51 protein-coding genes and 1 tRNA gene (2 of these 52 only partly in view) are annotated in these 57,671 nt (G+C 67.1%); 15 read left to right on the forward strand and 37 right to left on the reverse strand.

What is annotated here, in order from left to right; genetic code table 11:
* Positions 1-660: the 5' portion of an ATP phosphoribosyltransferase gene (gene hisG / locus HBE63_RS13220; RefSeq protein ID WP_166909745.1), read on the reverse strand. Its footprint begins 195 nt before the window's first position; 660 of the gene's 855 nt are visible here — the first part of the coding sequence; its start codon is at positions 658-660; the stop codon falls past the left edge of the window.
* A 15-nt stretch (positions 661-675) separates the two neighbouring features.
* Complete coding sequence (locus tag HBE63_RS13225; protein ID WP_066897932.1) at positions 676-957, reverse strand: phosphoribosyl-ATP diphosphatase; 282 nt, start codon at positions 955-957, stop codon at positions 676-678.
* A 37-nt stretch (positions 958-994) separates the two neighbouring features.
* On the opposite strand from HBE63_RS13225, the gene HBE63_RS13230 reads away from it, so the two are divergent.
* Positions 995-1,495, forward strand: coding sequence for a hypothetical protein (locus HBE63_RS13230; RefSeq protein WP_166905150.1), 501 nt, complete (start codon positions 995-997; stop codon positions 1,493-1,495).
* Here the strand turns inward: HBE63_RS13230 and HBE63_RS13235 are convergent.
* Together HBE63_RS13235 and HBE63_RS13240 are read right to left on the reverse strand one after the other, a co-directional pair.
* A complete protein-coding gene (locus HBE63_RS13235; RefSeq protein WP_166905151.1) occupies positions 1,492-2,967 on the reverse strand; it encodes a sugar porter family MFS transporter in 1,476 nt (491 codons plus the stop codon). The genes HBE63_RS13230 and HBE63_RS13235 overlap by 4 nt on opposite strands.
* Before the next feature lie 99 nt (positions 2,968-3,066).
* Positions 3,067-3,750, reverse strand: a complete 684-nt coding sequence (locus HBE63_RS13240; protein WP_166905152.1) for an HAD family phosphatase — start codon at positions 3,748-3,750, stop codon at positions 3,067-3,069.
* Between the two features lie 45 nt (positions 3,751-3,795).
* Here HBE63_RS13240 and HBE63_RS13245 point away from each other — a divergent pair, with 45 nt between their 5' ends.
* Positions 3,796-4,602 carry an SDR family oxidoreductase gene (locus HBE63_RS13245; protein ID WP_166905153.1) on the forward strand — a complete coding sequence of 269 codons (807 nt, stop codon included), beginning with the start codon at positions 3,796-3,798 and terminating at the stop codon, positions 4,600-4,602.
* 58 nt (positions 4,603-4,660) lie between these two features.
* Here HBE63_RS13245 and metH read toward each other — a convergent pair whose 3' ends face one another.
* Positions 4,661-8,407 carry a methionine synthase gene (gene metH, locus HBE63_RS13250; protein ID WP_243858633.1) on the reverse strand — a complete coding sequence of 1,249 codons (3,747 nt, stop codon included), beginning with the start codon at positions 8,405-8,407 and terminating at the stop codon, positions 4,661-4,663.
* 408 nt (positions 8,408-8,815) lie between these two features.
* Here metH and HBE63_RS13255 point away from each other — a divergent pair, with 408 nt between their 5' ends.
* A complete protein-coding gene (locus tag HBE63_RS13255; protein WP_371814985.1) occupies positions 8,816-9,694 on the forward strand; it encodes a PAC2 family protein in 879 nt (292 codons plus the stop codon).
* A gap of 34 nt (positions 9,695-9,728) precedes the next feature.
* Here HBE63_RS13255 and HBE63_RS13260 read toward each other — a convergent pair whose 3' ends face one another.
* The 4 genes from HBE63_RS13260 to HBE63_RS13275 form a co-directional block, all read right to left on the reverse strand.
* Positions 9,729-11,162, reverse strand: a complete 1,434-nt coding sequence (locus HBE63_RS13260; protein WP_166905155.1) for a DUF1254 domain-containing protein — start codon at positions 11,160-11,162, stop codon at positions 9,729-9,731.
* Positions 11,162-12,040 carry an SDR family oxidoreductase gene (locus HBE63_RS13265; RefSeq protein WP_166905156.1) on the reverse strand — a complete coding sequence of 293 codons (879 nt, stop codon included), beginning with the start codon at positions 12,038-12,040 and terminating at the stop codon, positions 11,162-11,164. Before HBE63_RS13265 ends, HBE63_RS13260 begins: the two co-directional genes overlap by 1 nt.
* Positions 12,041-12,067: 27 nt before the next feature.
* Positions 12,068-13,306, reverse strand: a complete 1,239-nt coding sequence (gene mshC / locus HBE63_RS13270; protein ID WP_166905157.1) for a cysteine--1-D-myo-inosityl 2-amino-2-deoxy-alpha-D-glucopyranoside ligase — start codon at positions 13,304-13,306, stop codon at positions 12,068-12,070.
* A gap of 116 nt (positions 13,307-13,422) precedes the next feature.
* A complete protein-coding gene (locus tag HBE63_RS13275) occupies positions 13,423-14,184 on the reverse strand; it encodes a 3'(2'),5'-bisphosphate nucleotidase CysQ (protein ID WP_166905158.1) in 762 nt (253 codons plus the stop codon).
* A gap of 68 nt (positions 14,185-14,252) precedes the next feature.
* Between HBE63_RS13275 and HBE63_RS13280 the strand changes: the two genes are divergently transcribed.
* On the forward strand, positions 14,253-14,660 hold the full coding sequence (locus tag HBE63_RS13280) for a DUF2628 domain-containing protein (RefSeq protein ID WP_166905159.1): 408 nt from the start codon (positions 14,253-14,255) through the stop codon (positions 14,658-14,660).
* Positions 14,661-14,667: 7 nt separating this feature from the next.
* Here HBE63_RS13280 and HBE63_RS13285 read toward each other — a convergent pair whose 3' ends face one another.
* The 5 genes from HBE63_RS13285 to HBE63_RS13305 are packed head-to-tail and all read right to left on the reverse strand — an operon-like array spanning position 14,668 to position 18,040.
* Positions 14,668-15,510, reverse strand: a complete 843-nt coding sequence (locus tag HBE63_RS13285) for an SCO1664 family protein (RefSeq protein ID WP_166905160.1) — start codon at positions 15,508-15,510, stop codon at positions 14,668-14,670.
* On the reverse strand, positions 15,494-16,081 hold the full coding sequence (locus tag HBE63_RS13290; protein ID WP_166905161.1) for a DUF3090 domain-containing protein: 588 nt from the start codon (positions 16,079-16,081) through the stop codon (positions 15,494-15,496). Before HBE63_RS13290 ends, HBE63_RS13285 begins: the two co-directional genes overlap by 17 nt.
* Positions 16,082-16,116: 35 nt before the next feature.
* Positions 16,117-16,788 (reverse strand): histidine phosphatase family protein, encoded by a 672-nt coding sequence (locus HBE63_RS13295; RefSeq protein ID WP_166905162.1) that lies wholly within the window; start codon positions 16,786-16,788, stop codon positions 16,117-16,119.
* A 54-nt stretch (positions 16,789-16,842) separates the two neighbouring features.
* Entirely contained in the window at positions 16,843-17,673 is an 831-nt protein-coding gene (locus HBE63_RS13300; RefSeq protein ID WP_166909749.1) for an undecaprenyl-diphosphate phosphatase, read from the reverse strand.
* Positions 17,674-17,728: 55 nt separating this feature from the next.
* On the reverse strand, positions 17,729-18,040 hold the full coding sequence (locus HBE63_RS13305; protein ID WP_166905163.1) for a hypothetical protein: 312 nt from the start codon (positions 18,038-18,040) through the stop codon (positions 17,729-17,731).
* A 123-nt stretch (positions 18,041-18,163) separates the two neighbouring features.
* Between HBE63_RS13305 and HBE63_RS13310 the strand changes: the two genes are divergently transcribed.
* From HBE63_RS13310 to HBE63_RS13320, 3 genes are read left to right on the forward strand one after another with little or no spacing between them, the layout of a single operon-like run.
* The gene (locus HBE63_RS13310; RefSeq protein WP_166905164.1) at positions 18,164-19,192 is read left to right on the forward strand and encodes a YncE family protein; all 1,029 of its coding nucleotides are present in this window, start codon (positions 18,164-18,166) and stop codon (positions 19,190-19,192) included.
* Positions 19,189-19,458 carry a DUF5703 family protein gene (locus HBE63_RS13315; RefSeq protein WP_166905165.1) on the forward strand — a complete coding sequence of 90 codons (270 nt, stop codon included), beginning with the start codon at positions 19,189-19,191 and terminating at the stop codon, positions 19,456-19,458. Before HBE63_RS13310 ends, HBE63_RS13315 begins: the two co-directional genes overlap by 4 nt.
* Complete coding sequence (locus tag HBE63_RS13320) at positions 19,458-20,519, forward strand: quinone-dependent dihydroorotate dehydrogenase (protein WP_166905166.1); 1,062 nt, start codon at positions 19,458-19,460, stop codon at positions 20,517-20,519. Before HBE63_RS13315 ends, HBE63_RS13320 begins: the two co-directional genes overlap by 1 nt.
* A gap of 19 nt (positions 20,520-20,538) precedes the next feature.
* Here the strand turns inward: HBE63_RS13320 and HBE63_RS13325 are convergent, their stop codons facing one another.
* Together HBE63_RS13325 and HBE63_RS13330 are read right to left on the reverse strand one after the other, a co-directional pair.
* The gene (locus HBE63_RS13325; RefSeq protein ID WP_166905167.1) at positions 20,539-21,063 is read right to left on the reverse strand and encodes a YbhB/YbcL family Raf kinase inhibitor-like protein; all 525 of its coding nucleotides are present in this window, start codon (positions 21,061-21,063) and stop codon (positions 20,539-20,541) included.
* Positions 21,064-21,090: 27 nt separating this feature from the next.
* A complete protein-coding gene (locus HBE63_RS13330; RefSeq protein WP_166905168.1) occupies positions 21,091-22,425 on the reverse strand; it encodes a M20/M25/M40 family metallo-hydrolase in 1,335 nt (444 codons plus the stop codon).
* Between the two features lie 97 nt (positions 22,426-22,522).
* Between HBE63_RS13330 and HBE63_RS13335 the strand changes: the two genes are divergently transcribed.
* A tRNA-Leu gene (locus tag HBE63_RS13335) sits at positions 22,523-22,608 on the forward strand.
* Between the two features lie 88 nt (positions 22,609-22,696).
* Here the strand turns inward: HBE63_RS13335 and HBE63_RS13340 are convergent.
* From HBE63_RS13340 to HBE63_RS13350, 3 genes are all read right to left on the reverse strand, one after another.
* On the reverse strand, positions 22,697-24,043 hold the full coding sequence (locus HBE63_RS13340) for a serine-threonine protein kinase (protein WP_166905169.1): 1,347 nt from the start codon (positions 24,041-24,043) through the stop codon (positions 22,697-22,699).
* Between the two features lie 31 nt (positions 24,044-24,074).
* Positions 24,075-25,952 carry a S8 family peptidase gene (locus HBE63_RS13345; protein WP_166905170.1) on the reverse strand — a complete coding sequence of 626 codons (1,878 nt, stop codon included), beginning with the start codon at positions 25,950-25,952 and terminating at the stop codon, positions 24,075-24,077.
* A gap of 149 nt (positions 25,953-26,101) precedes the next feature.
* Complete coding sequence (locus HBE63_RS13350; protein WP_166905171.1) at positions 26,102-27,025, reverse strand: hemopexin repeat-containing protein; 924 nt, start codon at positions 27,023-27,025, stop codon at positions 26,102-26,104.
* A 266-nt stretch (positions 27,026-27,291) separates the two neighbouring features.
* Here HBE63_RS13350 and HBE63_RS13355 point away from each other — a divergent pair, with 266 nt between their 5' ends.
* From HBE63_RS13355 to HBE63_RS13365, 3 genes are all read left to right on the forward strand, one after another.
* Complete coding sequence (locus HBE63_RS13355; protein ID WP_166905172.1) at positions 27,292-29,151, forward strand: peroxidase family protein; 1,860 nt, start codon at positions 27,292-27,294, stop codon at positions 29,149-29,151.
* Positions 29,152-29,171: 20 nt separating this feature from the next.
* Positions 29,172-30,290 (forward strand): catalase family protein, encoded by a 1,119-nt coding sequence (locus tag HBE63_RS13360; protein ID WP_166909751.1) that lies wholly within the window; start codon positions 29,172-29,174, stop codon positions 30,288-30,290.
* 120 nt (positions 30,291-30,410) lie between these two features.
* Positions 30,411-33,011, forward strand: coding sequence for a LuxR C-terminal-related transcriptional regulator (locus tag HBE63_RS13365; RefSeq protein WP_166905173.1), 2,601 nt, complete (start codon positions 30,411-30,413; stop codon positions 33,009-33,011).
* Here HBE63_RS13365 and HBE63_RS13370 read toward each other — a convergent pair.
* From HBE63_RS13370 to HBE63_RS13390, 5 genes are all read right to left on the reverse strand, one after another.
* A complete protein-coding gene (locus HBE63_RS13370) occupies positions 33,005-37,075 on the reverse strand; it encodes a bifunctional nitrate reductase/sulfite reductase flavoprotein subunit alpha (RefSeq protein ID WP_166905174.1) in 4,071 nt (1,356 codons plus the stop codon). The genes HBE63_RS13365 and HBE63_RS13370 overlap by 7 nt on opposite strands.
* 119 nt (positions 37,076-37,194) lie before the next feature.
* Positions 37,195-37,587: a universal stress protein gene (locus tag HBE63_RS13375; protein ID WP_166905175.1), complete on the reverse strand. Its 393-nt coding sequence runs from the start codon at positions 37,585-37,587 to the stop codon at positions 37,195-37,197.
* On the reverse strand, positions 37,584-39,125 hold the full coding sequence (locus tag HBE63_RS13380) for a tripartite tricarboxylate transporter permease (RefSeq protein WP_166905176.1): 1,542 nt from the start codon (positions 39,123-39,125) through the stop codon (positions 37,584-37,586). Before HBE63_RS13380 ends, HBE63_RS13375 begins: the two co-directional genes overlap by 4 nt.
* On the reverse strand, positions 39,126-39,623 hold the full coding sequence (locus HBE63_RS13385) for a tripartite tricarboxylate transporter TctB family protein (RefSeq protein ID WP_166909753.1): 498 nt from the start codon (positions 39,621-39,623) through the stop codon (positions 39,126-39,128).
* Positions 39,608-40,591, reverse strand: coding sequence for a tripartite tricarboxylate transporter substrate binding protein (locus HBE63_RS13390; RefSeq protein ID WP_166905177.1), 984 nt, complete (start codon positions 40,589-40,591; stop codon positions 39,608-39,610). Before HBE63_RS13390 ends, HBE63_RS13385 begins: the two co-directional genes overlap by 16 nt.
* 67 nt (positions 40,592-40,658) lie before the next feature.
* On the opposite strand from HBE63_RS13390, the gene HBE63_RS13395 reads away from it, so the two are divergent.
* The 4 genes from HBE63_RS13395 to HBE63_RS13410 all read left to right on the forward strand — a co-directional run bounded on the left by HBE63_RS13395 (position 40,659) and on the right by HBE63_RS13410 (position 44,581).
* Positions 40,659-42,281, forward strand: a complete 1,623-nt coding sequence (locus HBE63_RS13395; RefSeq protein WP_243858637.1) for an ATP-binding protein — start codon at positions 40,659-40,661, stop codon at positions 42,279-42,281.
* Positions 42,274-42,924: a response regulator gene (locus HBE63_RS13400; RefSeq protein WP_166905178.1), complete on the forward strand. Its 651-nt coding sequence runs from the start codon at positions 42,274-42,276 to the stop codon at positions 42,922-42,924. Before HBE63_RS13395 ends, HBE63_RS13400 begins: the two co-directional genes overlap by 8 nt.
* 208 nt (positions 42,925-43,132) lie before the next feature.
* The gene (locus HBE63_RS13405) at positions 43,133-43,855 is read left to right on the forward strand and encodes a type 1 glutamine amidotransferase (RefSeq protein WP_166905179.1); all 723 of its coding nucleotides are present in this window, start codon (positions 43,133-43,135) and stop codon (positions 43,853-43,855) included.
* Between the two features lie 45 nt (positions 43,856-43,900).
* On the forward strand, positions 43,901-44,581 hold the full coding sequence (locus HBE63_RS13410) for a phosphoribosyltransferase (RefSeq protein WP_166905180.1): 681 nt from the start codon (positions 43,901-43,903) through the stop codon (positions 44,579-44,581).
* Here the strand turns inward: HBE63_RS13410 and HBE63_RS13415 are convergent, their stop codons facing one another.
* From HBE63_RS13415 to mraY, 13 genes are all read right to left on the reverse strand, one after another.
* Positions 44,582-44,941 (reverse strand): hypothetical protein, encoded by a 360-nt coding sequence (locus HBE63_RS13415; RefSeq protein ID WP_166905181.1) that lies wholly within the window; start codon positions 44,939-44,941, stop codon positions 44,582-44,584.
* Positions 44,942-45,012: 71 nt separating this feature from the next.
* The gene (locus tag HBE63_RS13420; protein WP_166905182.1) at positions 45,013-45,837 is read right to left on the reverse strand and encodes a DivIVA domain-containing protein; all 825 of its coding nucleotides are present in this window, start codon (positions 45,835-45,837) and stop codon (positions 45,013-45,015) included.
* Between the two features lie 206 nt (positions 45,838-46,043).
* Positions 46,044-46,334 carry a YggT family protein gene (locus HBE63_RS13425; RefSeq protein WP_003880337.1) on the reverse strand — a complete coding sequence of 97 codons (291 nt, stop codon included), beginning with the start codon at positions 46,332-46,334 and terminating at the stop codon, positions 46,044-46,046.
* A gap of 174 nt (positions 46,335-46,508) precedes the next feature.
* Positions 46,509-47,147 carry a cell division protein SepF gene (locus HBE63_RS13430; RefSeq protein ID WP_166905183.1) on the reverse strand — a complete coding sequence of 213 codons (639 nt, stop codon included), beginning with the start codon at positions 47,145-47,147 and terminating at the stop codon, positions 46,509-46,511.
* Positions 47,144-47,977, reverse strand: a complete 834-nt coding sequence (locus tag HBE63_RS13435) for a YggS family pyridoxal phosphate-dependent enzyme (RefSeq protein WP_166905184.1) — start codon at positions 47,975-47,977, stop codon at positions 47,144-47,146. Before HBE63_RS13435 ends, HBE63_RS13430 begins: the two co-directional genes overlap by 4 nt.
* An 18-nt stretch (positions 47,978-47,995) precedes the next feature.
* On the reverse strand, positions 47,996-48,733 hold the full coding sequence (pgeF, locus tag HBE63_RS13440) for a peptidoglycan editing factor PgeF (RefSeq protein ID WP_208301363.1): 738 nt from the start codon (positions 48,731-48,733) through the stop codon (positions 47,996-47,998).
* A gap of 34 nt (positions 48,734-48,767) precedes the next feature.
* Positions 48,768-49,928, reverse strand: a complete 1,161-nt coding sequence (gene ftsZ, locus HBE63_RS13445) for a cell division protein FtsZ (protein WP_166905185.1) — start codon at positions 49,926-49,928, stop codon at positions 48,768-48,770.
* Between the two features lie 181 nt (positions 49,929-50,109).
* The gene (locus tag HBE63_RS13450; protein WP_166905186.1) at positions 50,110-51,141 is read right to left on the reverse strand and encodes a cell division protein FtsQ/DivIB; all 1,032 of its coding nucleotides are present in this window, start codon (positions 51,139-51,141) and stop codon (positions 50,110-50,112) included.
* A complete protein-coding gene (gene murC, locus HBE63_RS13455; protein ID WP_371815026.1) occupies positions 51,138-52,556 on the reverse strand; it encodes a UDP-N-acetylmuramate--L-alanine ligase in 1,419 nt (472 codons plus the stop codon). The genes HBE63_RS13450 and murC overlap by 4 nt, the downstream gene beginning before the upstream one ends.
* Before the next feature lie 38 nt (positions 52,557-52,594).
* On the reverse strand, positions 52,595-53,668 hold the full coding sequence (locus HBE63_RS13460; protein WP_243858721.1) for a UDP-N-acetylglucosamine--N-acetylmuramyl-(pentapeptide) pyrophosphoryl-undecaprenol N-acetylglucosamine transferase: 1,074 nt from the start codon (positions 53,666-53,668) through the stop codon (positions 52,595-52,597).
* Between the two features lie 74 nt (positions 53,669-53,742).
* Positions 53,743-55,365 (reverse strand): putative lipid II flippase FtsW, encoded by a 1,623-nt coding sequence (gene ftsW / locus HBE63_RS13465; protein ID WP_371815027.1) that lies wholly within the window; start codon positions 55,363-55,365, stop codon positions 53,743-53,745.
* 14 nt (positions 55,366-55,379) lie between these two features.
* On the reverse strand, positions 55,380-56,873 hold the full coding sequence (gene murD, locus HBE63_RS13470) for a UDP-N-acetylmuramoyl-L-alanine--D-glutamate ligase (RefSeq protein WP_166909759.1): 1,494 nt from the start codon (positions 56,871-56,873) through the stop codon (positions 55,380-55,382).
* A protein-coding gene (mraY, locus tag HBE63_RS13475; RefSeq protein ID WP_166905190.1) for a phospho-N-acetylmuramoyl-pentapeptide-transferase crosses the window boundary here: on the reverse strand, positions 56,873-57,671 show its 3' portion. It continues 281 nt past the right edge of the window; only the last 799 of its 1,080 coding nucleotides appear in the window; its start codon lies beyond the right edge, outside the window — the gene reads right to left on this strand; it ends in the stop codon at positions 56,873-56,875. Before mraY ends, murD begins: the two co-directional genes overlap by 1 nt.

The following is a 57,671-nucleotide window of genomic DNA, read 5'->3' on the forward strand; positions in this document are numbered from 1 at the left end:
GGGGCAGTCGTAATCCAGCATCAGGTACTGCTGGCCGAATACCACACCCTGCACCCGCGCGGTCAGTTGATCACGTGCGGTCGCGTTGCCGTCGCCGTCGGCCCCGTCGCGTTCGATCAACACGGCCTCCGACTCACACAGCGGCGCGCCGAATGCCACCAGGCCGTGCAGTCCCAGGGTGCGACCCGAACCGACCACGTCGGCGATCACGTCGGCGACACCGAGCTGAATCGAGATCTCCACCGCGCCGTCCAAGCGGATGACCGAGGCCTCGACGCCCTGGTCCGCAAGGTCCTTGCGGACCAGGTTGGGAAACGAGGTGGCGATTCGCTTACCCGCCAGGTCCTTCGAGCTCCATTCCCGGCCGGCGGGTCCGGCGTAACGGAAGGTGGAGTTGCCGAAGCCGAGCGACAGGCGCTCACGCACCGGGGCGTCGGAATCGGCGGCCAGGTCCCGTCCGGTGATGCCCAGATCGAGCTGACCTGAACCCACGTAGATCGCGATGTCCTTCGGACGCAGGAAGAAGAACTCGACGTTGTTGACCGGATCGACGACGGTCAGGTCCTTGGGGTCACGCCGGCGCCGGTATCCGGCCTCGGCGAGGATCTCACCGGCCGCTTCGCTGAGCGAGCCCTTGTTGGGCACCGCGACGCGCAACATCTGATCGGCCACGGCTCACAACTTCCGGTAGACGTCGTCGAGGGTCAGCCCCCGGGAGATCATCAGCACCTGGGTCCAGTACAGCAACTGGCTGACCTCTTCGGCGAGCGACTCGTCGCTCTCGTGCTCGGCGGCGAGCCACACCTCGCCGGCCTCCTCCAGGATCTTCTTGCCGAGCCCATGGACGCCGGCGTCAAGGGCGGCGACCGTGCCGCTACCGGCAGGTCTGGTGCGCGCTTTGTCGCTGAGTTCGGCAAACAGGGCCTCGAAGGTCTTCACAGGCATGAATTGTTTCATGCTCGGAGGGGGTCCATTTGTGGGGTTCCATAGAAGGGTGAGCGAATCCGTCGGCGACCAGCTGTCGACCTACACTGCCCGGGTCACGGCGATCCACGAGATCTTGGCCAAACACCTGCCGGTCGATGGTCTGATCCAGAACAACCGGGTCGCCAACCCGATCCTGCCACTCGATTGCCTGTCCGCATCCTGGGGCGCCGGCCTGGCTTCGCCCGCCACTCTCACCGTGGCGATCCATCCGGTACCGGATTTCGCGGCCGAGGTCGAACAGCTGCGATACGGCGCTGCCCCCGAGCCCGGGACCTACGAGGCACCTCGTGTCGATCCCGACGAATTCGCCCTGGTGCAGGCGCACCTGTCCAGCGTCTGGGTGGTCGTCAGGCACTGTGAGGTCTACCTGGCCCACCGTGACATCTCGCCGGACAAGCTGATCGCGGCAGCCGTCGAGATCGCCCACGCCATCGGTTGCGCGCCGTATGCCGACGACTACGAGCCTCCGCTGTTGCCGCCGAACTGGGACCCGCCGGCTTACTGCTAGGTGCTCAACGCGTTGGCGTGCATGTCCTCCAGGTTCTTACCCTTGGTCTCCTCGACCCAGCGCCACACGAACAGGAACGACAGCACCGCACAGATGGCATAGAAGCCGTACGCCGCACCCAGGAAGTTGCGCAGTTCCGGGAAGGACACGGTGATCAGCCAGTTCGCTGCCCACTGCCCAGCGGCGGCGAGGCCAAGGGCGGCCGCCCGGATGCGGTTGGGGAACATCTCGCCGAGCAGCACCCACACCACCGGGCCCCAGGACATGCCGAAGGCCACCACGAACAGGTTGGCCGCGACCAGGGCGATCGGGCCGGTGATCCCGCCGAGGAACGGTTGCTGCTCCATCAGACCGGTCGACTTGTTGAGCACCTCATGCGTCTGGGCAGTCCCGAAGAGGACGGCCATCGTGCCCAGTGTCACCGCCATTCCCACCGAACCGATCAACAGCAGCGGCTTGCGACCGATCTTGTCGATCAACGCGATCGCGATCAGCGTGGTCACGATATTGGTCACCGAGGTGATCACGGTGATGATGAACGACGAACTCTCGTCGAATCCGACGGCCTGCCACAACACATTCGAGTAGTAGAAGATCACGTTGATGCCGACGAACTGCTGAAAGACCGACAGGCCGAGGCCCACCCACACGATGCCGTAGACGCCGCCGGCCGGCTTACGCAGATCGCGCCAGGCCGCCGGCTTCTCCTGCTGAAGGGTGTCCTGGATCCGGTGGAGGGTGATCTCCAGGTTCTTCTCCCCCAGCAGCCGCGACAGCACCTTGCGAGCCTCGGGAATGCGGTGTGTGGCAACCAGATACCGGGGCGATTCGGGAATCGTGAAGGTCAGCAGGCCGTACACGACGGCGGGAATCGTCATCAACAGGAACATCCACCGCCAGGCCTCCATGTTCAGCCACAGTTCCTGGGTGGCGTCCCCGGCGATATAGGCCAGCAGTGCGTCGATACTCAGGGCCAGGAAGATGCCCGAGACAATCGCCAGCTGTTGCAGGGATCCCAGCCGGCCCCGGATTCCCGGTGGAGAGGTCTCGGCGATGTAGGCCGGGGCAATCACCGAGGCGATACCGACGCCGATACCACCGACGATTCGGAAGAACACCACCACCCACACGCTGGGGGCCAGCCCGGTGCCGATCGCGCTGATGAAGAAGAGCACCGCGGCGATCTTCATCACCGAGATACGACCGATCCGGTCGGCGATCCGGCCGGCCGTCAACGCACCGACGGCGGCACCGAGCAGCGCCGAGGCGACGGCGAAGCCCAGGACCTTGTTGTCGATGACGAAGTGCTTCTGGATGGCGTCCACCGCACCGTTGATCACTGCGCTGTCGTAGCCGAACAACAACCCGCCCAGGGCGGCGACCGCGGCGATGCGCACAGCACTGCGTCCGGACGAGTAATAGTCGTCGTCGTGAACCGCAGGAGTGCCGTCACCTACCGGACCGTGTGACATACCGTGTCCCCTCCGCACCATTTGCGTGACTGGTCACCCTCACCTTGGCACAGCGGACCCGCAGCTAGGGCCATATCCGGCAGCTGGATTCGACGTGTGTCAGGCGCTGCGTACGTCGGTGTCCGCCGCCAGCTCGGCGTGGATGGTCCGCAGGTCGGAAACATCGAGGGCACCGAGGGTTTCAACGTGCCTGCGCCGCGTCCCCGCGGGAACCTCGATATCGTTGGGTACCACCAACACCGGGCAACCCGCGGCTTCGGCCGCTACCGTTCCGGTGACCGAATCCTCTACGGCCAGGCAGTGCTCTACGGGCACCCCGAGCAGGTGTGCGGCCCGCAGGTAGGGATCCGGCGCCGGTTTGGCCCGGTCGACCTCGTCACCGCAGACGCTCACCGTGAAGTAGTGGCTACCAATGCTTTTCAGGGCCCGCTCAGTGAGCCCGCGGCGGGTGTTGGTCACCAATGCCATCGGAATCCCGGCGGCGGTGAGCCCGTCGAGCATCTCTTGGGCGCCCGGCCGCCACGGCAGTCCCTGCTCGAACAGCTCACCGGTGTAATCGTGCAGCCAGTCCGCCGTTTCGGCCATGGCAGCGGGGTCGGGTTCCAGCCCCAGATCGTCGTAGACGATGCGCATCACGCTCTCGGCCGAGCCACCGACGGTCGATTCCCGGACCTCGGGCGTGAGCACCCCGCCCATCTGCGCGTACAGCGCGTGCATGGCGATGTCCCACAGCTTTTCGGAGTCGACGAGCGTGCCGTCCATATCCCAGAGCACAGCACGCATGGCGCCCATTCTCCCATTGTCGGACCGCGTCGATAACGTGGGAGCATGACGGTATTGGTGACGGGAGCCACAGGAAACATCGGCAGGCGCGTCGTGGACGAACTAATTCGTTTGGGCGGCAGCGGTATCGGGGACATCCGCGCATTGACCACAAACCCGGCGAAGGCGGCGCTGCCCGAATCTGTGACAGCAATCACCGGATACCTGGGGAAACCGGAGACGCTGCCGGCCGCGTTCGAAGGTGTCGAATGCGTGTATCTGGCCCCGTTCCCTGCGACCGTCGGCCCGACACTCGAGCTGATGGTGCAGGCGGGCGTGCAGTACGTGGTGGCGCTGTCCGGTGGGGCGCACTGGGCGGACCACGCCGATGCGGTCACCGCTTCCGGCCTGGCGCACACCCAGCTCGGGCCCGGCGAGTTCTGTGAGAACTTCGCGATGTGGGGTCCGCAGATCAAGACCGGCACGGTCCACGATGTCAGTCCGGAGCACGTCCAGTCACCGGTGTCGATGGATGACATCGCCCGGGTGGCGGCACACCTGTTGACGGCGCCGGCGGATGCTCACCTCGGCGCGATGTACGAGCTGACCGGTCCGGCCGCGCTGTCCCGCGCCGATATCGCCCGCCAGATCGGCGCGGGAATCGGCGTGCCCGTCGAGATGCGACGGTGTAGCCGTGCCGAGGCCGAAGAGCTGTTGCGCCCCGTCATGGGTGACGCTGCGCACTGGTATCTCGACCTGTTCGATGGCGACCTGGTACAACAGTCCGCCAACGACACCGTCGAGCGGCTGACGGGCACGCCGGCCGAATCGATGGCACAGTGGGCAGCCCGCAACCGCAGCCTCTTCACGTAGCCACCCCCGGCTTGGACCGGAAACGGGAACTGTTCCGGTCCAACCGGTTTCGACTCGATCAGTCTTCCGGGTTGTAGCCGAGATTGGGGGCGAGCCAGCGCTCGGCCTCCTGCAGGGTCCAGCCCTTGCGCTTCGCGTAGTCGGCAACCTGATCCTGGGCCAACCGGCCGACCACGAAGTACTGCGACTGCGGGTGCGAGAAATACCAGCCGCTGACGGCAGCACCGGGCCACATCGCCATCGACTCGGTCAGCTCGATGCCGGTCCGCTCCTTGACGTCCATCAATTTGAAGAGCGTCGCCTTCTCGGTGTGCTCCGGGCAGGCCGGGTAGCCGGGGGCAGGCCGGACACCCACGTACTTCTCCCCGATGAGTGCCTCGTTGTCCAACTGCTCGTCGGGCTGGTATCCCCAGAACTCCTCGCGGACCCGTTGGTGCATCCGTTCGGCGAAGGCCTCGGCCAGCCGGTCGGCGAGCGACTCCAGCAGGATGGCGCTGTAATCGTCGAGAGCTGCCTTGAACTCCATGATCTTGTCCTGGCTGCCGAGCCCCGCGGTGACGGCGAAGGCGCCGACGTAGTCGGCCAGTCCGGTGCCCTTCGGCGCGATGAAGTCACCCAGCGACCGGTTCGGGATGCCGTCTCGGTGCTCACCCTGCTGGCGCAGATTGTGCAACGTGGTCAGCACCTCGGTACGGGTCTCGTCGGTGTAGACCTCGACGTCTTCGAGATTGGAGCCGACCGCGTTCGCCGGGAAGAACCCAATCACCCCGTTGGCGCGCAGCCACTTCTCCTTGATCAGGGTGTCGAGCATCTCCTGGGCGTCGTCGTAGAGCTTGCGGGCAGCTTCGCCCGAGGCCGGGTTGTTGAGGATGTCGGGGAATCGACCCTTCATCTCCCAGGCGTTGAAGAACGGCTGCCAGTCGATGTACTCGCGCAACTCGGAGAGGTCGTAATCATGAAAATCGCGTATACCGACACCCTGCGCGGGCACCGGCGGCGTGTAGCCCTCCCATTCGATGGGCGTCCGGTTGGCGCGAGCCGCCTGGAGCGTCAGCATCGGCCGGTCGTTCTTCTGGGCGTGCCGTTCGCGCAGGGAGGCATAGTCGGCCTCGGTCGCTTCCAGCAGGGCCGGCCGCTGCTTGTCGTCGAGCAGTGCGGCAGCCACCGGCACCGAGCGGGATGCGTCCTTGACCCAGACCACCGGAGCGGTGCGACGAGGCGATATCTTCACCGCCGTGTGAGCGCGCGAGGTGGTCGCGCCACCGATCAGCAGTGGGATCTCCAGGCCCTGGCGTTCCATCTCGGCGGCGAAGTTGACCATCTCGTCCAGCGACGGGGTGATCAGTCCGGACAGCCCGACGATGTCGGCGTCGTGTTCCTTCACCGCGTCCAGGATTTTCTGGGCGGGCACCATCACACCGAGATCGATCACTTCGAAGTTGTTGCACTGCAGGACGACCCCGACGATGTTCTTGCCGATGTCGTGCACATCGCCCTTCACCGTCGCCATGACGATCGTGCCGTTGGTGTCCTTCTCCCCCGTCGTGCCGGCCTCCTCCTTCTCGGCCTCGATGAACGGCAGCAGGTACGCGACAGCCTTTTTCATCACGCGGGCCGACTTCACCACCTGCGGCAGGAACATCTTGCCCGCGCCGAAGAGGTCACCGACGACGTTCATGCCGTCCATCAGCGGGCCCTCGATCACCTCGATCGGACGGCCACCTGCGGCGGCGATCTCGGCTCGCAGTTCCTCGGTGTCGGTCTCGACGTCGGCGTCGATGCCTTTGACCAGGGCGTGCGTGATCCGCTCGCGGACCGGGAGGCTGCGCCACTCGGCTGTTGCTCGATCGTCGCCCTTGTCTGCCTTGCTGTTGAACCTCTCGGCGATCTCCAGGAGCCGCTCGGCCGCATCCTCGCGACGGTTCAGCACGACGTCCTCGATGCGATCGCGCAGTTCAGGGTCGATCGAGTCGTAGGGCACCAGCGCACCGGCGTTGACGATGCCCATGTCCAAACCGGCCTTGATGGCGTGGAACAGGAAAACGGCGTGGATCGCCTCGCGGACCGGGTTGTTGCCCCGGAACGAGAACGACACGTTGGAGATGCCGCCGGAGATGTGCACCCCGGGAAGATTCTCCTTGATCCAGGCACAGGCCTCGATGAAGTCGATCCCGTACGTCGCGTGCTCCTCGATACCGGTCGCCAGCGCGAAGCAGTTCGGGTCGAAGATGATGTCCTCGGCCGGGAAGCCGACCTCTTCGGTCAGGATCCGGTAGGCGCGCCCGCAGATTTCCTTGCGGCGCTCCAGGTTGTCGGCCTGCCCCTGTTCGTCGAAGGCCATCACGACCACGGCGGCGCCGTACTTGCGGCACAGCCGGGCCTCGCGGATGAACTTCTCCTCGCCCTCCTTCATGGAGATCGAGTTGACGATCGGCTTGCCCTGCACGTTCTTCAGGCCTGCTTCGATGACGTCGAACTTGGAGGAGTCGATCATCACCGGGACGCGGCTGATATCCGGTTCGGCCGCGATCAGCTTGGTGAACCGATCCATCGCGGCGACGCCGTCGATCATGCCCTCGTCCATGTTGATGTCGATGACCTGCGCACCGACCTCCACCTGCTGCAGCGCGACCGACAACGCGGTGTCGTAGTCCTCGGCCTTGATCAGGTTGCGGAACCGGGCGGAGCCGGTGATGTTGGTGCGCTCACCGATGTTGACGAACAGGGAGTCCTTGGTGATGTTGAGCGGCTCCAGGCCCGAGAGCCGGGTGGCGAGCTCCACCTCCGGCACCTCACGCGGCGCCTTGCCCTCCACGACCTTGGCGATCTGCGCGATGTGCGCCGGCGTTGTTCCGCAGCAGCCCCCGGCCAGGTTGATCAGGCCGGCCTCGGCGAACTCGGCGATGTAGGAGGCCTGACTCTCCGGGGACTCCTCGTACTCGGCGAAGGCGTTGGGCAGGCCGGCGTTCGGGTAGCAGGACACGAAGGTGTCCGCGATCCGCGACATCTCGGCGATGTAGGGCCTCATCTCCGGGGCGCCGAGGGCGCAGTTCAGCCCCACCGCGATCGGGTTGGCGTGCCTGATCGAGTTCCAGAACGCCTCGGTGACCTGACCGGACAGCGTCCGCCCGGAAGCATCGGTGATGGTGCCCGAGATGATCACCGGCCAGCGGCGTCCGCGGTCCTCGAACAGCGTCTCGAGGGCGAACACCGCGGCCTTGGCGTTCAGGGTGTCGAAGATCGTCTCGATGATGATGAGGTCGGCACCGCCGTCGACCAGGCCGCCGGCAGCTTCGAGATAGGCGGCAACCAGCTGGTCGTAGGAGACGTTGCGGGCTCCGGGGTCGTTGACGTCCGGCGAGATCGACGCGGTCCGCGTCGTCGGGCCGAGCGCCCCGGCGACGTAGCGCGGCTTGTCCGGGGTGCTGAACTCGTCGCAGGCCTTACGGGCCAGGGCCGCGCCGGCGTAGTTCAGCTCGTAGCTCAGGTCCGCCATGTCGTAGTCGGAAAGCGAGACCGCGTTCGCGTTGAACGTGTTGGTCTCCAGGATGTCGGCGTCCGCCTCCAGGTACTCGCGGTGGATCGCCTCGATGATCTGCGGCTGCGTCAGGTTCAGCAGGTCGTTGTTGCCCTGAAGATCGCTCGGCCAGTCCTTGAACCGCTCGCCCCGGTAGCCGGCCTCGTCTGGCCGGTCCCGCTGGATCGCCGTGCCCATCGCGCCGTCGATCACCATGATCCGCTGGCGCAGAGCTGCGGTCAGTGCGTCGGTGCAGTCGGGGCGGATGTTCGGCTCAAACCCGTTCACGTGCACTCCTTCCGTAACGGAAGGCGTCCTTGACTCTGCCGAGCGTGGCGGATACCGAGGGGGATCCAGTCCCCCCCAGACAACCGTTGCAACGCCTCTCGACCAGAAGAGTCTACGTCGCCACCCGATCGACGTCTGGACGCCCAACGCGTCGCTGCGATCGACCCGACCTGCTTGGCGACGCGTGCCCCTGACCAGATTGCAGCCGAACGTATTTCGTGTCGACTGCCCCGTCACCCACCACTACGCGCTGCGACCAGGTGTCCAGCAGGTCGGTGTCGTAGGCAGACTTGTCGGCGGCAGCCATACAAACAGGATAGTCCGTCTATCAAATGCCGCTGTTCGGCGCCGCGGCGACCCGCACGTACAACGGGCTCATCGGCACCATCCAAGGCTTAGGCTGAAGGTGTGACACCGTCGTATCCGAACGCCGGCCGGCGTATGAACCTGCCCGATTTGAAGGACGCCACCGTCGTGGCGGCTTTCGAGGGCTGGAATGACGCCGGCGACGCGGCCAGTGACGCGCTGGACCACCTGGATGCGATCTGGGAAGCCCAACCGATCGTCGAGATCGACGACGAGTCGTACTACGACTATCAGGTGAACCGCCCGGTGATTCGTCAGGTCGACGGCGTCACCCGCGAACTCGTGTGGCCCTCGATGCGGATCTCGCACTGCCGCCCCCCGGGCAGCAACCGCGACGTGGTGCTGATGCACGGCGTCGAACCCAACATGCGCTGGCGCACCTTCTGCGCCGAGTTGCTGGCCATCGCCGACAAACTGAACGTGCAGACCGTGGTGATCCTGGGCGCGCTGCTGGCCGACACCCCACACACCAGGCCGGTGCCGGTATCGGGCTCGGCGTATTCCGCCGAGTCGGCGAAGGTCTTCGGGCTGGAGGAAACCCGCTACGAAGGTCCGACCGGGATCGCCGGGGTGTTCCAGGACGCCTGCGTCCAGGCCGGTATCCCAGCGGTGACGTTCTGGGCGGCGGTTCCGCACTACGTGTCGCAGCCGCCCAGCCCCAAGGCGACGGTGGCCCTGTTGCGCCGGGTCGAGGACGTGCTGGACGTCGAGGTGCCATTGGCCGATCTGCCCGCCGCCGCCGAGGAGTGGGAGCAGGCCGTCTCCGAGATGACGGCCGAGGACGAGGAGATCGCCGAATACGTCGCCTCCTTGGAGGAGCGCGGCGACGCCGAGGTCGACATGAACGAGGCACTCGGCAAGATCGACGGCGACGCGCTGGCCGCTGAGTTCGAGCGCTACCTGCGTAGGCGCGGACGTTAGCACTCAAGAGGGGCGCCGTCGGCGCGGGTGATAGCTACACCCGCTCCGGCTTCGGCGCCTGCCACACCCCGTTGACGGCGTCCGGCTTGGGCCAGTACAACCGCAGCACCACCACGAACGGCCCTTTCGGTGCGGGCAGCCAGTTGGCCTCCTTGCCTGCACCCGGGGATTGGTTCTGGATCGACAACGTGTAACCGCCGTCGGGATCAGCGACCAGGTCGGGCAGCATCTCGGAGTTGATCAGGTAGCGATTGATCGGGTTGGCCACCAGCAGGCTGGACGGCAGCTGATACATGGTCAGCGACCAGAACGCGTTGACCGGCGGCAGCTGGCCCTTGGCGAACCGATAGGTGTATTTCTGCGATCCGCTCAGCGGTTGCCCACTGGCATCGGCCGTCGCGCTCGGGTAGATCGCCTCGGCGGCCGTGTTGCCATAGATGCCCAGCACCGCGCCGGCCATCCGGTACAGGTAGTTGCCCTTCAGGTCCTCGGCGGTACCGAAGAACTGCGCCGAACCGACCTCACCGGTGTCGACCTTGTCCTTCTTGAGCGTGTTGAACTCGGCCCAGGCGTCGGCCATGCCGGCCTCGATCGCCTTGCGCCGCTCCGGCGCCAGCTTGTCGGCATCGAAGTCACCCTCGGGGCCGATGCCGATGCTGGCGAACCGGTCGCGCAGCTCCTTCTCCTGGGGCAGCACCGGGGCGAATCGCAATGCGAAGTTGAGGGTTTCGAAGAACTGCGGTGAGGTCTTCTGCTGGTCGGGAGTCAACGGCGGGGCGAAATCGATCGGGGCGGCGGCCGGCGGCGCGGGCTGATTGAGATACGCCGACAACGGCGTCACCTGGTAGCCGGACTGGATCTTCTCGACCGCGTCGAGATCGGACTCGCCGAACAACTGGGTGCGGTACAGCACCATCATCAGATCGGTGTCCGAGCGGATCACCTCGTTGATGCCCTCGGGTTTGTCGCCCTTCCAATTCGGGCCGGCCAGCAGGAACTTCCCGCCGCCGTTACCTGTGGTGCGGCTGCCCACGTAGGCCTCGTTGTAGGTGTAACCGTCGACGAACTGCAATGAGTAGTAGCGGTCCTGCTCGATCGGCGGGACGGTGAGCACCAGCGGTTCGGTGCGCAGGTCGGCGCCGAGGCTGGAATATGGGGTGTCAGAGTTCGGTGTCTGGATCGCCCCGTCCTGCGGCCCGTACACCCGGGCGGTGCTGTGTACCTCGTTCCAGCCGCCCTTGTACTCGGGATCGGAGGTGTCGACGAAGTAGGAGTGCATCACCCGGTAGTTGTCGACCATCGGGAAGCCGTAGATGTAGGCCTCCTTGGCGATGGCCCGCACCTGTTCGAGGGGTACCTCGGCGGGCGGTGCCCCGCCCGGCGGCGCCGGGGTGGTCTCGGCGGCACGCTCGGTGCCGGCACACCCGGCCAGGACGGCGGTCAGCAGGAACACCGCGGCAAGGCGCATCACGGCTTCTCCAGGGCCTCGATGCGGGCGCTGGTCGAGCGGCCCAGTGCGGCAGCCTCGGCGTCGAGTTTCGGCAGCAGCGTCGGAGTGAACTTGCGGATGTCGCGTTCGGCCAGCGGCGTGGTGACGAACGGCCGGATCCACCGGAACGCCCCGACCCATTCCGGGCTGTAGATGCGCTTCTTGCGTCCCTCGATGCCCTTGACGAAGGCCGCACCGCAGGCGTCGACGGTGGTGGTCCGGTTCAGGGGCGGCGGCAGCTTCGACAGCATTTCCTGGAAGGCCGACAGGTCCGACTTGGCGTCCTGCACCAGCGGGGTGTCGATCCAGCTCATGTGCGCCGAGCCGACGTCGACGCCGAGGTGGGCCACCTCGAGGCGCAGCGTGTTGGCGAAGTACTCGGCACCGGCCTTGGAGGCGTGATAGGCGGCCAGCCCGGGTGCCGAGGTGAAGGCCGCGAGCGAGGACACCACCAGCACGTACCCGCGGCGCTTGACGACGGACGGCAGCGTGGCCCGCACGGTGTTGAACACGCCGGTCACGTTGATGTCGATGACCCGCTTGAACGCCTCGGGGTCCACCTGCAGGACCGAACCGAAGCTGGCGATGCCGGCGTTGGCCATCACGATGTCGATGCCGCCGAAACGCTCGACGGCGGCGTCAGCGGCCTTCTGCATGGCGGCCAGATCGCGCACGTCGGCCAGCGCCGTCAACACATGCTCCTCGCCGAGTTCGGCGGCCAGCGCGCTCAACGGCGCCTCATCGAGGTCGGTGAGCACCAGCTTGGCGCCCCTGCGTCGGAGTCGGCGGGCCACCTCGGCACCGATCCCGCGTGCACCGCCGGTGATGAAGACGACTTTCCCGTTCACTGAGCCCATGGTGGCTAAACCTACCCGCCGGGACCGTTACAGATCCACACCCAGCAGTGCGTCGACAGTGGCGGCCACGGTACCCGGCGCTTCGGTGTCATGCCCGCCGTAGGCCAACGCATCGGTACACCAACCATCCAGTGCGGCAAGCGCTTTCGGGGTGTTCAGATCGTCGGCGAGGTATTGACGCACCCGGGCCACCACATCGGTGGCATCCGGACCGGCGGGCAGCGCCGTGGCGGTGCGCCACTGTTTCAGCCGGACGTTGGCCGCCTCCAGCACCGCGTCGCTCCAGAACCGGTCGGTGCGGTAATGCCCGGCGAACAGCCCGAGCCGAATGGCCGACGTGTCGACGCCCTGCGCGCGCAGCCGGGACACCAACACCAGGTTGCCGCGGCTCTTGCTCATCTTGTGCCCGTCCCAGCCGATCATGCCGGCGTGCACGTAGTGGCGGGCGAATCTCCGCTCCCCCGTGACGGATTCGGCGTGCGCTGCGGAGAACTCGTGGTGCGGGAAGATCAGGTCGCTGCCGCCACCCTGGATGTCCAGTCCGGAGCCGATGCGGGTGAGCGCGATCGCCGAGCACTCCACGTGCCAGCCGGGCCGGCCCGCTCCGAACGGTGACGGCCAGCTGGGCTCACCGGGCCGTTCGGCACGCCACAGCAGGGCGTCGAGCTCGTCGCTCTTGCCTGTGCGATCGGGATCACCGCCCCGCTCGCCGAACAGCCGAAGCATGGTCTCGCGGTCGTAGCCCGACTCGTAGCCGAACTGCGCAGTGGCGTCGGCGCGGTAGTACACGTCGGGGTATTGGGCGTCGTCGACGACATAGGCCGCACCCGAGGCAAGCATCTTCTCCACCAACTCGACCACCTCGGAGATGGTCTCGGTGGCGGCCACGTAGTCGCGCGGGGGCAGCACCCGCAGTGCCCCCATGTCCTCGCGGAAGAGCTGGGTTTCGCGGTCACCCAGGTCACGCCAGTCGATGCCGTCGCGGTCGGCCCGCTCGAACAGCGGATCGTCCACATCGGTGACGTTCTGCACGTAGTGCACGGTGTGCCCGGCGTCCAGCCACAGCCGGTGCACCAGGTCGAAGGTCAGGTAGGTCGCGGCGTGGCCCAGATGGGTGGCGTCATAGGGGGTGATGCCGCACACGTACATGGTGGCCGTCGGTCCCGGCGTGACCGGACGTACCTGCCGGTCAGCGCTGTCGTACAGCCGCAGCTGCGGACCACGCCCTTCCAGCACCGGAATTGACGGTGCCGACCACGATTGCATGGCTTCGACTCTAAGGTGCTCGCTCAGGACGGCCTCCCGCCGGTCGGTCCCGCACAGTTCTCCCAAGTCAGACAACGCCGCCGACGATTCCATTCCCGGACCGCTGCGGAGACCGCTCACCGGGCCACCCCGATCGCCTCCAACAGGATCGGCGCCAGCTCTTTGCGGCACATCACGAAATCCGGCAGGTACGGGTCGGCCCGGTTGTAGCGCAGCTCCGAGCCGTCGAGACGGGACGCGTGCAGTCCCGCGGCCAGGACCACGCCCGCGGGCGCCGCCGAATCCCATTCCCACTGCCCGCCGGCGTGGATGTAGGCGTCGACGTCACCGCGCACCACGGCCATCGCCTTGGCGCCGGCCGAGCCGATGCGCACCATCCGGAAATCGAGCTGCTCGCGCATCCGCCACAGCACCGCCGGAGGTCGATTCGAACTCGCGGTGATCAACAGCGGACCGTCGCGGCGCGGCGAGGGCGGACTGACGGTGTCGCTGCGGTACACCTCACCGCGCGCGGGCAGGGCCACCACGGCGTCCGACAGACCACCGTCGACGCCGACCGAGCGCTGCCACAGGGCGATGTGCACGGCCCAGTCCTCACGCCCTGGCAGGGAGAACTCATGCGTGCCGTCGACGGGGTCGACGATCCACACCCGATCGGCGTCGACGCGGGACAGGTCGTCGACCGCCTCCTCGCTGAGCACGGAGTCGCCGGGACGGGCCTCCGCCAGCCGGTCCAGGATCAGTACGTTGGACCGCCGGTCCCCCTCGTCGCCGAGGTAGTAGGGGTCGTAGAAACCGACCTCCTCGCGTACGGCCAGCAACAGCTCGCCGGCCTCCTTGGCCACTGCGGCAGCCAGGTCGGCGTCGGTCGAGTGCACCGGTCAAGTATCGGTGGCCCGCCGAATTGGTGTGCTGGCGGGGCCCGTTGTGCCATTAGGGTCGGGCCATGAGCGAGCAGACCCCCGTAGAAAACTTGTCCGACTCGTGGCGCTGGAAGTTCGATTTCTTCAACACCTACGGCCTGCCGAGCGCGAGCCCCGAGGCCAAGGCCGCATACCGCAACCTCAGCTTGATGGCCAAGCTGCGGCTCACGTCGAACATCCTGGCGTTCCTGTTCGGGCCGCTCTACTACTTCGTCAAGGGCATGTGGCGCAAGGGTTTGACGCTGTTGGCGTTGGTCATCGCGGTGGCCGTAGTCCTGGTGGTGCTCGATGTCAGCGACACGATCGGCCGGGCCGTCAGCTTCGGCGTCTTCGCGCTGGCGATGTCCACCGCCAACTACGCCTACTACCTGCACGTGGTGCGCGGCAGCCAGTCGTGGAATCCGTTCGAGGGGTTCGGGCGCGCCCGCTAGAGCCCGGCTAGAAGGCCGGCCACGGGATCGGCCGGTGCCGATCCGGCGTCGGCATCACCGGATTGCTCAGCAGCCCAACGATTCTGGACCGCAAGGCGGCGATCTCGGCGTCGGTGATGTGTGCGCACAACTGCTCGGCGACACCGCCGAACCCATCACGCAGGGCCACGATGTCAGCCAGGGTTTCGTCATCGACAGGCTTGCCGGCCCAGCCCCACAGCACGGTCCGCAGCTTGTCCTCCACGTGCAGGCTCACCCCGTGGTCCACGCCGAAGACCGCGCCGTCGAGGCCGGCCAGGATGTGCCCGCCCTTGCGGTCGGCGTTGTTGATGAGCACGTCGAACACTGCCATCCGGAACAGTCGGGGATCATCTGCGTGCACCAGCGTCACCTCGTCGCCGGCGTAGTCGTAGGCCTGCAGGATGGGCAGGAAACCCGGCGGGAGATGTCCGGCCGGCAGCAGGTCCACCAGATCGGGTCCTGAATCCGGCTCGTCCCCCACCTGATCACCGGGCTGGTCCACCCACAGCTGCAGCATGCCCGGCCCCGCAGGTCCGTCACGAATAATGGTGTGGGGCACGACATTCCAACCCAATGCGGCCGAGACCAGGTGGGCGCCCAGCTCGCGGCCGGCCAGCGTGCCGTCGGGAAAATCCCACAGCGGGGCTTCACCCCGGATCGGCTTGTAGACGCAGTGCACCTGCCGCGCGCCCAGGTTGGCCTCGCACAGGAAGGTGGCGTTGCTCGCCGACCGGATGCGGCCGATCACCGTCAACTCGCCGTCGGCCAGGACCTCGCCATCGTCGGGGTCGGGGCCCGGGTCCGGCTCGGGGCTAGGACTCTGCGTCATCGTCGGATCCGGCCACCTCACCGCGCCGATAACCGTTGGTGCGCACGCAGATGTGCCCGTCGGGATCCAGCGGCTCATCGCACAGCGGGCAGGGCGGGCGTCCGGCCGAGATCACCCGGTTGGAGCGGGTGGCGAACTCCCGGGCCGACTCCGGGCTGAGAAACACCCGCACGGCGTCGGGGCCCTCCTCGGCGTCGTCCAGCACCACCGAGGCGTCGAACTCGCCCTCGGAAACCGCCAGCAGCTCCACCACGACGGTCTGCGCTTCCGAATCCCAGCCCAGGCCCATCGTCCCCACCCGAAACTCGGCATCGACCGGGGTGACCAGCGGCAGCAGGTCACTGACTTCACCGGTGTCCGGCGGGATCGGCGTGCCGAAACGGCGATTGATCTCGGTCAACAGGGCGGCGATGCGCTCGGCCAGCACCGCGACCTGCTGCTTCTCCAAGATCACCGAGATCACCCGCTTGTCGTGGACAGCCTGCAAATAGAAAGTCCGGTTACCGGGTTGGCCGACGGTCCCGGCCACGAAACGGTCGGGAGTGCGAAAGACGTGAATTGCGCGGGACATGGCACCTTCCAAAATACCGGTATCGGTACCGCGGGTCAGTTGGTGGACCCACCCACCACGGCGTCGGTGGCCGGTTTGGCGGCCAGCCCGGCGCTCAACTGCGTGCCGGTGTGATTGATGTGCATCACGAATGGGCGCAGCTCGGTGTAGCGGATCACGCTCATCGACGCCGGGTCGGCGGTGATCCGCTGGAACCCGTCCAGGTGCACGCCCAACGCGTCGGCGAGCACCGCCTTGATCACGTCGCCGTGCGTGCACGCCAGCCACAACACGTCGGCACCGTGCTCATCGGCCAGCGCACGGTCGCGTTCCCGCACCGCAGCGACCGCCCGGGCCTGGACCTGGGCCAGGCCCTCGCCCTCGGGGAACACCGCCGCACTGGGCTGCTGCTGGACCACTGACCACAGGGGTTCCTTCACCAGTTCGCCGATGGCGCGCCCGGTCCAACTGCCGTAATCCACCTCGGTGAGCCGTTCGTCAACGACCGGCTGCAGCGTCAGCGCCTCGGCCAGCGGCGCCACCGTGCGTGCGCAGCGCAACAACGGAGAGTGCACGATCGCGGTCACCGGCAGCTCGCCGATCCGCGCCACCAGGCCGGCGGCTTGTTCGGCACCGCGTTCGTCGAGGTCGACGCCCTCGCTCCGGCCCGCCAGGGTGTGTGCGGTGTTCGAGGTCGAGCGGCCATGCCTCAGCAGGATCACGGTCATATGGGCTCCTCGCGCCGGCGCTCGTCGGTCATAGGTCAGCTTTCACGGTCTGGATCATTGCGCCACAACCACCCCGGTACCCAGCAGTGCCAGCACCACCACGCCCAGCACCACCCGATAGCCGACAAACCAGTACATGCTGTGCGACACCAGGAATTTCAGGAACCAGGCGATCGCCGCGAGGCCGACGATGAACGCGATCACCGTGGCCACCAGCAGCTGGGCGCCGGTGGCGCTCATCCCCTCCCCGACCGGATGAAACGCATCGGGCAGCGAGAAGATGCCGGAGGCGAACACCGCCGGAATCGCCAGCAGGAAACCGAACCGGGCGGCCAACTCGCGCTCCATCCCGAGGAACAGGCCGGCGCTGATGGTCGCACCGGAACGCGACACCCCCGGCACCAGTGCCAGGCACTGGGCCAGGCCGACGATGATGCTGTCGCGCCAGGTCAGCTGCTCGACGCGGCGAACCTGCCTGCCGTAATACTCAGCCGCGGCGATCACCGCCGAGAACACGATCAGCGCCGTGGCCACCAGCCACAGATTGCGTGCGCCGGTGCGGATTTCATCTTTGAACAGCAGGCCGAACACGCCGATCGGAACGCTGCCGATGATCACCCACCAGCCCAGCCAGTAGTCGGAGGACCGGTGTGGCGCATTGAACAGCCCGGCGAACCAGGCCTTGATGATCCGGCCGATATCGCGCGCGAAGTACACCAGCACGGCGAGCTCGGTGCCCAGCTGGGTGACCGCTGTGAACGAGGCGCCTGCGTCGTCGTCGAAGAACACCCGGGACGTGATCGCGAGGTGCCCCGACGACGAGACCGGCAGAAACTCGGTGAGCCCCTGGACAATCGACAACACAACCACTTGCAGCCAGGACATGGCACCGACGTCAGTCACGACGACGACCGTACCGTGACGCCGGCAGTGAGATGCGTCAGCGAGCGGCGCGCGAAACCGGCTGCGCGTCGGCGACGGCGTCCCGGACCGTTGCCGACAGGCTGCGTTCATCAGACAGGTCGATATCGGTCAGTTTGCGGCTGGCCATGGCCACCACATCGTCCTCGACCGGAACGGGTCCGGACAGGCGCGGACGGTAGACCTCGATCACGAGTTGCTGACGTTCGATGTGGAAAGAAAAACTCCGGCCATCGCCAACTTGGCCAAACCCACTGGCGTGTACACCAGTGGAAATATCCTCCATAGCAAACTCCCGGTTACCCAGTTCCCGGTCTGCGGCGAGGGTCATGGTCGAACCATACCTCTACTTATGCCGCGATGGTTGCAGACGCGACCATTTCCGATCGAGAGCCATGCCTAGACTGGATTCCTGCACGTCACCGACCATCCGTTCCCGACCGAGAGCCCTCCGTTGCGCCCAATCCTTGCAGGTCAGCCAGTTCGCGCCGGCCTCATTGCGCTGGCCCTGCTGCTCACCGCGGGCTGCACGTCCAACCCCGCCGACACCCCGCCGCCCACCATCGAGCCCGCTCAGGCCGCAGTTTCGCCCCCGGTCACCACCACACCGGACGGCGAGATCCGACAATTACGCGGACACGCGGTGAGCGCGGTGTTCGACTCAGCAACCGGCACACTGGCCGTTCTGACCCCCGCGTCCGAAGGCCAGTCGACCCTGAGCCTGCTGACGGGCAGCCGGCCGCCGCGCGAGGTGACGCTGATGCCCGCGGCCACCGCGCTCAGCGTCGACGGCAAGGGTGGAGTCCTGGCGTCCACCCGGGGCGGATACTTCCGGGTCGACCTCGCCGACGCCAAGGCCAGCAAAGTCGACGTGGACGGCGCCCAGGGCGTCGACTTCACCGCGGTCGCCATGCGCGCCGACGGCAATCCGGTGCTGGGCAGTGCCGACGGAGCGGTCTACACATTGGGCAGCGACCACACCGTGGCCGCCCAGCTCAAGATCTTTGCCCGGGTGGATTCGCTTGTCACACAAGGAAACACCGCAGTGGTTCTGGACCGCGGGCAAACCTCGGTGACTGCCGTCAACCCCAGCGGCACCAAAGCCGCGCAGGCACTGCGGGCCGGCGAAGGCGCCACCACCATGGCCGCCGATGCGCGCGGCCGGGTCCTGGTCGCCGACACCCGCGGCGACGAGCTACTGGTGTTCGGCGCAGATCCCTTGATCATGCGCCAGCGTTACCCGGTACCCGCCGCCCCCTACGGCCTGGCCGGGTCCGACAAGCTGGCCTGGGTGTCGCAGACCGCGGCCAATACCGTGATTGGTTACGATCTCTCCACCGGCATACCGGTGGAAAAGGTGCGTTATCGAACCGTGCAGCAACCGAACTCCCTGTCCTACGACGACAAGACCGACACCCTCTACGTGGTGTCGGGGTCCGGAGCGGGTATCCAGGTGATCGGCAGCGCGTCGGGTCGCCGATGACCACCATCCAACAGGGCCGCATGCCACCGGGGTGGGAAAAGGTCGTCGCCGAAGACCGTTCCGAGGAATACGACTGGATACCGTTGCGGCTACCGCCCGATGTCACCAGGATCAGCGCCTCGATCCGCTTGTCCATCGAGGCCGAGTACCGCGGCTGGGAACTGACCCGCGTGCGGGCCTATACAGATGGGAGCCGACGGGTGCTGTTGCGCCGCAAGAAATCCGCGTCATCCATGCCGGGCACACCCCAGGCACCTTCGCTGTGATGTACGCGGCTCTGCGGCGGGCATTCTTCCTGGTGCCCCCGGAACGAATTCACCAGTGGGTGTTCGCCCTTCTGCGTGCCGTCACCGGTCCGGCGATCCCGCGGCGGGCACTCGCACGCCGGCTGGCGCCCGCCGATCCAGTGCTGGCCAGCACGGTGTTCGGGGTGCGGTTCCCCGGTCCCATGGGCCTGGCCGCCGGTTTCGACAAGGACGGCCGCGGCGTGGAGACCTGGGGTGCGCTGGGCTTCGGCTATGCCGAGGTCGGCACCGTCACGGCGCAACCGCAACCGGGGAATCCCGAGCCCCGGCTGTTCCGGCTGCCCGAGGACCATGCGCTGCTCAACCGGATGGGTTTCAACAACGAGGGCGCCGGAGCGTTGGCGATCCGACTGGCCCGGCACACCCCCGACGTGCCGATCGGGGTGAACATCGGCAAGACCAAGCTGACCCCGGCCGAAGACGCCGTCGCCGACTACGCCGAGAGCACCCGATTGGTCAGTGCACTGGCCGCCTACATCGTCGTCAACGTCAGCTCACCCAACACCCCCGGACTGCGGGATCTGCAGGCAGTGGAATCACTGCGGCCGATCCTGGCCGCGGTCAAGGCCGAGACGGACAAGCCGGTGCTGGTCAAGATCGCCCCCGACCTCTCCGATGCCGATGTCGACGAAATCGCGGACCTGGCAGTCGAATTGGGGCTGGCGGGAATCGTCGCCACCAACACCACCGTGTCGCGTGACGGGTTGGCCACAGCCGGTGTCACCGAACTGGGTGCCGGCGGGGTCTCCGGACGCCCGGTCGCACACCGGTCACTGGAGGTGTTGCGCCGGCTGTACTCGCGGGTGGGCGACAAGCTCGTGCTGATCAGCGTCGGCGGCATCGAGACCGCCGACGACGCGTGGGAACGGATCACCTCCGGGGCCACCCTTCTGCAGGGCTACACCGGGTTCATCTACGGCGGCGGCCTGTGGGCCAAGCACATCCACGACGGTATCGCCGAGCGGTTGCGCGCCGGCGGGTTCACGTCGCTGAGCGACGCGGTGGGTTCGGCTGCACGCTGACACCACCGCGCGCTGAGCACTACTTCTGCTCGTAGGTGCCGTGGATGACGGCGCGGGCGATGGCCTGACCAAAGAGGTTGAAGCCCAGATAGGCCGGGGTCGCGCCCTCGGGCAGCTCCAACGATTCGACCGGCAGTGCGTGCACGGCGATGTAGTAGCGATGCGGACCGTGACCGGCGGGCGGGGCCGCACCGAGGTAGCGCTTCAGGCTCGCGTCGTTGGTGAGCGTGACCGCGCCACCGGGCAGGTCGCCGCCGTCGCCGGCCCCGGCGGGCAGCTCGGTCACCGAGGCGGGCAGGTCGGCCACCGCCCAGTGCCAGAAGCCCGAGGCGGTCGGGGCATCCGGGTCGTACACCGTGACCACGAAGCTCTTGGTCTCGTCGGGGAAGCCCGACCAGCTCAGCTGCGGCGAGGTGTCCGAACCGCCGGCCCCCATGATCCCGCTGACCTGGTCATTGGCCAGTGGCTGGCTATCGCTGACCGACTCGGAGGTCAGGGTGAACGTCGGCAGCTTCGGCAGGCTGTCGTACGGAGATGTGCTCATGGTTCCCTCTCGTCGTGACTCGTGCAGTCAGCAGTTCCGCAAAAAGTGTTCCAGAACGCCCGCGCCGAATTGCAGCGCGTCCACCGGCACCCGCTCGTCGACACCGTGGAACAGCGCCGCGAAGTCCAGTTCGGGCGGCAGCCGCAGCGGAGCGAACCCGAAGCAGCGAATCCCCAACCGCTGGAACGACTTCGCGTCGGTCCCGCCCGACATCATGTAGGGCACGGTGCGGGCGTCGGGATCGAGTGCCAGGATCGCGGCGTTCATCGCGTCCACCAGATCACCGTCGAACGTGGTCTCGTAGGACGGCAGATCCCGCTCCCAGCTGCGCGTCACATCGGGACCGATCAACTCGTCGACCTCGCGCTCGAAGGCCTCCTTGCGGCCCGGCAGCACCCGGCAGTCGATCACGGCTTCCGCCGATGCGGGGATGACGTTGGCCTTGTAGCCGGCCTTGAGCATGGTCGGGTTGGCGGTGTCGCGCAGGGTGGCCGACACGATCCGGGCCACGCCGCCGAGTTTTGCGATGGTGCCGTCCAGGTCCGGCGAGGTCACGTCGAAGTCGTAGCCGGTCTCCTCGGCCACGGCGGTGAGGAACTCTTCCACTGCGGGATTGAGCACCAACGGGAACTGGTGACGGCCCAGCCGGTCGACGGCACCGGCGATGGCCGTCACGGCGTTGTCGTCATGCACCATCGAGCCGTGCCCGGCCCGGCCGCGTGCGGTCAGACGCATCCAGGCCAGTCCCTTTTCGGCGGTCTCGATCAGGTACAGCCGCCGCTCCCCGCCGTCCTTGCGCGGCACGGTCAGGGAGAACCCGCCCACCTCACCGATCGCCTCGGTCACGCCCTCGAACAGGTCTGGCCGGTTGTCCACCAGCCAGTTGGCGCCGTAGGTGCCACCGTGTTCCTCATCGGAGACGAACGCGAACACCAGGTCGCGGGGCGGGACGATGCCGGACCGCTTGAAATGCCGGGCCACCGCGATGGTCATCCCGACCATGTCCTTCATGTCCACCGCGCCGCGGCCCCAGACGTAGCCGTCCTTGACCGCACCCGAGAACGGGTGCACGCTCCAATCGGCGGGCTCGGCCGGGACGACGTCGAGGTGCCCGTGGATCATCAGGGCGCCGCGACTGGAGTCGGCACCGGGCAACCGGGCGAAGACATTGCCGCGCCCCGGCGCCCCGGCCTCGACGTATTCCGTCTCGTAGCCGACCTCGTGCAGCTGCTCGGCCACCCAGTGGGCACACTCTGCTTCAGGCTTGGTGGTGGCCGGGTCACCGGTATTGGAGGTGTCGAATCGGATGAGCGCACTGACGAGATCGACTACCTCGTCCGCGCTGGAGGCGGGGACCGTCACAGTCCCATTGGTACCACCGATTCGGTCCGGGACGCCGGTTTGGGTCTTGGGCACCCAATCCGATAGCCTTAGGCGCCCAACCCCGAGTGGTTGGCAAGTCCGAGTGGCGGAATGGCAGACGCGCTAGCTTGAGGTGCTAGTGCCCTATTAACGGGCGTGGGGGTTCAAGTCCCCCCTCGGACACACGACTGAGGCGAGCGAAATGGACGCTCGCGTTCATTTCCGAGCCGATGGAGTGTGTTGAGCGGCGAAGCCGCGATCACACACACAATCAGGCCGGGATCAATTTCCCGGCAGTCGCGGCAACCCAACTGAGTTCCTTGTGGAAGATGTCGCTGTGCGCGCCCGACGGGCCGTCCTCCTTGGCCACGACGTCCGACGAATCCAGACTCAGGATCTGACCGGATTGGAACGGGTACGTCGTGCCCTCGTCGTCCAGGGGCAGTATGTCAGTGCGAAACGCCCCGAGTGCCCCCATGGCCCGCCAGCGGGCCAAGGGATCGTCGATGCCGGCCGCATCCTCGCCGGCGGTCAGTGATGCCAGCGGGTAGAACGTCCCCAATGCCTTGTCATGGCTGGAGAAGCAGACGGCCATCGGACCGTCGATCCGGGCCAGCCGCCCGACCAGAGCACCATCCCCATCTCGGAACGGCAGCCCCTTGGTGAAGGTGAACCGGGAGAACGCACCCTGAAGCAGCGTCACCGATTTCACCGATGACGGTGTCCGATCGGCGATCCCGTCGAGCGCGAACGACACCAGCCGGGCACCGAAGCTGTGGCCGACCAGATGAATACGCAGATTCGGGTGGGCGCCGACCACGTCATCGATTGCCGGGCCCAGACCCTTGCGGCCGACGACACCGGCACGGTTCTTCATCTTCCAGTAGCTCAGCTGACGCAGGACTTCCTTGGCGCCATGCCAGATCTTGCTGCCCAGATCGCCCAGACCGGCCTCACCGCCGCCACCGTCGCCGAATTGCACGCCGCCGTCGGCCAACCGGTCGGCGAACTTGTTGAAGACGTCGACGGGCGGGCGCTGTTCGTCGAGCATGCCCGGGACCTGCACCGGCTTGTCCTCCTCGCCGTCGTCGAAGCCGGTCTTGGTGGCCGCGTTGAACTTCCGCAACTCGTCGAACACCTTTCCGGCCCGCTCAGCGGTGGGCGGCAGTTCCAACAGGGCAGCGATGGCATCCAGATGCTCGCTGCCGTCGGGGAACATGTCCTTGAGATCCCTCAGCTCGGCAGGATCGATGGTGGCCGGCCCGGCCACCGTCACCGTCCGCTCGTCCAGCGCGGCGGCGCCCCCGCCGTCCGCCGCCGGCGCATCGTCGAAGTCCGGAATCGGTTCGTCGCGCCACAGTTGCGATGGCCAGCGGATACCGACGAAACCGACCTTGCGGTCCGGATCGAGCTGGTCGGCCAGCAGCCCGAACCAGCGGGCGTACAACGACTCCGCCGCGGCCTCGTCGTTGTTCCAGCCGTGCGAGAACAGCACCAGATCGGTGATCGCCTCCGCACCGATGCCGTCACGCAGCGCGGACAGCGTTGCCTCATCGACATCGCCGTCGGCGTCGAACACCAACCGCCACAACGGCCTGCCTTTGACGGATTCGGTCATGTGGACTCCTTGAGGCTCGTGGATGAACTCGTCACACGGACTGCAACGCACGCATCAGATCCAGCAGACCGCCGCCCTGGAATGCCGGGTCCCGGCCCAGGGAGGTAGCCGATTCGGTGAAGATGCGCTTGATCTCCTCGGGGTTCCCGATGAGTTCGCGCTGGACCGACAGAAACGCCGCAACCGCACCGGATACATGCGGCGCGGCCATGCTCGTCCCGGTGGCCTCGATGTAGATTGCCGCGCTCTGCGGCGGTGCGTCGGTCTGTCGCAGCACATCGCTGCGGAACTTGCCTGCCGCGACCGACGTGATGCGCTCACCGGGAGCCAACAGATCGGGTTTGCACCGACCATCGCCGGTCGGCCCCTTGGACGAGAAGTAGGAGACTCCGGAGGTGTGCGGGGCGTCGCGGTGCGTCGATCCCACGGTGATCGCCCGCTGGGCGTTTCCGGGGTCGTTGATCGTCATGCCCGCACTGAATTTCGTGACGTCGGTGGTGAAAAGCGGATTGAGCGAAACGTATCCGCTGTTGCCCGCCGCGGCGACCACGATCACCCCCGACCGCACGGTCTTGTCGACCTCGATGCACAGCGGACTTTGCCCGCACGCGAACCACTCCGCCGCGAACTCGTATCCCAGGCTCAGGTTCACACCGTGGATGCGGGGCATCCGCTCGCTCGCCGCATTGACCTCCCGGACGTAGGCGAGGGCGCGCATCACCCGGCTCACCCGCGAGGCCTTCTCGCCGGGACCCAGCACCTTGAGACTGACCAGCTTGGCCTCCGGCGCCATTCCCGCCAACCGACTGGGCTCGCTGACCACCCGCTTCTGCAGGATGGGTATATCACCTTCGGGTGCGCCGACATTGAAGCGCTTCTCGGCCACGTACACATCGTCGGCGGTCTTTTCGACCAGACCGCCGGCGATGATGCCCGCGACGTGGGATCCGTGCCCGTCGGCATCCTGCAGGGCGCTCGGCGCGAACGCCTTCTCACCACCGGAGACGGTGAAATCCCGGTGCAGTTCGTGCACCGTCGGGTCACTCACGGTCGCGTGGTCGGTGAAGTGCGGATGCGTCTCGTCAATTCCGGAATCGACTACCGCCCAGACGATTCCCGCCCCATAGCAGGCGAAGGCCCGCTGCGCCGGGACCGCCTTGACGGTGTTGCCGGAGGCATCGATCTGGGGGTGCGCATCGAAGTCTGGCCAGATCCGGTACACCGCCCGCTGGGGCCAGCTCTGCGGGACGGAATCCGCCGACACCAGGCCCTCGATCTGCCTCGTCGTCAACTCGCCCACCATGAACTGGTCGGCAACCTCGAGCGGTTCGCCTGGTCCGTCCAACAGCCGCCACAGCTCACTCACCCGGGCCACCGCTGCCGCGACACCTTCGGCGTAGCGCAGATTCAACTCGATCATGATCGGCCACAACGTTTCCCGAGCCTTCTCCGGATCGCCAGGACCCACCACGAACTTCTCCCGCAGCGGCGGGGTGATCACCCCGGCCACCAACAGGTCGCGATGAGGCGGCTGCTCGGTCGGGGTCGGTGCCACCGTGCGGGCCCGCTCGGGGGGCGTCATCGCCTGCGAACACGCCTGCTCGGCGGCGGTCCGGCCGGCCGGGGTCAACCGCACGACCGGCTGCGCGGCATCAGCCCCGGCCTTCGCCGGCCTGCGCCGCGTCGCCAGTTTCTGGTGCACCAGGTGATCGACGGCATCGTCGACACTGCGGTGCCACCGGGGTGCCCCGTCTACGCCGAGGCGATCATCGGGGTCGAACCGCGAAGCGAACCGGGCGGCCACCGCCTCCAGGATCTTTTGCGGACTGGCATCGATCTCCTTGGCCGCCAGGTCCGACAGGGCGCACTGCACCCGATCGGTCCAGAGTTCACTGTCGGAAGGACTCACCACAACACCTCGGAACTGTGCTCGACCCTGCAGAAGGCATTCAACACAGGATCGGGCATTGTCGAGGCGATAGTGCGCCAAATCGGCATGCTGACCATCCTGGCTCGATTCCGGCCATGCGACGCGAGTAGCCGACTACCCGGATCCCGCTAGTCCGGCCGGCCGACCCCGTCGGCCCACAACCCCGGCCAGTTACCGGCGATCGGCAGCGGATAGCCGGGGTCGGTCTTGCCTGCCGCGTCGTCGAACCGCGCGTACTGCGACCCATTGACGAAGTACAACTTGCCGTTGGGCCACACCGAACTCGGGGAAACCGGGCCCGGGTACAGGCTGGCTGCGAACTGGGCGTCCAGGTTGTCGATGTCGGTCCCACCCGGCACGGCGATCCCATCGGTCATGATCGACCCGGGCAGGTCGTAACACATGATGGAGTTCACGTCGGTCTCGTTGGTCGCGGTCAACGCCGAGACGTCGAACGGAGTCAGTACCTGCTCGATCACCTCATCCCGCGACCACCCCTGGGTGGCCATGAACAGGGCGATGGCCTTCTCACGGTCGATGCGGTCGACAATCGCCTTGCGCCGGTGCTCATGTGGGAAGCCGAGAGTGTGACCCGTCTCGTGCCGCACCACCCGGTGAAACTCCGACTCGGGCGTGTTCATCGTGAAGCCCTCGAGGTTCATGGTCTGCTCGTTCGCCGCGGCAAGCAGGATGTCGGTGCCGAGGTACGACCAATAGCCGTCGTCGGCAACGCGCGCGATCCGCACCTGGGGGTTGACGCCGGACGGCACGAACCTGATGTTGGCCCAGGCTCCCCATGCGTTCATGTGGGCCAGGATTCGGCGCTGCAGGTCAGCCGGCGGGGAGTCGAGAAAGCCGACGGTGAGCCGGACACCATCGGCACTCCAGCGCTTGTTGGTCATGACCGCCAGGTGCTCCCGCGACGGTAGGTCGTCCGCGGACAGCCCCGTGATGTTGGGCGCATTCGCCGGATTGACCTCGACGGCCGCCTCCGCGGAGGCGACCAGTTTCTCGGCAGGCAACCCCTTGATCGTGCACGGGATGAATGTCATCGTCGCCCCTCCTTCGGTTCCGGACGTTATCGGTGATACGGCGAACGTAGGACGGACCAGCGCGTGGCCACACGAGTGGAGCGCTACCTGTATTTCCGGGTGTCCTGAACCGGGACGTGCCCCGTGACCTGCCGGTGAGTCCGCGCGGCCCGACCGGTCCGGCGCACGGGTTCGAGTAGCGAACTACTCATGTCATTTCTGCTTCCGTGAACAACAATCGTGTCCAGCGAGACAGGCACGTGATTGCGGCCGGAGGGAAACAACGAATGGTGATCACGGCGAGACAGGCACCAGCGTTCGTCGCCGCTGTCTGGTCCCGGTCGCGATCGATGACGGCCACCCTCGCGACCCGGATCGCCCAGTACATCGATCAGTCGGTGGGCTGGGCCCGGCTTCCCAAGGCGGTCGGACTGGCCGTCCTGGTCGGACTGCGCCATCAGCTGCAGACGTCGAATCTGTATGCCGCCGAAACTGCCCCGGCCCCGCCGGGCGCTCCCGCCGGTGTCGGCAACTATCTGGGCGCCCGCACCCGCGACGGTTCCTACAACGACCTCAGTGACCCCGGGATGGGTGCGGTGGGTTGCCGGTTCGGCCGCAACGTTCCGCCCGAACACTCCTATCCGGAATCCGCCCAGCGATTGCTCGACCCCAACCCACGGCTGATCAGCCGCACCCTGCTGACCCGCGACAGTTTCCAGCCCGCGACCACGCTGAACCTGCTGGCCGCAGCGTGGATTCAGTTCGAGGTGCACGACTGGTTCGCCCACGGCTCGGTCGCCACCCAACCCTGGGTGGTGCCGCTGCGCGACGACGATCCATGGCCGCAGCGGCCGATGCACGTCGAGCGCACACCCCCCGACCCTCATCCCGGCCCGGCCGGCCCGCCCACCTTCGTCACCCAAGAGTCGCACTGGTGGGACGCCTCCCAGATCTACGGGACCACACCGGCATTCGCCAGCGCTCTGCGCGCACCCGACGGCGGCAAGCTGCGCATCGACAAGTCCGGTCTACCGCCACCTGAGGTCGAGGCCACCGCCGACCTCACCGGCACCGCGGGGAACTTCTGGGTGGGCCTGGCCCTGCTGCACTCGCTGTTCATGCGCGAGCACAACACCATCTGCGACCACCTGGCGCAGAAGTACCCGTACCTCACCGGCCAACAGCTCTACGACAAGGCGCGGCTGGTCAATTCCGCATTGATGGCCAAGATCCACACGGTGGACTGGACGCCTGCCATCATCGCGCACCCGACGACGGTGACGGCCATGCGCGTCAACTGGTTCGGTCTGCTGGGCGAGAAGCTGGGCCCCCAGTTCCGGCGAAGCTTCGGACGCGTCAGCAGCAGCGCCCTGCTGCACGGCATCCCCGGCTCGCCCACCACCCATCACGGCGTGCCGTATTCGTTGACCGAGGAATTCGTCGCGGTGTACCGGATGCACCCGTTGATCCCCGACGAGTTCACGTTCCGCTCACTGGCCGACGACCGCGTCACCGCGCAGCACGAGCTACCCGAACTGTCGGTGCTCAATGTGCGTGCCCGGCTGAACGAAAGCCCGATGGCCGACCTGTTCTACTCCTTCGGCCGCGCCCATCCCGGGGCGCTGTCGCTGCACAACTTCCCGAGACACCTGCAGCACATGCATCGCGTCGACGGCACCCTGATCGACCTGGCCACGATCGACCTGATCCGGTGCCGGGAACGAGGTGTCCCGCGCTACAACGAGTTCCGGAAGCTGTTCCGGCTCAAGCCGGTGCGGACGTTCGAGGAGCTGACCGGTGACTCCGCGCTGGCGGCCGAGCTGCGCGAGATCTACGACGACGTGGACCTGGTCGACCTGATGATCGGCCTGTACGCCGAGCCCAAACCACCCGGATTCGGCTTCAGCGACACCGCATTCCGGGTCTTCATCCTGATGGCCACCCGCCGGCTGGAAAGCGATCGCTTCTTCACCACCGACTTTCGCGAGGAAACGTACACCGTCGCCGGCATGAAGTGGGTTCGGGACAACGACATGCGCTCGGTGTTGTTGCGCCACTTCCCCGAACTGACGCCCGCTCTGTCCGGTGTGGCCAACCCGTTCGCCCCGTGGAACCCTGTCTCCCCCACCCGAAAGGCATCCGCATGACCTCATCGACGTCCCCAGCCATGACCGCCGCCGACGTACGTCGCATCGCCGAAAGCCTCGACCCGGTTCCCTACCGCGAGGGTCTCGAGCATCCCAAGGCGGGCGAGGCCGAGGACATCGAAAAGATCATCAAGTCTCTGCACAAGAACAACGAAAGGGCCTACAAGAAGTTCAAGCACGGGCTGCGTGACGCACACGCCAAGAGCCACGCCATCCTGCGCGGCGAACTCATCGTCAACCCGGATCTGCCGGAGGTGCTCGCCCAGGGGATTTTCGCCGAAACACGCAGCTACCCGGTGATCGCCCGTATCTCAACCACCTCGGGGGTACTGCGCAGCGACCGGAACCGCGGCGTGCGCGGACTCGGCATCAAGGCCATCGGCGTGCACGGCGACCGCGCCATGAAGGACCCGAAGGATGAACCGAATGTCACGCAGGACTTCGTGCTCGTCACCCACGAGGAATTCCTGTTCGCCGACGCCCACGCGTACCGCAAGCTGGGGATGCTGAGCGCGACTCTGCTGGCCCGGTTGTCCGACGGCGCGCTGTGGGCAGTCAGCGAACTGCTCGGCGCGCTCAAGAAGATCGGCCTGCCGATACCGGAGAATCTGGCCGTGTTCGCCGCGCCCAACCGTCCCATCCTGGGCGAGACGTTCTACTCCTCCGCACCGATCCGGTACGGCAACTACGTGGCGCGCTTCAAATACGAACCGACCTCACCGGAGGCCAAAGCGCTTGCCGATCAGACCCTCCCGCGCAATCCTGGGCAGGACGAGCATCGCGATCTCATCATGGCGTTCTTCGAAAAGCACTCCGCGGAGTACACATTCAGCGTGCAACTGTGTCTCGACGAGGAGAAGATGCCGATCGAGGACGCCACGAAGCCCTGGAAATCGTCCCCATATCTGCCGGTGGCCAAGGTGGTGTTCGGAGAGCAGAACCCGTACAGCGCATTGCGCCGCGCATATGGCGACGACGTGCTGTCCTTCAACTCATGGCGCGGCCTGGAGGCACACCGGCCACTGGGATCGATCAACCGGCTGAAGCTCAAGGTGTACGAGGCATCGAGCGACTTCCGCCACAAGATGAATCACATCGACCGGCACGAGCCTTCCGACATCGCCGAGCTTCCGGACTGACCCAGCGAACGGGAAATACTTGCCATGGGAAGAACATTCGCCGCCACCACTGACAACCACCGCCCGGTCGACCCCCTGTTCGGCAGCGATCCGGGCCCGGTACCCCTAGACTCAGGATTCATGCCTGGTCAGTGGCAGCTTTTGGACCGGCCCGCCGAGCACGAGGCCATTAGGGCCGCCCTCAGCGGGACCGACAGCTGCGGAGTCGTCCTAGTCGGAGCCGCCGGAGTCGGCAAGACCACACTGGCGCGCACGGTCACCGCATCGCTGAGCCAGAAGGTGCACTGGACCGCGTGCACCGAGTCTTCTCGCAGCATCCCGCTCGGCGCATTCGCCCACTGGGTGTCGTCGTCGGGATCACGTGACCCCATCGCCCTCATCGGATCGGCACACGAATCGCTTGTCGCCGACGGCGACACCATCGTCGGAATCGACGATGCACATCTACTGGACCAGTTGTCGGCGACGCTGTTGCACCAGATCGCCGTGGAGCGCTCGGGCCACGTGGTAGCCACCGTGCGCAGTGGTGAGCCGGTTCCCGATGCCGTCACCTCGCTGTGGAAGGACGGCTACCTCCAGCGCTTCGAACTCAGCCCGTTCACCAAACAGCAGAGCATCGCACTCATCGAAACCGTCCTGGGCGGAACGCTGGAGGGGCTCAGCGCCGACGTGATGTGGGAGACCTCGGGCGGCAACCCACTGTTCCTGCGCAACATGGTCGAGGGCGCGGTCGACGCCGGCACGCTGGCCAAGGTCAACGGGGTGTGGCAGTTCCGCGGCCCCACCGTCATTCCCTCCGGGCTCGTCGAACTGCTCGACGAACGTCTGGCACATGCCGGCGAGGATGTCCTGCACGCACTGAAGCTGCTGTCGCTGTGCGAGCCACTGGACATCGATGCGCTGGCAGAACTGGCCGGCGAGGACGCGGTGGACGCGGCCGAGATGCGCGGTCTGATCCGGATCGTCGCCGACGACGGCCAGATCAACGTCCGCTTCAGCCACCCACTGTTCGGCGAGGCGGTGCGCCGCCGGGTGGGCACCGCATCGGCCCGCAAGCTGCGGGGCCGCATCGCCAAGATCCTGCACGAGCGCAACCTCGATTCCCCTGCCAGCCGAATCAAGTTGGCCGAGTTGGCCATCGAGAGCGACCAGGGCACCGACATCGAACTGCTGATCACCGCCGCCAAGGACGCGGTGTTCCTGTCCAATCTCCCACTCGGGGAGAAACTGGCCCGCGCAGCCTTCGATCACGGCGGCGGACTCGGCGCGGCCGCGCTGCTGTCCCGTGCGTTGTTGTGGCAGGGCCATCCGGCACAGGCCGACAACATCCTCGAGCAGTTCTCCCCCGCCGATCTCAACGAGATGGAACTGGTGCAGTGGGGCATTCCGCGGTTGTCCAACCTGTTCTGGTCCATGGCCGATGTGGCGCGGGCCGATCAGGTGCTCGCCCTCCTACAGGAACGGGTCACCCACCCGACCCTGCGGCTGATCGTCGACGCGACCGGTGCCGGCATGGCCGTGCACCAGAACAAGATTCCCGAAGGGCTCGCAATCGCCGAACGGGTGCTGGCGAACCCCGAGGCCCCGCGGCAGGCAGTGGATTTCGCGGCATTCGCCGCCGGGCTGTCGATGCCACTGGTGGGGCGGGGCAACGATTTCCTGCCGATCGCGTCGCGGTGCCGCGCTCAGCGCAAGACCACCGACGGCATGGTCCGGATCATGGTTTTCTACGGCGAGGTGCTGGCCCTGGCCTACACCGGTCAATTCGAACTGGCTCAGCAGCGGGCCACCGACTACGCCGAGTTCTCCTCGTCCGGCCAGTTCGCCGGGTGGGCCATCGCCAAGATCATGGACGGCGTGGCCGCCACCCACAGCGGCCGGTTCCGCGATGCCATCCTGGCGATCGAACAGGCCCTCGCCGCGCTGAACGCCGAAAGCTCCCTGCCCTGGCAACTCCCCGGCCGGCTGCTGCTGGCCCGCGCCTACGCCGGGGTGGGAAGCCCCGCCGAAGCCGAGCGAGTGCTGGAGGATGCCAAGGAGCACTCGGGCGAATTCATGGCGCTGCACGAGCCCCTCCGGATGCTCGCCAAGGCCTGGCTGGCCGCCGCCAAGGGCGGGCACCGCTCGGCGATCGACCTGGCCCGGGCGGCCGCAGATGCGGCACATTCCTCCGGCCAGTACGCGGTCGAGGCCGAGGCGCTGCACAGCGCGGCACGCTTCGGCGACCGCAGTGTGACCCGTCGCCTACAGGACCTGGTCGACCGGGCGGACGGTCCGCTGCCCGCCCTGTACGCACGGCACGCCGCCGCGGTGGCCGCCGCCGACCCGAACGAACTGGACAAGGTGGCCGGCACATTCGAGGAGGCCGGCCTGCTGCTGTCGGCGGCGGACTCCGCCGCCCAGGCAGTGCCCCTGCACGACAAGGCCGGACACCGCCGAAACAGTACCGAATCCGCCGCGCACGCACTGCAATTGGCGTCCAAGTGCGGCGGTGCCGCCACCCCGGCGATTCGATCGGCCGCCCGCCCCCTGCCGGTGACGGGACGGGAACGCGAAGTGGCCGGTCTGGTCGCGCAGGGATTGCCGAACCGCGACATCGCCGAACGACTGACCGTCTCGGTCCGCACCGTGGAGGGCCATATCTACCGGGCTTGCATCAAGCTCGGGGTGGCCGACCGCGATGAGCTCGCCAAAATCGTCTGGAGCGACCTGGCTCAGTAAACGTCGCGCACGTACCGCTTCTGGGCGACCAGTTCCCGCTTGTAGTCCCGCGCGGCGTCTTCGGACATCCCGCCGTGGGTGCGCAGGATCGTGGTCAGCGTGGCGTCCACATCCTTGGCCATTCGGGCGGCATCACCGCAGACGTAGAAGTGGGCGCCGTCGTCGAGCCAGCGCCATACGTCGGCCCCACGGTCCAGCATCCTGTGCTGCACATACACCCGGTCGGCCTGATCGCGGGAGAATGCCAGGTCCAGCCGGCTTAAGAACCCATCAGCAGCCATCTCCTCGAACTCGTTGCGATAGTAGAAGTTCTCGCTGCGGTGCTGGTCACCGAAGAACAGCCAGTTGCGGCCATCGTGTCCCAGGGCGCGGCGCTCCTGCAGGAATCCTCGGAACGGCGCCACCCCGGTACCCGGGCCGACCATGATCATCGGCGTGCCTGCATCTTCCGGCGGACGGAAATGCGGTGATCGCTGCAGGAACACGGGTGCGGCCGCAGCGCCGTCGGCCATGAACGTGGAACACACCCCACCGCGCGCCATGCCACCAGGCCCGCGGTAGCGCACCACCGACACCGTCAGCTGAATCTCGTGCGGACTGATCAGCGGGCTCGACGAGATCGAGTAGCTGCGCGGGGTCAACCGAACCAGAACGTCCTGCCATTCTTCGGGTTCGGCGCGGACCGCAAATTCGGTTACGACGTCGAGGCCGTGGCGGTTGCGCAACCAATTGCTGCGCCGCTCACCGGGATTGCGCAGAATCTTGGCCGCAGAGCGGTCCGTGCAGGAGTCAGCGACGAACCGCAGCAGATCCGGGGTCACCCGGCAGATGTCGTACGACGAGATGAGCGCGTCGCGCAACGACTGCTCGACACCGTCGACCTCGATCACCGAGTCCGGATTGAGCGCGGTGGCAGCCAGCCAGGAGTCCACCACGGCCGGGTTGTTGCCGGCATAGACGCCCAGCGAGTCACCGACCGAATAACTCACGTCGTACTCGGAGATGTCGAAGCCGAACTGACGCACCTCCTTGGCCGCAGTCGGCGTCGTCAGTAGCTCGTTGCGCGCCAGCGCAGCCAGAATCGGCTTGGCCCTGGTGAATTCGTCCGGCTCGGTGGGGATGACGGTGCGGATACCGCGGCCGACGACCGCTGGGACGGGCGGCGCACCGGTGAGGGCCGTGGTGACCGCATCGGCCCAGCGTCGCATCGGTTCGTCGTCGTAGGCCTCGCAGTCGGTGCGGTCGAGCAGCTTGGTGGCACCCAGATCGGCCAGCCGCTGATCCAGCGATTTGGCGTGCCCGCAGAAGTTGTCGTAGGACTTGTCCCCGATACCGAGCACCGCGTAGCGAAGCCCGTGCAACTGCGGGGCGTCCGGAGACTGCAGCCGACTCCAGAAATCGGCTCCGTTGTCCGGTGGCCCGCCGTCGCCGAACGTACTGGTGACGACCAGGATATCGCGCGCACTGGCCAGGTCGACGAGCGCGAGTTCGTCCATGTTGACCAACGCCGCCCCGTCGATACGGCCGGCCAGCCCGGCCGCGAACTCCTCGGCTGTCCCGGTCTGTGAGGCCCACAACACCAGCGGCCCTCCTGGCACCGAAAGCTCGCTCGGCGCACGGTCGCCGGCCCGCGAGTAGCGTCCCGCCAGTACCCCGTCCACCCACAACCGTACCTTGTTACTGATCGGCGCCACGTCCGGAAGTACCGGCACTCCCGCGGGATCTTCCGGAAGGCCGGTGAAAAATCCGGACAGATAGATCTTTTCGTCCTGGCTCAGGGCCGGCTTGTGCGCAGCACTCAATCCCATTTCCCCGGCCAGCGGATGCAGCGCCGGCGTGCCGTCCACCGTCCGGACCGGGCGCAGGCTGACCGCGCACACCTTGAACTCGGGCTGCAACGAGTCCGGGTCGACGGCGTCGTTGGTCACGGCGTTGACGGTGAGGTACTCGCCGTGTTCGTCGTTCCAGTGAAACGGCGCAAAGCAGTTGCCGGGCCGCACCCGGTCCGACAGCACCGCGGGGAGCACCGCGCGCCCCCGCCGGGACGTCAACTCGACCGGTTGCCCCTCCACGATGTCGAGTTCCAGTGCGTCCAGCGGGTGGATTTCGACGAACGGCGCGGGGTTGAGCTTGTTGAGCTTGTCCACCTTGCCGGTCTTGGTCATGGTGTGCCATTGATGCTGCAGCCGACCGGTGTTGAGCACCATCGGATAGTCGTCATCGGGCAGTTCCGCGGCATCCATGTGCGGCCGGGCGTGGAAGACGGCCCGCCGCGACGGCGTCGCGAAGGCCAGCCGGGGCCGGTGGCCGTCGGCGTCGACGAACAGCTCCTGGCTGATGCCGTCGTTGAGGTAGCGGATCGGGTGCCGGTCGTCCTTCCCACCGGGGCCGTCGACCGGTGGAACCGGCCACTGCAGAGGGCTCTGACGCAGCCTCTCGTAGTCGGCGCCGCGCAGGTCATATCCGGTCTTCGGGTTGGCGAACTCGCGGATCTCGGCGAAGATCTCTTCCGCCGAGGAGTAGTCGAAGTGTTCGGCGAACCCCAGATGCGCGGCCACCTGGCAGATCAGCTGCCAGTCCGGCCGGGCCTGCCCCAGCGGGGCGACCGACGGGGACAGCAGGGTCAGGTTTCGTTCCGAATTGACCATGACGCCTTCGGATTCCGCCCACAACGCGGCGGGCAGCAGGATGTCCGCGTAGTGATTGGTGGCCGTGGACCGGTAGGCATCCTGGACGACGACCAGCTCGGCGGCCTCCAGGCCGTTGATGACCGTCTTGCGGTTGGCCACGCTGGCAACGGGATTGGTACAGATGATCCAGCAGGCCTTGATCAGACCTTCCTCCATCTGCTCGAACATGCCGATGGTGCCGGGACCGACCTCGGAGCGGATGGTGCCGGGCGCAAGCCCCCACCGGGTTTCGACGAACGCCCGGTCATCGGCTGCGAATACCGCCCGCTGACCGGGCAGACCCGGCCCCATGTACCCCATCTCACGGCCGCCCATGGCGTTGGGCTGACCGGTCAACGACATCGGGCCACTACCTGGGCGGCAGATGGCGCCGGTGGCCAGGTGCAGATTACAGATCGCGTTGGTGTTCCAGGTGCCGTGCGTGCTCTGGTTGAGCCCCATGGTCCAGCAACTCATCCACTCCCCTGCCTCGGCGATCATCGCTGCGGCGGTGCGGATGTCGGCTTCGGGGATTCCGGTGATCTCGGCGACCCGGTCCGGTGGGTAGTCGGTCAGGAACTCCGGCATCGCCTCCCAGCCCGCGGTGTGCTCGGCGATGAACTGATAATCAATCGCGCCGCTCGCAGCGTCTGCTAGCAGCAGGTGCAGCAGGCCGTTGAGCAACGCCAGATCGGTACCCGGCTTGATCTGCAGGAACAGGTCGGCACGTTCGGCGGTCGCGTTCCGCCGCGGGTCCACCACGATCAGCTTGGCACCGGCCTTGAGCCGATCGGCCATGCGCAGGAACAGGATCGGATGGCAGTCGGCCATGTTCGCACCGGTGACGAAGAACAGGTCGGCCCGGTCGAAGTCGGTATAGGAACCGGGCGGGCCATCGGAGCCGAGCGACTGTTTGAACCCGGTCCCCGCACTCGCCATGCACAACCGGGAATTCGATTCGATGTGCACGGTACGCAGGAAGCCCTTGGCGAGCTTGGTGGCCAGGTACTGCGCCTCCAGCGTCATCTGTCCGGACACATAGAGGGCGACGGCGTCGGGGCCGTGCTCGTCGACGATGGCCCGCAGTCGGCGCCCGGCCTCGGCCACCGCGTCGTCCACCGGCGTCGGCAGCAGTTCATCCGCACGCGTGGGCCGCAGCAAAGCGGACGTGAGCCGGTCATCGTCGGCGGCCATCAACTCGGCGTGCATCGCCCCCTTGGTGCACAACCGGCCGAAATTCGTGGGGTGCAGCTTGTCGCCGCTCACCCGGGCGATCACCGTGCGGCCGTCATCGACCCTGGTAGTGACCTCGATACCGCAGCCGACACCACAGTACGAACACGCAGTCCGGTGTGTCTTGTCCGGGACCGAACCCGGAGCCGCGCCGTCCGCCATGCCCCCATCGTGCGGTGAGGGTGTTGTCGGATCTTTCCAGCGACGTTATCGGCACGAAAACTGATCCTCACCGCACGGATACGCCCCCTGTGAGGGTCGTTACCACAGGTCAGAGCGGATTAGTGATGTTCGGGTTTGACCGCCAGCACCGGTTTCGGGCACTCCAGCAGCAATTGTTGCGACACACTGCCGAGCAACAGCTTGCCCACCGGACTGCGGTGCCGGATACCGATCACCAGCAACTCCGCGTCGGCGACCTCCATTGCGTCGAGCAGTTCGGTGGCGGCGTCGACCCCCACCGGCTGGCGCAACTCGAACGGCACGCCGCTCTCCCGCAGCCGCTCCTCGACATCGTGGACCTGACCGGAACGGGCGAACCGGGCATCCACATAGGACTCACCCGAGGTCGCGTTGATCACCAGCAGACCGGTGCCCCGCAGGGCGGCCTCGGCGATGCCGTGCTCGATGGCGGCGACGCCGAAGGGGTCCGCGGTGTACCCGATGACAATCATTGTTGGGCCGCCTTCTGCTGCTGATCCGCGTCGTCCTCGACGATCAACAATGTCTCCTCACTGCGATGCATCAGCTTGAGTACCAACGGCATCAACAGCAGGATCGCCATGAGCACATAGGTGACGATCGCGACGGGCTCGGTGAACAGGCTGTTCCAGTCACCCCCGCCGAGTTGCAGACTCTGGCGCAGTTGTCGTTCGATGCGCGGGCCGAGGATCACCCCGATGATCAACGGCAGCACCGGCAATCCGAATCGGCGCATCATCAGACCCAGCAGCCCGAACACCAGCAGCAGGACCAGATCCAGGGGTTGCACGTTGACCGCGAACGCCCCCAGCGTGGCGAAGAACAGGATGCCCGCGTACAGGTAGGGCCGCGGGGTGCGCAGCAGCTTGGCCCACAGCGGCGCCAGCGGCAGGTTGAGTACCAGTAGCAGGAAGTTGCCGATGAACAGGCTGGCGATCAGCGTCCAGATCAGCAACGGTTCCTTTTCGAAAAGCGTTGGGCCGGGCTGAATTCCGTAGGAGACGAATGCGGTCAGCATCACCGCGGCGGTGGCGTTGGTGGGCAGACCGAGCGACAGCATCGGCACCAGCGTGCCCGCCGCCGACGCGTTGTTGGCCGCCTCCGGCCCGGCGACACCCTCGATGGCGCCCTTGCCGAACTCCTCCGGATGCTTCGACAGCCGCTTCTCGGTGATGTAGGACAGGAACGTCGGCAACTCGGCACCACCGGCCGGCAGCGCGCCGAACGGGAACCCGTAGGCAGTGCCACGCAGCCACGGCTTCCACGACCGGGCGAAGTCCTGGCGGCTCATCCACGGCCGCCCCATCGGGATCACGTCGGCCGGCCGGCGGCGCAGATGCGCGGCCACCCACAGCGCCTCGCCGAGCGCGAAGATCGCCACCGCGATCACCACGATGTCGATGCCGTCCGACAGCTGCGGCAGGCCGAAGGTGGCGCGCGGCTGGCCGGTCAGGAAGTCGATGCCGACCACCCCGATCGCCAGTCCGAGGAACAGCGAGATGGCGCCGCGCAGCTTGGAAGAACCGAGCACCGCGGTAACCGCGACCAGAGCGAACAGCATGATCGCCAGGTAGGAGGGGGCACCCAGGGTCACCGCGAACCGCGAGATCGGCGGCGCGAACGCGGCCAGCAGCGCGGTGCCGATCGCACCCGCCACGAAGGACCCGATCGCGGCGGTGGCCAGCGCCTGCGCGGCCCGGCCGGCCTTGGCCATCTTGTTGCCCTCGATCGCGGTGATCACCGACGAGGATTCACCGGGGGTGTTCAGCAGGATCGAGGTGGTCGATCCGCCGTACATGCCGCCGTAGAAGATCCCGGCGAACATGATGAACGCCGCGCTGGGGCTGACGTTGTAGGTCACCGGCAGCAGCAGGGCCACCGTCATGGCGGGACCGATGCCCGGCAGCACCCCGACCGCAGTGCCCAGCAGCACACCGATCACGGCGTACATCAGGTTCATCGGGGTCGCGGCCTCGGCGAACCCCTGAAGCAACCATTCGAAGTTACCCATTTACAGAATCCCGTCCAGAATGCCTGCGGGCAGCGGGATTCCGAGCCCGGAGTAGAACGCGTAGAAGCTCGCCACTGACAACACCGTGCCGATCGCCAGGTTGCGTACGTAGTGGCGATTGCCGAGAATCGTTGCCGCCCCAGCGAACAGCAGCGCTCCCGTGATGGCCCAGCCCAGCGGCTTGACCAGGACGATCACCAGCACGAACAGTCCGACCAGCAACCCGACTGTGCGCCAGTCCCCCGGCAGGTTCGGGTCGACGTCCTCGCCGGCATCCGCCTCGCCGACCGATCCGCGCGGAATGGCGATCACCAGGACGATCGCCAGCGCGATCAGGATGATCCCGATCCCCAGCGGGAAAGCGCGCGGCCCAACGGGATCGACCTTGGCGAATCCCCCCGTCAACGTGAGCGCGTCATAGATCAGGAACGTGCCGACCGCCACCAGGACCGCGCAAACCAGATACTGGGCCTTGTCGACCTTCACAACAACCCCAATTCGCTCAGCGTCGTCGAGACGCGGTTGTCCTGATCGCGCAGGAACTGTTCGAAGTCGGCTCCGGTGCTGAACGCGTCGCTCCAGCCGTTCTTGACCAGCGCGTCGCGCCACTGCTCGGTGCCGTGCAGGTCAGTCAGTGCCCGGACCATCGCGTCCTTGGCCTCACCGGAAATGCCTGGCGGCGCGAGTATTCCGCGCCAGTTGGTGAACGTGAGGTCGATACCGGCCTCGGTCAGGGTCGGCGCATCGATCCCCTCGACGCGCTTGGCACCCGACACCGCCAGCACCCGAACCTGCCCGGCCTCGATCTGGTCGACGAACTCCCCGAGCCCGGTGGTACCCGCCGCGATCTTCTTGCCCAGCAGGGCCGTCAGCAGATCACCGCCGCCGTCGTAGGTGATGTAGTTGACCTTGCGCGGGTCGACCCCGACCGCCCGCGCGGTCTCCATCGGGAAAAGGTGATCCGGCCCGCCCGGCGAGGATCCGCCACCGATCGTGACCTTGGCCGGATCGGTCTTCCATGCCGAGACCAGATCGCCGATGGTGCGGAAGGGCGAATCTCCTGGCACCAGAATGCCTTCCTGCTCCTCGACCATCTTGGCCAGTGCGGTGGCGTCCGAGGCGCGCGCGTCCGAACCGTTGGTGTAGACGGCGCCCACCACGCCGAGCCCCATCATCATCATGAGGTCGTCGTTGCCCTTTTCGTTCATCAGCCGGGCCATCGCCACGGTGCCGCCGGCGCCGATGACGTTGAACACCTCGATGCGCCCGGTGATGTCGGCGTCCTCCATGATCTTCACCGCGGTGCGCGCGGTCAGGTCATAGCCGCCGCCCGGGCTGTTCGGCACCATCATGCGCAGTCGATGCAGGCCCCGGGATTGGTCGCCGCGGGTAACCCCGCAGGCCGTCACCAGCATCAGCGCGACCACGGCCACCATCAGCCCGGCACCTAGTCTTCGAAACCTCATGGTCAGCAATACTGGACCCATGACGTGACGCAGGTCACCTATTCGGACGCAAAGGAAGTTTTGTTCGTTGAGTTCACCAGTCGCGCGTTCACCGCGCACACGGACACGGTGGCTGCCCAATGGCAGCCTGGCCGCTCGCTTCCTGCTGTTCCAGCTGCTGGTGGTCGCGGTGGTGCTGATCGCGGTGGCCGCGGTGTCGGTAGCGCAATCCACCCGGGAGTTCCGTGATGTCCGCGGGCAGCGCATGATCGCGGTCTCCGAGAACGTGGCGTCGACGCCGATTGTCCGGGACCGCTACGACGACCCGTTCGCCGCTTCGGTGCTGGCGCCCGAGGTGGAGCGCGCGGTGGCCCTGTCCGGCGCCGGGCTGGCCGAGATCACCGATCCCGCCGGGAATGTGCGGGTGTCGTCGGATCCGGACCGTATCGGCCGGCGACTCGACCTGAGCAGCAGCCGGGCCGACGAGGGCCGTGCGTGGTCCGGCGACAGCAATGTCGACGGCACGCACCGCCTGGTGGGACAGGTCCCCATCCTTGCCGCCGACGGAGCAGTGCTGGCGATCGTGTCGGTCAGCGAACGTTACCCGTCGCTGTGGGAGTTGTTGGGTGGAGCCGGTGAGCGCCTGCTGATCTACCTCGGACTGGGTGCGACGCTCGGGATGCTGGCCTCGTGGTTGTTGTCACGCCGAATCAACCGGCACACCCGTGGCCTGGACATCGCAGAGATCGCCGACCTGGCCGATCACCGAGAAGCGCTGCTGCACAGCATCCGTGAGGGCGTGGTGGCGGTGAACAACGACGGGGTCATCACGCTGATCAACGACAGCGCATCCGATCTGCTGGGCATCGGCGCGGACGCGGTGGGCCGCCGTGCCGATGCGGTCGGCCTGGAACCGGCGGTCGTGGCATTCCTGTTGTCCGGAAAGGGAACTCGCGCCGACGAATCCGACGTGGTGATCACCACCCGCACCCGGGTGTTGGCACTCAACCGCCGCGCCGCCCGCAGTCAGGGCAGGAGGATCGGTACGGTGACCACCATGCGCGACAGCACCGAGCTCGCCGCACTCCAGGCTCAACTGTCCTCACACCGAAGCGTGACCGACACGCTGCGGGCCCAGACCCACGAGTTCTCCAATCAACTGCACACCATCTCCGGGCTGACCCAGTTGGGTGAGTTCGACGCGGTCCGCGCTCTGGTGGGCACTCTGACCCGACGCCGCGCCGAGATCAACGAGGCGGTAACCCAACATGTTTCAGATCCGGCGGTGGCCGCGCTGCTGATCGCCAAGACATCTCTGGCCGCCGAGAGCGAGGTCACCCTGTGCCTGACCGACGACAGCCACCTCGGCGCACTCGACCCGGCCCTGGCCACCGACGTGATCACGTTGCTGGGCAACCTGATTGACAACGCCGTCGATGTGTCCGTCGGCTCGGCGGCAGCACAGGTGACGGTCCGCATCGATGACTCGTCCGGGCTGCTGCTGGCCGTCTCAGATTCGGGACCCGGCGTGCCCGAACATCTTCGGGAATCCATTTTCTCCCGTGGGGTCACGTCCAAGGCCGAGGTGCCCGGCGGCAGGGGCATCGGACTGGCCCTGGTGCGCCTGGTGACGGCCCAACACGGCGGTGATGTCGAGGTCACTGACGCCCCGGGTGGCGGCGCCCTGTTCGTGGTGAGGCTGCATGCGTGACGTGCTGGTGGTCGACGACGACTTCATGGTGGCCGAGATCCACCGCCGCTTCGTGGAACGCATCGACGGGTATCGCCCGGTCGGAGTGGCCCGCAACGGAACCGACGCCCTTGCCGCCGCGGCCGAGCTGCGTCCCGATGTGATCCTGCTCGACGTCTATCTGCCGGACATGACCGGGCTCGAGGTGCTCAGGCGGTTGCGCGCCGAGGGCAACCGCGTCGGCGTCATCATGGTCACCGCGGCCCGTGAACTCGACACGGTACGGGGCGCGTTGGACGGCGGAGCCGCCGATTACCTGGTCAAACCTTTCGACTTCGACCAGTTGCAGACGAAGTTGGCGGCCTTCGCCGCACGCGCCGAGGCGCTGGCAGGCGCCGGGGGCGCCGATCAATCGACCATCGACGCGCTGTTCGGCGGCTCGGCGGTCGTCCTTCCCAAAGGTCTCGGCGCCGAAACCGGCCGGCTCGTCATGGCCGCGGTACGCACAGCGGGCGAGGTTTCGGCCATGGAATGTGCTGAGCTGGTCGGTATTTCACGCGTCAGCGCACGTCGCTATCTCGAGTACTACCTGAGCACCGGGGCTCTGGAGCTGCGGCTGCAATACGGCACCGGTAGGCCCGAACGACGCTACCGAGCGAGGTGAGGGCCAGGCCGGCACCGACACCACCCGCAATCAACTCGCGGCGGCCGTCCAGGCGCTGTGCAACTACCCCGACCAGGGACGTGCCCCGTGGAAGCCGATGACCGGGATCACCGGGCCCGCGTCATTGCCGCTGATCTTCGAGGCCGCCTGAAGGCCCAATAATTGGACCTGAAATTCCACGGGCGCCGGGCAGCGAAATAATGACGGCGTGACATCGAAGGTTCTGTTTCTGCGAAACGACCGCACGGCCACCGAAGCCATGCTGGCCGACGTCTTCACCGAATGCGGATTCGACATCGACACGTTCGACGTCGTCGCGCCCGAGCGGGACGACGATCCCGCCGGCGAGGTGGCCTTCCCCGACCCGACCGACTATGACGTCATCGTTCCGCTGGGCGCCCGGTGGGCTGTCTACGACGAAGCCCTGTGCAACAGTTGGGTCGGAGCCGAGATGGCCGTGGTGCGCCGGTCCGTCGAGGCCGGAGTCGGCGTGCTCGGCGTGTGCTTCGGCGGACAGCTCATCGCGCAGGCCCTCGGCGGATCTGTCACGAGGTCGCCGGCGCCCGAAGTGGGCTGGTACGACGTCGCCACCGATGACGACCAACTGGTTCCGGGTGGCCGATGGTTCCAGTGGCATTTCGACCGCTGGACTCTTCCCCCCGGCGCCACCGAGGTCGCCCGGACGTCGGATGCCTCACAGGCCTTCACGCTGGGAACGGCACTGGCGCTGCAGTTTCACCCCGAGCTCGATTCCGAGCTGCTGGAGGTCTGGTTGGCCCACGACCGCGACGGCGAAGTAGCCGGAACCGGAAGCAGCCCCGACGAATTACGCTTGCAGACAAGGGAATTCGTCGGCGATGCGGCAGCCCGGCTACGGACGCTGGTCCGGGGCTTCCTCAGCCGGGTGGTCCGGGCGCAGCCGTCGACGTAGGCTGATGTCAGCCGGCGAAATTCTCGATGGCCGGCGACAGCGCCTATGAATGCCTGGGGTCTGCGAGCGAGCAGGGAACGCACCTACCAGGACCGCCGAGAAGCGGGCCGGGTCCTGGCCGAACAGCTCGTGTCCTACCGGAACCGCCCCGACGTGCTCGTCCTCGGCCTGGCCCGGGGCGGAGTGCCGATCGCCGCAGAAGTTGCCTGCTACCTGCACGCCCCGTTGGATGTCTTCGTGGTCCGCAAGCTGGGGGTGCCGCAGTGGCAGGAACTCGCCATGGGTGCGGTGGCCTCCGGCGGCGGGTTGGTGATCAACGACGGGCTGGTGAGCCGCCTCGGCATCGACGACGACACCATCGTCGAGACGATCCGGCACGAGACCGCCGAAGTCGAGCGACGGGAACAGGCCTATCGAGGCGGGCGCCCGGCGCCGGACTTCACCGATCGAACGGTGATCCTGGTCGACGACGGCATCGCCACCGGGGCCACGATGCTGGCCGCGGTCCGTGCCGTGCGGGCGGCCCGGCAGGTCGTGGTGGCGGTACCGGTCGGACCGCCGACGGTAAGCGATCAGCTCATGGAAGAGGCCGACGATGTGGTGTGCACCAGCACCCCACCCCAATTCCAAGCGGTGGGCCAGGCGTTCGCAGACTTCCACCAGGTCAGCGACGACGAAGTTCGCCGCCTGCTGGCAGAGCCCACCCCAGAACCCGGCGAGGCGTAGTTAGTTCTTGTTGTACTTCTCGGCGGAGTCGTCGGCCTCGACGTCCACCTCTGCGGCGTCTGACTCCACGGCGACGTCCGATTCAGGTTCGGCGACCAACTCGTCGGGATAATCCACCGGCGCCTCGACCGCGTCGAAGGTCTCGGTCGTCTCGGTGGCATTGGCCTCGTTGGCGGCCGCGGCCTCTTCGTCGGCCTTCGCACCGCGCGAGCGTTCCCGCAATGCGTCGACGATCAGCAGCAGCACGCCGATCACGCTGGCACCGATACAGACCCAGGCAATCAACTCATTGCTGGTGACCACTGCGGTCACCAGCGCAGCCAGGCCGATGACGGCAAGCACGAGCGCAATGATCAACATCGTTCAACCCTAAGTGTGGTGGCCCGTGATCGGGCCGGTTCACGACAGTGCGAGGAAGTCGGTCTTGCCGGTTAGTTATTGCCGCGGTTGAACTGGCTGAAACCGCCCGCCGAGTCGTTGTTGGCACTGGAATCCACCGGCGCGGCAGAACCGCGCTGGCCCAACTCCTCCAGCTGAGACTCCAGGTAGGTCTTCAGACGTGTCCGGTACTCACGCTCGAACGTGCGCAGCTGCTCCAGGCGGCCCTCCAGGACCGTGCGCTGCTGATTGATCGTGCCCATGATCTCGGAGTGCTTGCGCTCAGCGTCGGCCTGCAGTGCATCGGCCTTCTCCTGAGCCTGACGCAGCTGGGTCTCCGAACGGGTCTGCGCATCGGCCAGCATCGCGTCGGCGCGGGTGCGGGCCTCCGAGACTGTGGTCTCGGCGGTCTTGCGGGCATCGCTGACCATGGCGTCGGCCTGCGCCCGCGCGTCCGACAACAGCTTGTCCGACTCGGCCTTGGCCGTGGAGGTCAGGCGGTCGGCGGTGTCCTGCGCCAGGCTCAGCACCCGGGCGGCACGCACGGCGGTGTCCTCGCTGGGGGGCGCGGCCGGGGCGACCGGCGCCGCCGGGGCCTCGTAGACCGGCTGCGGGGCCGGGGTGGGCTCGGGCTCCGGCTCGTAGAGCGGGATGGACTGGCTGGACTGAGAGCTGCCCGCTCCGGACCGCGCCGACGCCAAGTCCTGATCGAGCTCGGACACGCGCTGCCGAAGATCGGCGTTCTCCTCGATGAGCCGAGTCAGCTCGTTCTCAACCAGATCGAGAAAGGCATCGACCTCGTCCTCGTTGTAGCCACGTTTGCCGATGGGCGGCTTGCTGAACGCGACGTTATGGACGTCCGCTGGTGTGAGCGGCATTGTCTGCCCCCTTGAAGTCTTGGACCGTCAACTGATCTCAAAGTGTAAAGCCTTGCTTGATCGCAACTGGAGTCCATCCTGTCACACCAGACCCGGCGGTTGCAGTGGAGGCCTATTTTTAAGAACGAATTTCAATCTTCTTACGCATTTGTGGACCATTCGGCAAACGCCGAGAGCGGCTCTCCATACCCACTCACACCAACGTTCTACATCGCGGCGCTGAACGCCAATTGCATCCCGATGAACGCCGCGAGAAGCAGCACCATGATCGACAGGTCGAAGCGCACGGCGCCTATCGTGAGCTGGGGAATGAGCCGCCGCAGAAGTTTCACCGGCGGATCGGTCACAGTCATGATGAGCTCCAGGACCACAACTGTCAGCCCCTTGGGATGCCAGTCGCGGCTGAAGGACCGGATGAACTCGACGACGACGCGCGCGATGAGCAGCAGCCAGAAGACGAACAGCGCGAAACCGAGAATTTCGAAGAACAGCGACAACTGAGCCGACCTCACTACAGCAGGATGTGTGACATTGGATACAGGTCGCCGTAGGTTGACCACGTCTCACACAGAAGATGTGGTCAAACGATAGTGCGACGCCGCCAGCCTACCCGGGCCACTGCTGGGCATCAGCCCTGCATGGCGGCGCCACGGAGCTGCGGCGTCGCAGCTCTACTGATATGCGTAGAAGCCGGCCTCGGCGATCCGGCGCCGCTGCTCGGCACTGACGTCGACGTCAGCCGGCGACAGCAAGAACACCTTGGTGGCCACCTTGTCGAACGAGCCCCGCAGTGCGAACGCCAGACCGGCGGCGAAGTCGACCAGGCGCTTGGCGTCGGCGTTGTCCATCGACACCAGGTCCATGATCACCGGGGTGCCATCGCGGAACCGCTCGCCGATGGTGCGGGCCTCGCTGTAGTCCTTGGGCCGGAGCGTGGTGATCTTCGCCAGCGGGCTGCCCGCCTCGAACAGCTCCGCCATCCGGCGGGGATCCATCGCCAACGCTCCCCGGGTGGACCCGGACAGTGCACCGAGACGCGGTGACGGACGGTCGAATTCGCGGGGGGCACGCAGCCGCGCATCGAACCGCGGTTCCTCGGCGAAACCGCCCGGATAGCCGCCCCGATAGGCCGGGCCCTCGTCGTACTCGGGGCCCTCGTAGCCGTAGCTGTCCTCTTCGAAACGCTCGTCACGGGGACGACGGGCGTAGCTGCGGGCCGCACCTCGATCGTCGTCCTCGTAGTACTCGTCGTCGTAGTCCTCCATCGGCGCCATCCCGAAGTAGGCCTTGACCTTGTGCAGTGTGCTCATCTCGGCGACCCTTCTGCTGACGATGGGGGTGGTGGTGACTGTGATGAAGATGTGACTGGTGTGACTACTTCCGGTGACGTTAGCGGGCGTTGCCCCATGAGCGCGGTACCGACACGCACACACGTCGATCCGTGTTTGACCGCGCTTTCGAGATCGCCGGACATCCCCGCCGACAGTTCGAGCCGGTGCTGGTAGTCGCGCTGCACCCGGCCCCGCTCGCCGGCCAGCCGCGCGAATGCGTCGTCGGGATCCCACGCCAGTGGCGGGATTCCCATCAGACCTACGAACTCCAACGCCTCAGCGGAGTTCGCTGACCCACAGATTTCGTCGACGAGATCGGGGGCATTCACATCGACACCGCCGCGTTCGGTGTCGCCGTCGAGACTGATCTGGATGTACACGCGCAGCGGCTGAGTTCGTGCGCCGGCGGCCAGTGCCTCACCCGCAGCCCGGTCCAGCGCGCTCAGCAGGCGGGTGCTGTCGACCGAGTGCGCGGTGTGCGCCCAGCCCACGACTGCTCTCGCCTTCTTCCGCTGGATGCGCCCCACCATGTGCCAGCGAATCGGAACGTCCGTTAATTCCGCGCGAACAGAAGCGACTTTATCGGCGGCCTCTTGTTCGCGGGATTCACCAAATGCGAGGCACCCTAATTGGTTCAGAATAATGACATCGGAGGCCGGAAAGTATTTCGTGATCGGAAGTAATTCAATTTCATTGACATTTCGCCCGACCGATTCTGCGGCCCGCGCCAGGCGCGCCCGCGCGGCACCGAGTGCGGCGGTCAACTGGGCCGTCCGATCGGCGTCACGCCCGCGCTGCACGGTGCTCATCTCACACTCACTCCAGGCTCATGAGGGGCTCGTTCCAGGCTTCATCCGCCGGCGATGCTCCATCCACACCACACTCGCCAGGCGTCCGGTCGGTGCGTCCCGGCGATGGCTGAACAGTGCACGGTCGGCGACCGTGCACCGCGGGTCCACGTCGATCGCGGTGACACCCAAATCCTTTAACTGCCGGGAGATTCCGGCCCGCAGGTCCAAGCCGGGCGTGCCGCGTGAGGTTGTCGTGCGAGCGCCCGGCAAGTCGGCCTCCACCTCGGCCGCCATCGCTTCGGGCACCTCGTAGTTGGCGCCGCTGACCGCCGGGCCGAGCAGTACGGAGATATCCCCGACATGCGCGCCGGCGGCCACCATCGCCTCCACCGTCCGGACGACGATGCCTTTTTGCGCGCCGACCCGTCCGGCATGGACAGCGGCGATCACCCCGGCGCGCGCATCGCCCATTAATACCGGGACACAATCAGCGGTCACCACAACCAATGCCAAACGCGGGGTCGTCGTCACCAATGCATCGGCATTATCGACCGCGGTGTCACGCGGTCCGTCCACCGTGACGACATGATCGCTGTGCACCTGATTCATCCAGACCAGCGCGTCGGCCCCGACGGCGGCCGCCAGGCGACGCCGGTTCTGGGCCACGGCCCCCGGATTGTCGCCGACATGGTCGCCGAGGTTGAACGAATCGAAGGGCGGTGCCGAGACACCACCGGCGCGCGTTGTCGTCACCCGCCGAATACGAACACTCACAATCCCAGTATCCGAACCCGCCGCCGGGCCCCGCTCAGTGCCGCATGAACGGCGGGACGTCGACATCGTCGTCGGCGATCCCGCCGTCTCCGTCGCCACCGACACTGACGGTGGCGCCATTGGTGTGTGCCGGGACGCTCACCGCATCCGTCGGTTCGAACAGGGACGTGGTCACCTTCCCGGAGCGGGCCGAGGCGATCGGCTGGGTGGGCGCCGCGCTCGGGCTGACCACCGGCTTGCGACTCGGCCCGGCCATGTCGAAGCCGGCGGCGATGACGGTGACCCGTACCTCGTCACCGAGCGAGTCGTCGATCACCGTGCCGAAGATGATGTTGGCCTCGGGATGGGCCGCGTCCTGCACCAGCGAAGCAGCCTCGTTGATCTCGAACAGGCCGAGGTCACTGCCGCCGGCCACCGACAGCAGCACGCCCTGTGCGCCTTCCATCGAGGCTTCCAGCAGCGGCGAGTTGATCGCGATCTCGGCGGCCTTGAGCGCCCGGCCGTCGCCACGCGCCGAGCCGATGCCCATCAGCGCCGTACCCGCGCCGCTCATCACACCCTTCACGTCGGCGAAGTCGACATTGATCAGACCTGGTGTGGTGATCAGATCGGTGATGCCCTGGACGCCGTTGAGCAGCACCTCGTCAGCGCTGCGGAACGCGTCCATCAACGACACCGCGGCGTCACCCATCTGCAACAGCCGGTCGTTGGGGATCACGATGAGGGTGTCGCAGCTCTCGCGCAGGGTCTGAATACCGTTCTCGGCCTGGTTACTTCGGCGCTTGCCCTCAAATGAGAACGGCCGCGTCACGACGCCGACGGTGAGCGCGCCGAGCTTGCGGGCGATCGACGCGACGACAGGTGCGCCACCGGTTCCGGTGCCGCCACCCTCACCGGCGGTGACGAACACCATGTCGGCGCCGCGCAGCAGCTCCTCGATGTCGTCCTTGGCGTCGTCGGCAGCCTTGCGCCCCACTTCGGGGTCTGCACCTGCGCCGAGCCCACGGGTCGAGTCGCGGCCGACGTCGAGCTTGACGTCGGCGTCGCTCATCAGCAGTGCCTGTGCGTCGGTATTGATGGCGATGAACTCGACGCCCTTGAGGCCCTGTTCGATCATCCGGTTGACGGCGTTGACACCGCCGCCGCCGATACCAACCACCTTGATTACCGCGAGGTAGTTATGCGGGGGGGTCATGGTTCGTCTTCCTCCCAGGTTGGGTTGTTCATGGCCGCCGAACCCTCCTCCTGCAAACTCTCAACCTCAACCATAGGCTTAGAGTTATGTCAAGTAGTTCCGCGCAAACAGAACGGTAGGGCGCCAACGCCGGTGATCGCGGCAGGCGCGCCGACGCGCCACGCGGCAATTTTCCGTCGAACTACTTGACAGTGGGCAGATCTGGGCTGGACACGTCGTACGTATGCCCCGGCTGGGTCAGCAGGGCGGCCAGCTTCAGCGCCTTCTCATCGGTCCGATCGTTGGTCCCCCACACCACCACTCGGCCATCGGCCAGCGTCAGCGCGATCGAGGCCACCGAGGGGGCCGCGATCCGGCCCACCTGTGCCACCACATCCGGCGGCAGGGCCAACATCACCTCGAGCGCAGCCTTGGTGGCCGGATCGGCCGGGCCCGGATTGTCGGCATCCAGATACGGCAACGTCGGCGGCGGCGGTTCGGTGGCGAAATCGACACCGTCGCGGTCGAACAGATGCGGACCGTCGGGATAGTCCTTGACCACCACCGGCACCCGCTCGACCACCGTGATCCGCAGGGTCGACGGATATTCGCGCTGCACCCGGGCGGTGGCGACACGCCGGATCATGGCCACCCGCTCGGCGATCGCGTCCGTGTCGATCTGCAACAGCGGCGTGCCGGGTGCCACCGCGGCGGCCGCCAGCACCTGCTCCTGCGGCACAGCGGCCACGCCGTTGACCACCACATTGCGCGCCGACATCGCCGGTGTGAAGTACAGAACCAGACCCAGGGCCACTGCGACCACACTGACCAATGCGGACCAGAGCAGCACCTTCAGACCACGAATAGTGCCGCGGGCCACCGCATTCGGAGCGTCCGAGGGCTGCCCGTTCACCTTGCGCTTGGCCTCGCGGCGAGCATGCTCGATCGCCACGGCCCGGTCCCGCGCAACCCGGCGCTCCTCGCGTTCGCGGCGGGCGCGGCGGCGGGGGCCCTCATAGTCGGCTTCCGCCGCGGGCGGCGAATTAGGCCCTGCCGCGGGCGGCGAATTAGGCCCCGCCGCGGGCGGCACATCAGCCCCTCCCGCGGGCTCCCCGGACTCAGCCGCGCTCTCGCCGGACTCAGCCGGACCGGGTTCCTCTTGAACCGGGCCGGATTCCACCGCAGCAGTTTCCTCGGCGGCCTCGTCGGGACCGCCGGGGCCCGTCTCGTTCACGGCGAATCCGTCGATGAACTGCCCGGCGCACTGCGATTCGCCTTGATTCCGAGCTCGGTCACGATTTCCTTGCCCAGCATGGTGACGTCACCAGCACCCATGGTGAGCACCACGTCACCGGCGCGGGCCGAGGCGGCGACCGCGGCGGCGACCGCCGAGAAGTCGGGAACATAGGTGACCGGCGCGCTGACATGCTGGGCGACCGTGGCACCGCTGATACCGGGAAGCGGCTGCTCACGCGCTCCGTACACGTCGAGCACGAAGACCTCGTCGGCAGCACTTAGGGCCGTGCCGAACTCGAAAGCGAAAGTCGCTGTGCGCGAGTACAAGTGCGGCTGGAAAGCGACGATGACCCGGCCACCGGTCTGGTCCACGACCGTCCTGGCGGCCTCGAGGGTGGCCCGGACCTCGGTGGGATGGTGCGCATAGTCATCAAAGACCCGGACGCCGCCGAGTGACCCGACCAGTTCGAACCGCCGCCGTACCCCCTCGAATCCGGCGAGCCCGTCGAGCACGGCCTCGGCCGGCGCGCCCACCTCGACGGCGGCCAGCAGCGCACCGAGCGCGTTGAGCGCCATGTGCCGGCCGGGCACCGCGAGCCGGATCGCGCGCGGATGCGGCTCACCGGCAAGCTGGATATGCGCCACCGCCCCGGTCCCCTGCTGTTCCCAGCTCAGCAAGGTGCCGGCCAGCTCGCCGGCAGGCGTGCTGCCGTAGCGCAACACCCGGATCCCCAGTGAGTCAGTGTGTTCGGCGAGCGCTGCGGCCCCGGGATCGTCGGTGCAGACCACGAGCGCGCCGCCGGGCGCGATGCGATCGACGAATGCGGAGAACACCGCGGTATAGGCCTGCTCGCTACCGAAGAAATCCAGGTGGTCGGCCTCGATGTTGGTGACCACCGCGACATTCGGGGTGTACTCCAGCAGTGAGCCGTCACTCTCGTCGGCCTCGGCGACAAAGCACGTCCCGCTGCCGTGATGGGCGTTGGTGCCCGCCTCGCCCAGTTCGCCACCCACCGCGAACGACGGGTCGAAACCGCTGTGCTGCAACGCCACGATGAGCATCGACGTTGTCGTGGTCTTGCCGTGGGTGCCCGTCACCATCAGCGTGGTGTAACCGGCCATGAGCTTGGCCAGCACCACCGGGCGCAGAATCACCGGGATTCCGCGGCGCCGGGCCTCGACCAGTTCCGGATTGGTCTTGGGGATCGCGGCGTGGGTGGTCACCACCGCGGTCGGCCCGCCCGGCAGCAGGTCCAGCGAGGATGCGTCATGGCCGATTCTGACCTCGGCACCGCGGGCCCGCAGCGCCACGACACCACGGGACTCCTTGGCGTCAGACCCGGACACCAGGCCACCCCGGTCCAGCAGGATCCGGGCCACGCCCGACATCCCGGCTCCCCCGATCCCGACCATGTGCACTCGCTGCAGTTCAGCCGGAAGTGAATTATCGTTCACTGCAGCCTCTTTCGTTGAGCGCGTGCGACATCAAGGGCGACCTGCGCCACCCGCCGAGCAGCGTCGGGATGGCCGGACAACAAGGCGGCAGCCGTCATCGCCGCCAACCGCGCGTCATCGGTCATCAGGCCGGCGACCGTATCCGCCACGAATCCACCATCGAGCCGGACATCGTCGACGACGATGCCGCCACCGGCCGAAACGACCGGCAGGGCGTTGAGCCGCTGCTCACCGTTGCCGATCGGCAGCGGGACGTACACCGCGGGCAGTCCGACAGCAGTCACCTCGGCAACCGTCATCGCTCCGGACCGGCAGATCGCCAGATCTGCTGCGGCATAGGCCAGGTCCATCCGGTCCAGATACGGCACCGCGACGTACGGCGGTGTCCCCGACGCCGCCGGCGGTAGATCAAGGGTGTTCTTCGGCCCGTGCGCATGCAGCACCGAAACACCGGCAGCCCCAAGGGCTTCGGCCGCCGAGGACACCGCGCGATTGATCGACTGTGCGCCCTGCGAACCACCGAACACCAACAGCACCTTGGCATCCGGTGCGAATCCGAAGAATGCCCTGGCCTCGGCGCGCAACGCCGCACGGTCCAAGGACGTGATCGCCGCACGCACCGGCACCCCGACCACCTCGACCTTGCGCAGCCCCGGTTCGGGCACCGCGGAGAGCACCCGGCGGGCCGACATCGCACCGACCCGGTTGGCCAGCCCGGCACTCGCGTTGGCCTCGTGGACCACCACCGGGACGGCGCGTCGGCGCCCATGCATACCGAAGCCACCACGGGCCGCGAGGTAGGCAGGCAGCGCGACATAGCCGCCGAACCCGATTACCACGTCGGCCTCCACGCCCGCCAGCACCGAACGGGTCTGGCGGATCGCGGTGCGCACGCGCAGCGGCAACCGCACCAGGTCTCCCGAGGGCTTACGCGGCAGCGGCACCGGGGTGATCAGCTCGAGGTCATAGCCGCGCTGCGGCACCAGCCGGGTTTCCAGACCGCGGGCGGTTCCGAGGGCGGTGATCCGGACCTGCGGATCGAGTTCCCGCAGTGCGTCGGCCACCGCCATCGCCGGTTCGACGTGACCTGCCGTGCCACCCCCGGCCAGAACGACGGAAATCCCCCGGTCGCTTCTACCCTCACTCACCCGTAACGCTGACCTTCCAAAGTCCGGGCCCGTTGGCCTTGTTTCCGCTGGCCTGCAGGATATCGGACCGAGGACTTACCGCCCCCGGCCGGCTGCTGACCAGCGGCGTACCCGGAGCGGCGCACCGGCCGGTCTCCGGTGCGCGGCGCGCGGCGGGTCGGCGTTTGTCTGGCGCCCGATTGTTTGGCCCTGGCCTGCTTGCCCGCCTGTTTACCGGACGGCTTGGCACCGGCCTTGCCGGCGGGCTTGCCCGCACCGCGCGAGGGCGACTTCCGACGATCGTGCAGCCGGTTGCGGGCGACCTCGATGCGGGTGGGGACATAGGGCTCGGGCAGCGGCAGCCGCAGCAGCCGGGTCACCCTGTCATCGCGCCCGGCCCGCAGCGCCGCCACGGCCTCCGGTTCGTGCCGGGCCGCGTTGGTGATCAGACCCATCATCAGAAGTGTTGTGGCTTGCGACGATCCGCCCGCCGAGATCAGCGGCAGCTGCAGCCCAGTGACCGGCAACAGGCCCACCACGTAGCCGACGTTGATGAACATCTGGCCGACCACCCACAGTGTGGTGGTGGCCGTCAGCAGACGCAGGAACGGATCGGCCGAACGCCGGGCGATGCGCATCCCGGTGTACGCGAACAGTCCGAACAGGGCCAGCAGGCCCAATGCGCCGACGAACCCCAGCTCCTCGCCGATGATCGCGAAGATGAAGTCGTTGTGGGCGTTGGGCAGGTAGTTCCACTTCGCCGTCCCCTGGCCCAGTCCGTCGCCGAAGATACCCCCGTTGGCCAGGGCGAACCGGGCCTGCCGGGACTGATAGCCGATCCCCTGCGAATCGGCCGCCGGGTCTAGCCAGGACTGCACCCGGTCGGACCGGTAGCCCGCGGACAGTGCCAGCACGCCGGCCGCCACGACCGCGGCCAACAGCGAGGACATGAACACCCGCAGCGGGAGGCCCGCGTACCACAGCAGACCGAGCAAGATGATGCTCAGCGAGACGGTCTGCCCGAGGTCGGGCTGGGCGACGATCAGCGCCAGCGCGATCACCGCGGCAGGCACCAGCGGGATGAGCATCTCGCGCAACGAGGCCCGCTCCATGCGCCGGGCCGCCAGCAGGTGCGCACCCCAGATGGCGAAGGCGATCTTGGCCAGCTCCGAGGGCTGCATCGAGAAGCCGGCAACGACGAACCAGCCGCGAGAGCCGTTGGCCACCTTGCCGATTCCGGGGATGAGCACCAGGATCAGCAGCACGATGGTGAAGCCGAACCCGGGGAACGCAACCCGGCGCAGGGTGCGGACGGGCATCCGCAGGGCCACGTAGAACGCGATCAGCCCGACGCCCGTCCACATCACCTGGCGACCGAACACCGCCCAGGGCGACCCGTCGAAGTCGTAGGAATACACGCCCGATGCCGAGAGCACCATGATCAGGCCGAGCGTGGTGAGCAGCGCGGTGACCGCGATGATCAGGTGGAACGAGGTCATCGGACGGCCCAGCCAGGCGCCGAACCGGGTCCGCGGAGCCGTCGCGTTGGGGTTGGGTGCGGCCTCGGACGATCCGCCTGCGGCTGAATCGGACGTTTCGCCGGTTGCGTCACCGTCACGGCGGCGCAGCCGGGCCAGGATGCCGGCCACCTCGGCTACCCGATCGCGGCGCGGACGGCGCCGGCGAATGCATCGCCACGCTGGCCGTAGCCGCTGAACTGATCGAAGGACGCGCCTGCCGGGGCCAGCAACACGGTGTCACCCGCACCGGCCAGCCCGCGGGCGACATCGACGACCGCCGCCATGACCGCGTCGGAGACCGGACGGTCCCCAACGTCGATCACACGAGTCACATGATCACCAATAGACTCATTCGTCTCAAGCACCCCAGAATCCTCCCCCGTCACAACCTCCACAACGGGGACATCCGGGGCGTGTCGCGATAACGCATCGGCAACCATCTGCCGGTCCCGCCCGATCAGCACCACAGCAACCAGGCGATTCGCCACGTGACGCACCAATTCGTCGACCGAAGCGCCCTTCAGCAAGCCCCCGGCGATCCAGATCACGCGGTCGAACGCGGTGATCGAAGCCTGCGCGGCGTGCGGATTGGTGGCCTTGGAATCGTCGACATAGCGCACCCCGTCGGCCTCCCCGACCAACTCGGCACGGTGCCTGCCGACCTGAAACGACGCCAACGCGCTCGCGATCGAGGCGGGGGCCACCCCGACGGCACGGGCCAACGCCGCGGCTGCCAACGCATCGAGCACGCCGACCGGACCGGCCACACCGATCGTCGCGGCATCAGCCAACTCGACATCGTCGTCGAACGCGCGGTCGACGAGCTTGCCGGCACGCACGCCGAGCTCGCCGGCGGCCGGTTCGCCCAGCCGGAATCCGACTCGAACCGGCGCCCCGGCGGCCGGCAGCAGACCGGCGGCCACCGGATCGTCGAGACCCACCACGGCCACCCGGCCGGCCAGCGCCCGGGCCTTGTCGGCGGCATAGCCAGCCATCGAACCGTGCCAGTCCAGGTGGTCCTCGGCGACATTGAGCACCACGCCGGCGTCCGGGCGCAGCGAGGGCGCCCAGTGCAGCTGAAAACTGGAGAGCTCGATCGCCAGCAACTCCGCGGGCTGGTCCAGAACGGCCAGCACCGGGTCACCGATATTGCCGCACAACAGGCTTCGACGCCCGTCGGCCAGCAGCATCTCGTGCAGCATCGACGTAGTGGTGGTCTTGCCATTGGTGCCGGTGACCACCAGCCAGCGCCGGGGCGGACCGTAACGGCCCGCGGCGTCCAGCCTCCAGGCCAGCTCCACATCGCCCCAGATCGATACCCCGGCTTCGGCCGCCGCGGCCAGCACGGGGGCCGTGGGCGGGAATCCCGGGCTGGTCACCACCAGCGCGTAGTCGGCGATCGCAGCGACGGCCGCGGCGGGATCGATGACGGTGGTGCCCTGCCCGGCGAATGCGCGCAGAGCCTCGGCGTTGTCGTCGCACAGCGTCGCAGCCACGTTCAGCGGTGCCAGCGCCGCCAGCACAGCCCGTCCGGTGACCCCCGCGCCGGTTACCAACACCGGGGCACCCGGGGTCAGCAGAGAAAGATCCTCGTCACCGCCGCGCCCGCCGGATGGGCCCACCACCATCAGGCCCCGACTGCGGTGAGCCACTCGCTGTAGAACAGGGCCACACCCAGACCACAGGCGATCGCCGTCAGCAGCCAGAACCGGATGATGACGGTCGTCTCGGCCCAACCCACCAGCTCGAAATGGTGATGGAACGGGGCCATCCGGAACACGCGGCGGCCCGTGGTACGGAACGCCAGGATCTGCACCACCACCGACGTCACCTCGGCCACGAACAGTGCGCCCAGAACGACCGCGAGGATCTCCGTGCGACTGGTCACCGAAAGCCCGGCGATGATGCCGCCCAAAGCGAGCGAGCCGGTGTCCCCCATGAAGATCTTGGCCGGCGCGGCGTTCCACCACAGGAAGCCGATACACGCGCCCGCGGTCGCGGCCGCGATGATCGCCAGGTCCAACGGGTCACGCACGTTGTAGCAGCCCAGACCCGGTGCCGTGGCGCAGGCATTGCGGTACTGCCAGAAGGTGATCAGGACGTAGGCCGCGGTCACCATCGCCATCGCGCCGGCCGCCAACCCGTCCAGACCGTCGGTGAAGTTCACCGCATTCGACCAGGCACTCACGATCACCACGCAGAACAACACGAAGACCCACGACGCCAGCGTCACCGTGGCGATCTCGCGGACATAGGACAGCTCGGGGCTGCCTGGGGTCAGCCCGTCACCGTTGCGGAACTGCAGGGCCAGCACGCCGAACAGCACCGCGGCGGTCAGCTGGCCGACGGTCTTGGCGGTCTTGTTCAGGCCCAGGTTGCGCGAACGACGCAGCTTGATGAGGTCGTCGACGAAGCCCACCAGGCCG

Source organism: Mycobacterium sp. DL440 (genome assembly GCF_011745145.1).
In the GTDB taxonomy this organism is placed as follows: Bacteria; Actinomycetota; Actinomycetes; order Mycobacteriales; family Mycobacteriaceae; genus Mycobacterium.

Bases quoted from the DNA above. Each gene is read 5' to 3' on its own strand.
- HBE63_RS13235 (WP_166905151.1), bottom strand. From the start codon at position 2,967: ATGTCACACGGTCCGGTAGGTGACGGCACTCCTGCGGTTCACGACGAC.
- HBE63_RS13415 (WP_166905181.1), bottom strand. From the start codon at position 44,941: ATGTTGATCATTGCGCTCGTGCTTGCCGTCATCGGCCTGGCTGCGCTG.
- HBE63_RS13410 (WP_166905180.1), top strand. From the start codon at position 43,901: ATGAATGCCTGGGGTCTGCGAGCGAGCAGGGAACGCACCTACCAGGAC.
- HBE63_RS13380 (WP_166905176.1), bottom strand. From the start codon at position 39,125: ATGGGTAACTTCGAATGGTTGCTTCAGGGGTTCGCCGAGGCCGCGACC.
- HBE63_RS13390 (WP_166905177.1), bottom strand. From the start codon at position 40,591: ATGAGGTTTCGAAGACTAGGTGCCGGGCTGATGGTGGCCGTGGTCGCG.
- HBE63_RS13325 (WP_166905167.1), bottom strand. From the start codon at position 21,063: ATGAGCACATCTCCGTACGACAGCCTGCCGAAGCTGCCGACGTTCACC.
- murD (WP_166909759.1), bottom strand. From the start codon at position 56,873: ATGGTGGTGGGCCCATCCGGCGGGCGCGGCGGTGACGAGGATCTTTCT.
- murC (WP_371815026.1), bottom strand. From the start codon at position 52,556: ATGGTCGGGATCGGGGGAGCCGGGATGTCGGGCGTGGCCCGGATCCTG.
- HBE63_RS13305 (WP_166905163.1), bottom strand. From the start codon at position 18,040: ATGACCCTCGCCGCAGACCGGGAACTGGGTAACCGGGAGTTTGCTATG.
- HBE63_RS13225 (WP_066897932.1), bottom strand. From the start codon at position 957: ATGAAACAATTCATGCCTGTGAAGACCTTCGAGGCCCTGTTTGCCGAA.
- HBE63_RS13280 (WP_166905159.1), top strand. From the start codon at position 14,253: ATGAGCGAGCAGACCCCCGTAGAAAACTTGTCCGACTCGTGGCGCTGG.
- HBE63_RS13295 (WP_166905162.1), bottom strand. From the start codon at position 16,788: ATGACCGTGATCCTGCTGAGGCATGGCCGCTCGACCTCGAACACCGCA.
- HBE63_RS13460 (WP_243858721.1), bottom strand. From the start codon at position 53,668: ATGGCGGTGGCCGACGCACTGCGGGAACTCGATCCGCAGGTCCGGATC.
- HBE63_RS13420 (WP_166905182.1), bottom strand. From the start codon at position 45,837: ATGCCGCTCACACCAGCGGACGTCCATAACGTCGCGTTCAGCAAGCCG.
- HBE63_RS13370 (WP_166905174.1), bottom strand. From the start codon at position 37,075: ATGGCGGACGGCGCGGCTCCGGGTTCGGTCCCGGACAAGACACACCGG.
- HBE63_RS13435 (WP_166905184.1), bottom strand. From the start codon at position 47,977: ATGAGCACCGTGCAGCGCGGGCGTGACGCCGATCGGACGGCCCAGTTG.
- mshC (WP_166905157.1), bottom strand. From the start codon at position 13,306: ATGCAATCGTGGTCGGCACCGTCAATTCCGGTGCTGGAAGGGCGTGGT.
- HBE63_RS13375 (WP_166905175.1), bottom strand. From the start codon at position 37,587: ATGATTGTCATCGGGTACACCGCGGACCCCTTCGGCGTCGCCGCCATC.
- HBE63_RS13285 (WP_166905160.1), bottom strand. From the start codon at position 15,510: ATGACGCAGAGTCCTAGCCCCGAGCCGGACCCGGGCCCCGACCCCGAC.
- ftsZ (WP_166905185.1), bottom strand. From the start codon at position 49,928: ATGACCCCCCCGCATAACTACCTCGCGGTAATCAAGGTGGTTGGTATC.
- HBE63_RS13365 (WP_166905173.1), top strand. From the start codon at position 30,411: ATGCCTGGTCAGTGGCAGCTTTTGGACCGGCCCGCCGAGCACGAGGCC.
- HBE63_RS13315 (WP_166905165.1), top strand. From the start codon at position 19,189: ATGACCACCATCCAACAGGGCCGCATGCCACCGGGGTGGGAAAAGGTC.
- HBE63_RS13430 (WP_166905183.1), bottom strand. From the start codon at position 47,147: ATGAGCACACTGCACAAGGTCAAGGCCTACTTCGGGATGGCGCCGATG.
- HBE63_RS13400 (WP_166905178.1), top strand. From the start codon at position 42,274: ATGCGTGACGTGCTGGTGGTCGACGACGACTTCATGGTGGCCGAGATC.
- HBE63_RS13360 (WP_166909751.1), top strand. From the start codon at position 29,172: ATGACCGCCGCCGACGTACGTCGCATCGCCGAAAGCCTCGACCCGGTT.
- HBE63_RS13320 (WP_166905166.1), top strand. From the start codon at position 19,458: ATGTACGCGGCTCTGCGGCGGGCATTCTTCCTGGTGCCCCCGGAACGA.
- HBE63_RS13265 (WP_166905156.1), bottom strand. From the start codon at position 12,040: ATGGGCTCAGTGAACGGGAAAGTCGTCTTCATCACCGGCGGTGCACGC.
- HBE63_RS13290 (WP_166905161.1), bottom strand. From the start codon at position 16,081: ATGTCCCGCGCAATTCACGTCTTTCGCACTCCCGACCGTTTCGTGGCC.
- HBE63_RS13260 (WP_166905155.1), bottom strand. From the start codon at position 11,162: ATGCGCCTTGCCGCGGTGTTCCTGCTGACCGCCGTCCTGGCCGGGTGT.
- HBE63_RS13355 (WP_166905172.1), top strand. From the start codon at position 27,292: ATGGTGATCACGGCGAGACAGGCACCAGCGTTCGTCGCCGCTGTCTGG.
- HBE63_RS13240 (WP_166905152.1), bottom strand. From the start codon at position 3,750: ATGCGTGCTGTGCTCTGGGATATGGACGGCACGCTCGTCGACTCCGAA.
- HBE63_RS13350 (WP_166905171.1), bottom strand. From the start codon at position 27,025: ATGACATTCATCCCGTGCACGATCAAGGGGTTGCCTGCCGAGAAACTG.
- HBE63_RS13245 (WP_166905153.1), top strand. From the start codon at position 3,796: ATGACGGTATTGGTGACGGGAGCCACAGGAAACATCGGCAGGCGCGTC.
- HBE63_RS13300 (WP_166909749.1), bottom strand. From the start codon at position 17,673: ATGTCCTGGCTGCAAGTGGTTGTGTTGTCGATTGTCCAGGGGCTCACC.
- HBE63_RS13340 (WP_166905169.1), bottom strand. From the start codon at position 24,043: ATGACCGAATCCGTCAAAGGCAGGCCGTTGTGGCGGTTGGTGTTCGAC.